The organism is Streptomyces sp. NPDC045899, assembly GCF_056431485.1.
The window spans coordinates 182,318-239,988 of record NZ_JBWKKP010000007.1 but is presented as its reverse complement, the minus strand read 5'-3'; the positions used below and the strand labels follow the sequence as shown (position 1 = coordinate 239,988).

42 protein-coding genes (1 of these 42 cut by a window edge) are annotated in these 57,671 nt (G+C 71.9%); 26 read left to right on the top strand and 16 right to left on the bottom strand.

Annotated features, from left to right (window positions below; translation table 11 throughout):
- The 4 genes in view from AC07FT_RS13530 to AC07FT_RS13515 are tightly spaced (each overlapping or abutting the next) and all read left to right on the top strand, a layout consistent with a single transcriptional unit that may run on beyond the window.
- Positions 1-1,044, top strand: partial view of an ABC transporter ATP-binding protein gene (locus AC07FT_RS13530; RefSeq protein ID WP_479176384.1) — the 3' portion only. The gene continues 795 nt to the left of window position 1, outside the view; only the last 1,044 of its 1,839 coding nucleotides appear in the window; the start codon falls outside the window, past its left edge; it ends in the stop codon at positions 1,042-1,044.
- Positions 1,041-2,918 (top strand): ABC transporter ATP-binding protein, encoded by a 1,878-nt coding sequence (locus AC07FT_RS13525; protein ID WP_479176383.1) that lies wholly within the window; start codon positions 1,041-1,043, stop codon positions 2,916-2,918. Before AC07FT_RS13530 ends, AC07FT_RS13525 begins: the two co-directional genes overlap by 4 nt.
- Entirely contained in the window at positions 2,915-4,660 is a 1,746-nt protein-coding gene (locus AC07FT_RS13520) for an ABC transporter ATP-binding protein (RefSeq protein ID WP_479176382.1), read from the top strand. Before AC07FT_RS13525 ends, AC07FT_RS13520 begins: the two co-directional genes overlap by 4 nt.
- Entirely contained in the window at positions 4,657-6,417 is a 1,761-nt protein-coding gene (locus AC07FT_RS13515; RefSeq protein WP_479176381.1) for an ABC transporter ATP-binding protein, read from the top strand. The genes AC07FT_RS13520 and AC07FT_RS13515 overlap by 4 nt, the downstream gene beginning before the upstream one ends.
- A 19-nt stretch (positions 6,418-6,436) precedes the next feature.
- Here AC07FT_RS13515 and AC07FT_RS13510 read toward each other — a convergent pair whose 3' ends face one another.
- On the bottom strand, positions 6,437-6,997 hold the full coding sequence (locus tag AC07FT_RS13510) for a DinB family protein (RefSeq protein WP_479176380.1): 561 nt from the start codon (positions 6,995-6,997) through the stop codon (positions 6,437-6,439).
- Between the two features lie 406 nt (positions 6,998-7,403).
- On the opposite strand from AC07FT_RS13510, the gene AC07FT_RS13505 reads away from it, so the two are divergent.
- The 3 genes from AC07FT_RS13505 to AC07FT_RS13495 all read left to right on the top strand — a co-directional run bounded on the left by AC07FT_RS13505 (position 7,404) and on the right by AC07FT_RS13495 (position 13,516).
- Positions 7,404-9,635, top strand: coding sequence for a M4 family metallopeptidase (locus tag AC07FT_RS13505; protein WP_479176434.1), 2,232 nt, complete (start codon positions 7,404-7,406; stop codon positions 9,633-9,635).
- A gap of 407 nt (positions 9,636-10,042) precedes the next feature.
- Positions 10,043-11,707, top strand: coding sequence for a M4 family metallopeptidase (locus AC07FT_RS13500; RefSeq protein WP_479176379.1), 1,665 nt, complete (start codon positions 10,043-10,045; stop codon positions 11,705-11,707).
- A 138-nt stretch (positions 11,708-11,845) separates the two neighbouring features.
- Positions 11,846-13,516 carry a M4 family metallopeptidase gene (locus AC07FT_RS13495; RefSeq protein WP_479176378.1) on the top strand — a complete coding sequence of 557 codons (1,671 nt, stop codon included), beginning with the start codon at positions 11,846-11,848 and terminating at the stop codon, positions 13,514-13,516.
- Positions 13,517-13,622: 106 nt separating this feature from the next.
- Here the strand turns inward: AC07FT_RS13495 and AC07FT_RS13490 are convergent, their stop codons facing one another.
- The gene (locus AC07FT_RS13490; protein WP_254738687.1) at positions 13,623-13,784 is read right to left on the bottom strand and encodes a hypothetical protein; all 162 of its coding nucleotides are present in this window, start codon (positions 13,782-13,784) and stop codon (positions 13,623-13,625) included.
- 303 nt (positions 13,785-14,087) lie between these two features.
- Positions 14,088-16,673 carry an alpha-glucan family phosphorylase gene (gene glgP / locus AC07FT_RS13485; RefSeq protein ID WP_479176377.1) on the bottom strand — a complete coding sequence of 862 codons (2,586 nt, stop codon included), beginning with the start codon at positions 16,671-16,673 and terminating at the stop codon, positions 14,088-14,090.
- A 166-nt stretch (positions 16,674-16,839) separates the two neighbouring features.
- Here glgP and AC07FT_RS13480 point away from each other — a divergent pair, with 166 nt between their 5' ends.
- The 6 genes from AC07FT_RS13480 to glgB all read left to right on the top strand — a co-directional run bounded on the left by AC07FT_RS13480 (position 16,840) and on the right by glgB (position 27,482).
- Entirely contained in the window at positions 16,840-17,769 is a 930-nt protein-coding gene (locus AC07FT_RS13480) for a helix-turn-helix domain-containing protein (RefSeq protein ID WP_479176376.1), read from the top strand.
- 149 nt (positions 17,770-17,918) lie between these two features.
- Positions 17,919-19,193 carry a S8 family peptidase gene (locus tag AC07FT_RS13475; RefSeq protein ID WP_479176375.1) on the top strand — a complete coding sequence of 425 codons (1,275 nt, stop codon included), beginning with the start codon at positions 17,919-17,921 and terminating at the stop codon, positions 19,191-19,193.
- A gap of 280 nt (positions 19,194-19,473) precedes the next feature.
- Complete coding sequence (locus AC07FT_RS13470) at positions 19,474-21,468, top strand: alpha-1,4-glucan--maltose-1-phosphate maltosyltransferase (RefSeq protein ID WP_479176374.1); 1,995 nt, start codon at positions 19,474-19,476, stop codon at positions 21,466-21,468.
- Positions 21,465-23,204, top strand: a complete 1,740-nt coding sequence (gene treS, locus AC07FT_RS13465) for a maltose alpha-D-glucosyltransferase (protein ID WP_471204660.1) — start codon at positions 21,465-21,467, stop codon at positions 23,202-23,204. Before AC07FT_RS13470 ends, treS begins: the two co-directional genes overlap by 4 nt.
- A gap of 268 nt (positions 23,205-23,472) precedes the next feature.
- A complete protein-coding gene (locus tag AC07FT_RS13460; RefSeq protein ID WP_479176373.1) occupies positions 23,473-25,023 on the top strand; it encodes a maltokinase N-terminal cap-like domain-containing protein in 1,551 nt (516 codons plus the stop codon).
- A gap of 266 nt (positions 25,024-25,289) precedes the next feature.
- Entirely contained in the window at positions 25,290-27,482 is a 2,193-nt protein-coding gene (gene glgB, locus AC07FT_RS13455; RefSeq protein ID WP_479176433.1) for a 1,4-alpha-glucan branching enzyme, read from the top strand.
- A 90-nt stretch (positions 27,483-27,572) separates the two neighbouring features.
- Here glgB and AC07FT_RS13450 read toward each other — a convergent pair whose 3' ends face one another.
- Positions 27,573-29,057, bottom strand: a complete 1,485-nt coding sequence (locus AC07FT_RS13450) for a cation:dicarboxylate symporter family transporter (RefSeq protein WP_479176432.1) — start codon at positions 29,055-29,057, stop codon at positions 27,573-27,575.
- A 116-nt stretch (positions 29,058-29,173) separates the two neighbouring features.
- Between AC07FT_RS13450 and AC07FT_RS13445 the strand changes: the two genes are divergently transcribed.
- The 7 genes from AC07FT_RS13445 to AC07FT_RS13415 all read left to right on the top strand — a co-directional run bounded on the left by AC07FT_RS13445 (position 29,174) and on the right by AC07FT_RS13415 (position 36,383).
- On the top strand, positions 29,174-30,793 hold the full coding sequence (locus tag AC07FT_RS13445; RefSeq protein ID WP_479176372.1) for a sensor histidine kinase: 1,620 nt from the start codon (positions 29,174-29,176) through the stop codon (positions 30,791-30,793).
- Positions 30,794-30,944: 151 nt separating this feature from the next.
- Positions 30,945-31,646: a response regulator gene (locus tag AC07FT_RS13440; RefSeq protein ID WP_471204666.1), complete on the top strand. Its 702-nt coding sequence runs from the start codon at positions 30,945-30,947 to the stop codon at positions 31,644-31,646.
- A gap of 136 nt (positions 31,647-31,782) precedes the next feature.
- Positions 31,783-33,141, top strand: a complete 1,359-nt coding sequence (locus AC07FT_RS13435; RefSeq protein WP_479176371.1) for an ABC transporter substrate-binding protein — start codon at positions 31,783-31,785, stop codon at positions 33,139-33,141.
- A 5-nt stretch (positions 33,142-33,146) separates the two neighbouring features.
- Positions 33,147-34,046, top strand: coding sequence for a carbohydrate ABC transporter permease (locus AC07FT_RS13430; RefSeq protein WP_479176370.1), 900 nt, complete (start codon positions 33,147-33,149; stop codon positions 34,044-34,046).
- A 263-nt stretch (positions 34,047-34,309) separates the two neighbouring features.
- Positions 34,310-34,957 carry an IPT/TIG domain-containing protein gene (locus tag AC07FT_RS13425; protein ID WP_479176369.1) on the top strand — a complete coding sequence of 216 codons (648 nt, stop codon included), beginning with the start codon at positions 34,310-34,312 and terminating at the stop codon, positions 34,955-34,957.
- Positions 34,894-35,283: an IPT/TIG domain-containing protein gene (locus AC07FT_RS13420; protein WP_479176368.1), complete on the top strand. Its 390-nt coding sequence runs from the start codon at positions 34,894-34,896 to the stop codon at positions 35,281-35,283. Before AC07FT_RS13425 ends, AC07FT_RS13420 begins: the two co-directional genes overlap by 64 nt.
- 107 nt (positions 35,284-35,390) lie before the next feature.
- Positions 35,391-36,383, top strand: a complete 993-nt coding sequence (locus AC07FT_RS13415) for an SDR family NAD(P)-dependent oxidoreductase (protein ID WP_479176367.1) — start codon at positions 35,391-35,393, stop codon at positions 36,381-36,383.
- 11 nt (positions 36,384-36,394) lie between these two features.
- Here AC07FT_RS13415 and AC07FT_RS13410 read toward each other — a convergent pair whose 3' ends face one another.
- The gene (locus tag AC07FT_RS13410; protein WP_479176366.1) at positions 36,395-37,369 is read right to left on the bottom strand and encodes a nucleoside phosphorylase-I family protein; all 975 of its coding nucleotides are present in this window, start codon (positions 37,367-37,369) and stop codon (positions 36,395-36,397) included.
- Between the two features lie 151 nt (positions 37,370-37,520).
- Here AC07FT_RS13410 and AC07FT_RS13405 point away from each other — a divergent pair, with 151 nt between their 5' ends.
- Both AC07FT_RS13405 and AC07FT_RS13400 read left to right on the top strand, forming a co-directional pair.
- Complete coding sequence (locus AC07FT_RS13405; protein ID WP_479176365.1) at positions 37,521-38,030, top strand: DinB family protein; 510 nt, start codon at positions 37,521-37,523, stop codon at positions 38,028-38,030.
- Positions 38,031-38,194: 164 nt separating this feature from the next.
- The gene (locus AC07FT_RS13400; protein ID WP_479176364.1) at positions 38,195-39,040 is read left to right on the top strand and encodes a carbohydrate ABC transporter permease; all 846 of its coding nucleotides are present in this window, start codon (positions 38,195-38,197) and stop codon (positions 39,038-39,040) included.
- Between the two features lie 21 nt (positions 39,041-39,061).
- On the opposite strand, the gene AC07FT_RS13395 is transcribed toward AC07FT_RS13400, so the two are convergent.
- The 4 genes from AC07FT_RS13395 to AC07FT_RS13380 form a co-directional block, all read right to left on the bottom strand.
- The gene (locus AC07FT_RS13395; protein WP_479176363.1) at positions 39,062-40,201 is read right to left on the bottom strand and encodes a hypothetical protein; all 1,140 of its coding nucleotides are present in this window, start codon (positions 40,199-40,201) and stop codon (positions 39,062-39,064) included.
- Complete coding sequence (locus AC07FT_RS13390; protein WP_479176362.1) at positions 40,192-41,520, bottom strand: hypothetical protein; 1,329 nt, start codon at positions 41,518-41,520, stop codon at positions 40,192-40,194. The genes AC07FT_RS13395 and AC07FT_RS13390 overlap by 10 nt, the downstream gene beginning before the upstream one ends.
- A 135-nt stretch (positions 41,521-41,655) precedes the next feature.
- On the bottom strand, positions 41,656-42,729 hold the full coding sequence (locus tag AC07FT_RS13385) for an RICIN domain-containing protein (RefSeq protein WP_479176361.1): 1,074 nt from the start codon (positions 42,727-42,729) through the stop codon (positions 41,656-41,658).
- 196 nt (positions 42,730-42,925) lie between these two features.
- Entirely contained in the window at positions 42,926-43,951 is a 1,026-nt protein-coding gene (locus tag AC07FT_RS13380; protein ID WP_479176360.1) for a 6-phosphofructokinase, read from the bottom strand.
- 210 nt (positions 43,952-44,161) lie between these two features.
- Here AC07FT_RS13380 and pta point away from each other — a divergent pair, with 210 nt between their 5' ends.
- From pta to pyk, 3 genes are all read left to right on the top strand, one after another.
- Positions 44,162-46,276 (top strand): phosphate acetyltransferase, encoded by a 2,115-nt coding sequence (gene pta, locus AC07FT_RS13375; protein ID WP_479176359.1) that lies wholly within the window; start codon positions 44,162-44,164, stop codon positions 46,274-46,276.
- The gene (locus AC07FT_RS13370; RefSeq protein WP_254738645.1) at positions 46,273-47,418 is read left to right on the top strand and encodes an acetate kinase; all 1,146 of its coding nucleotides are present in this window, start codon (positions 46,273-46,275) and stop codon (positions 47,416-47,418) included. The genes pta and AC07FT_RS13370 overlap by 4 nt, the downstream gene beginning before the upstream one ends.
- A gap of 72 nt (positions 47,419-47,490) precedes the next feature.
- On the top strand, positions 47,491-48,918 hold the full coding sequence (gene pyk, locus AC07FT_RS13365; protein ID WP_479176358.1) for a pyruvate kinase: 1,428 nt from the start codon (positions 47,491-47,493) through the stop codon (positions 48,916-48,918).
- 79 nt (positions 48,919-48,997) lie between these two features.
- On the opposite strand, the gene AC07FT_RS13360 is transcribed toward pyk, so the two are convergent.
- From AC07FT_RS13360 to AC07FT_RS13330, 7 genes are all read right to left on the bottom strand, one after another.
- A complete protein-coding gene (locus AC07FT_RS13360; protein ID WP_479176357.1) occupies positions 48,998-50,755 on the bottom strand; it encodes a Clp protease N-terminal domain-containing protein in 1,758 nt (585 codons plus the stop codon).
- Positions 50,755-52,068, bottom strand: coding sequence for a caspase family protein (locus tag AC07FT_RS13355; protein WP_479176356.1), 1,314 nt, complete (start codon positions 52,066-52,068; stop codon positions 50,755-50,757). The genes AC07FT_RS13360 and AC07FT_RS13355 overlap by 1 nt, the downstream gene beginning before the upstream one ends.
- 3 nt (positions 52,069-52,071) lie before the next feature.
- Entirely contained in the window at positions 52,072-52,491 is a 420-nt protein-coding gene (locus AC07FT_RS13350; RefSeq protein WP_254738639.1) for an effector-associated constant component EACC1, read from the bottom strand.
- Positions 52,492-52,626: 135 nt separating this feature from the next.
- On the bottom strand, positions 52,627-53,961 hold the full coding sequence (locus AC07FT_RS13345) for a hydrogenase expression protein HypF (RefSeq protein WP_479176355.1): 1,335 nt from the start codon (positions 53,959-53,961) through the stop codon (positions 52,627-52,629).
- A complete protein-coding gene (locus AC07FT_RS13340) occupies positions 53,939-54,469 on the bottom strand; it encodes a DUF6114 domain-containing protein (RefSeq protein ID WP_254738635.1) in 531 nt (176 codons plus the stop codon). The genes AC07FT_RS13345 and AC07FT_RS13340 overlap by 23 nt, the downstream gene beginning before the upstream one ends.
- 136 nt (positions 54,470-54,605) lie before the next feature.
- Positions 54,606-55,223, bottom strand: coding sequence for a DUF6230 family protein (locus AC07FT_RS13335; RefSeq protein WP_254738633.1), 618 nt, complete (start codon positions 55,221-55,223; stop codon positions 54,606-54,608).
- Positions 55,224-55,787: 564 nt separating this feature from the next.
- On the bottom strand, positions 55,788-56,759 hold the full coding sequence (locus AC07FT_RS13330; RefSeq protein ID WP_471204695.1) for a tetratricopeptide repeat protein: 972 nt from the start codon (positions 56,757-56,759) through the stop codon (positions 55,788-55,790).
- A 228-nt stretch (positions 56,760-56,987) separates the two neighbouring features.
- Between AC07FT_RS13330 and AC07FT_RS13325 the strand changes: the two genes are divergently transcribed.
- Positions 56,988-57,671 (top strand): TetR/AcrR family transcriptional regulator (locus tag AC07FT_RS13325; RefSeq protein WP_479176354.1); only part of this gene is annotated, 684 nt, incomplete at its 3' end.

Genomic DNA, 57,671 nt, shown 5'->3' with positions numbered 1-57,671 from the left:
GCGCTGATCATGACGCTGCCGGAGCTGGCGATCGGCGCGGCGCTGATGCTGGGCACGGTCCAGGTGGCCGACGGCGAGCTGTCGGCGGGCACCCTGGTCGCCTTCCTGTCCACGGCGCTCACCCTGCGCTGGCCGGTGGAGTCGCTCGGTTTCCTGCTCGCGATGAGCCAGGACGCGGCGACCGCGACCGACCGCTACTTCGAGGTGCTGGACGAGGTCCCGGCCGCGGCCGGTGACCGGCCCGCGGCCGCCACCGCGCCCGTGGTCCCCCGGCAGCGGGACGAGTCCCGCGGCGGACTGCGCTTCGAGGGCGTGGAGTTCCGGTTCGCCGACACGCCGGCGGACGCACCCCCGGTGCTGCGCGGTGTGGATCTGCACATCCGCCCCGGCGAGACCATGGCGCTGGTGGGCGCCACCGGCTCCGGCAAGACCACGCTGACCGCGCTGGTCCCCCGGCTCCAGGAGCCCACCCACGGCCGGATCACCCTCGACGGACGGGACATCACCGCACTCCCCCGCGAGGAGCTGCGGGCGCTGGTCGCGGTCGCCTTCGAGGAACCCACCCTGTTCTCCGCCACCGCCGGGGAGAACGTGCTGATGGGCGCGGACGGCGCGGACCGGGCCGATCTGCTGCGCGCCCTGGAGGTGGCGCAGGCCGACTTCGTGCACGCGCTGCCGGAGGGCGACCAGACCCAGGTCGGCGAGCAGGGGCTGAGCCTGTCCGGCGGTCAGCGGCAGCGGCTCGCGCTGGCCCGCGCGGTCGTCGGCCGCCCGCGCTTCCTGGTGCTCGACGATCCGCTGTCCGCGCTGGACGTCCACACCGAGGCGCTGGTGGAGGCCGCGCTGCGGCAGGTGCTCGCCACCACGACGGCGCTGGTCGTCGCGCACCGCCCGTCCACCGTGCTGCTCGCCGACCGGGTGGCGCTGCTCTCCGGGGGCCGGATCGCGGCCGTCGGCACCCATCAACAACTGCTGCGTGACAGCGCCGAATACCGGCGGCTGATGTCCGGGGACGAGAGTGAGGAGGGGGAGGAGCGCCGATGACCACGACCGCGACGGGCCCGCCGGCGGCCGAGGACGAGCAGGGCGGCGGACGCACCGCGGCCGGGGACGGGGCCGGGGGCGGGGGTGATCCGTTCGACCACGACGTACTGCCCGCCCCGAAGGGCGCCTCGTTCGCGCTGCTGCGCTCGCTGCTCTCCCCGCACCGGCCCCGCGTCTGGCTGACCACCCTTCTGCTGCTGCTCCAGCAGGCCGCCGTCCAGGCCGGTCCGCTGCTCGTGGCGTACGCCATCGACCGCGCGGTGCCCGCCTTCCGGGACGGCGACCGGGGGCCGCTGATCGCGGTCGGCGCGGGCTATCTGGGCTGCGCGCTGGCCTCCGGCGCCCTCCAGTACGCATTCATCCGCTCCTCGGCCCGGATCAGCCAGGACGTGCTGCTGGAGCTGCGCGGCCGGATCTTCCGCCACGCCCAGGCGCTCAGCGTGGACTTCCACGAGCGCTACACCTCCGGGCGGCTGATCTCGCGCGCCACCACCGATGTGGAGAGCCTGCGCGAACTGCTCAACGAGGGGCTGGAGGAGCTGCTCGGCGTCGCGCTGGCGGCCGTCTACATCTCGGCCACGCTGCTGTACCTGGACTGGGGTCTGGGCGGTGCGGCGGTGCTCTCGTTCTGGCCGCTGTACCTGCTGATCCGGTCCTTCCAGCGCCGTTCGATGCGGGTGTACCGCAAGCGGTCGACGGCCATCGCCGCGGTCATCGTGGCGTTCACCGAGACCATGAACGGCATCCGTCCGGTCCAGGCGTTCCGCCGTGAGCGGGCCAATGACGCCCGCTTCCGGGAGCTCAACGGCCGCCATGAGCGGTCCAACGGCGACGCGATCCTGGAGATGGCGCGCTATGTGGTCGGCTCCCGGCTGGTGGCCAACACGGCCGTCGCCACGATCGTGCTGTGGGGCGCCTACCGGGTCGCCTCCGGCGGGCTCGCGCTCGGTGTGCTGGCCGCGGCGGCGCTCTACCTGCGCAGGCTCTACGACCCGATCGACCGGCTCGGGATGTTCCTCAACTCCTACCAGTCGGCGGCCGCTTCGCTGGAGAAGATCGCGGGGCTGCTGGCCCAGCGCCCCTCCGTCCCCGAGCCCGCCGAGCCCCTCCCGCTGCCGCCGCGCCCGGCGGAGGCCCCCGGCCGGGAGGTCGTCTTCGAGGAGGTACGCTTCGCCTACCGCACCGGCGGTGAGGTGCTGCCCCGCTTCCGGCTGACCCTGCCCGCCGGACAGACGGTGGCGGTGGTGGGCGCCACCGGCGCGGGCAAGTCCACCCTGGCCAAACTGCTCGCCCGGTTCTACGACCCCACCGAGGGGCGGGTACTGCTGGACGGAGTGGATCTGCGCGCGCTGGCCACCCCCGATCTGCGGCGCGGGGTGGTGATGGTGACGCAGGAGGCGTTCCTGTTCTCCGGCACGGTCGCGGACAACATCGCCATCGGCCGCCCGGACGCCACCCGTGCGGAGGTCGAGCGGGCGGCCAGGGCGATCGGCGCCCATGACTTCATCGCCGCCCTGCCGGACGGCTATGACACCGATGTCCGCAAGCGCGGCGGCCGGATCTCGGCGGGCCAGCGCCAGCTGGTGGCCTTCGCCCGCGCGCTGCTCGCGGATCCGTCGGTACTCATCCTCGACGAGGCCACCTCCTCCCTCGACATCCCGGGCGAACGGGCGGTGCAGCGCGCCATGGACACGGTGCTGCGCGGCCGGACCGCCGTGGTGATCGCGCACCGGCTTTCCACCGTCGAGATCGCCGACCGGGTGCTGGTGATGGACGGCGGCCGGATCGTGGAGGACGGGACCCCGGACGAACTGGTCTCCGGCGAGGGCCGGTTCGCCGCGCTGCACCAGGCGTGGCGGGACAGTCTCGTATGACCCCGGTGGACGCGTACGGCGAGCCGGGCACCCCCGACCGCCGGAGCCCCGGACGGTATCTGTGGTGGCTGCTGGCCCGGCAGCCGGGCCGGGCCGCCGCGGGCGCGGCGCTGGGCACGGTGTGGATGGTGCTGCTGGCGCTCAGCCCGTATGTGCTCGCGCGCGCCATCGACGACGGGCTGGTGCCCGCGGACACGACGGCGCTGATCGGCTGGGTCGCGGTGCTGCTGGCGGTGGGGACGCTGAACGCGTGGGTGAGCACGATGCGGCACCGCACCATGACCCGGCTGCGGATGGACGCCAATCTGCGCACCGTCAAGGTGGTGGTGGACCAGACGACCCGGCTGGGTGCCGCGCTGTCCCGGCAGACCGCCGCCGGCGAGGTCGCCACCATCGGCATCAGCGACGTCCAGCAGATCAGCCAGTCGCTGACGGTGGTCGGCCCCGGAGTGGGCGCGGCGGTGGGGTTCGGGGTGGTGGCCGTCCTGCTGCTGGCGGTCTCCCCGCTGCTCTCGGTGGTGGTGCTGCTGGGGATGCCGCTGCTGGCGGTCGTGGTCGGCCCGCTCCTGGGGCGGCTCCAGGGCGCCGAGGGTGCCTACCGCGAGCAGCAGGGGGAGCTGACCGCCCGGATCGCCGACCTCGCGGGCGGTCTGCGGGTGCTGGGCGGTCTCGGCGGCAAGGAGCTGTTCGCCGACGCCTTCCGGCTCCGGTCACGGGAGTTACGGGACCGGGGATACCGGGTCGGCGCGGTCACCAGCTGGCTCCAGGCCCTCGGGGTGGGCGGCCCCTCGCTGTTCCTCGCGGTCGTCACCTGGCCGGCGGCGCGGATGGCCGCGCAGGGCGAACTCACGGTGGGCGAACTGGTCTCGGTCTACGGCTACGTGGCCATGCTCGTCCTGCCGGTGTCGTTCCTGCTGGAGTGCGGTTACCAGATCAGCCGTGGTCTGGTGGCCGCCCGGCGGGTGGTGGACTTCGTGTCCCTGGAGCCGGATGCGACCGGCGCGGGCGCGGTGGACGCCCCCGCGGAGCCGTCCGTCCTGCGCGATCCGGCGTCCGGGGTCGAGGTGCGGCCGGGGGCGCTGACGGCGCTGGTGTCCGCCCGGCCCGCGGAGTCGGCCGCGGTGCTGGACCGGCTGGGCGGGTTCACCGCGTCGGAGGCCACCTGGGGCGCGGTGCGGCTGGACGAGGTGGCGGTGGATCAAGCGCGGGCCCGGATCCTGCTCGCGGACCACGAGGCCGATCTCTTCGCGGGCCCCTTGCGCGAGGTGGTCGGCGGACGTATGGACCGCGACGAGGCGGAGATCCGGCGGGCGCTGCACACGGCCGTGGCGCAGGATGTCGCCGACGCGCTGCCGGACGGGCTGGACTCGCTCCTGGAAGCGCAGGGCCGCAATCTCTCCGGCGGTCAGCGTCAGCGCGTCCGGCTGGTGCGGGCGCTGCTGGCCGATCCCGAGGTGCTGTTGCTGTCCGAGCCCACCTCCGCGCTGGACGCGCACACCGAGGCGGCGGTCGCGGAACGGCTGCGCGCCGCGCGGTCCGGCCGGACGACGGTGGTCACCAGCACCTCGCCCCTGCTGCTGGCACGGGCGGACACGGTGTACTACCTGGTCGACGGGAAGGTGGCGGCCGTCGGCGCGGGCCACCAGGCGCTGTTGGCGGACGAGCCCGGCTACCGCCGTCTGGTGTCCCGGGGCGGCGAGGAGGACAGCGTGGACACTCCGGTCGAGGAGAACCTCCGATGACGGTGCCGAGGGCCCTGCCCATCGCCGGTCCGGCCCGGGTGCGCCGGGCCGCGGGCCGGCTGATCGCCGCGGACCGGGGCGCGTTCACCGTGGTCCTGGTGCTCAACGGGCTGGCGGCGGTGGCCGCCCTGGCCGGTCCCTGGCTGCTCGGGAAGATCATCGACCGGGTCCGGGAAGGTGCCGGGACGGCCGCGGTGGACCGGCTGGCCGCTGCCATCGTGGTGTGCGCGGTCGTCCAGCTCCTGCTGGCGCGCTGGGCCCGGTACACCGCGCACCGCTTCGGGGAGCGCACACTGGCCCGGGTGCGCGAGGGGTTCGTGGACCGGGCGCTGGCGCTGCCCGCCTCGGTGGTGGAGCGCGCGGGCACCGGCGATCTGACCGCCCGTGGCACCGCGGACGTGACCGCGGTCGGCACCACATTGCGGGACGTGGGGCCGGAGATGCTGATCGCCGCGGTACAGGTGCTGTTCGTCTTCGGGGCGGTGTTCGTCCTCGATCCGCTGCTCGGCGGCTGCGGGGCGGTGGGGCTGGCGGGCATCTGGTGCGCCGTGCGCTGGTACCTGCGGCGGGCCGGGACAGCGTATCTGGCGGAGGGCGCGGCCAATTCGACGCTCGCCGAGATCCTCACCGCCACCGCCGCCGGGGCCCGTACGGTGGACGCCTTCGGGCTGGAGCGGGCGCGGATCCGGGCGAGCCGGGAGGCGATCGCCGACTGCCGCCGCACCCGGCTGCGGACGCTGTCGCTGCGCAGCCGGTTCTTCCCGGCGGTGGAGATCTCATATCTGGTCCCGGTGGCGGGAGTGCTGCTGATCGGCAGTGTGCTGCACCGCCACGGCATGGTGAGCGTGGGCGCCGTGGTGGCCGCCGCGCTCTATCTGCGGCAGCTGACCGAACCGCTGGACATCGTGCTGATGGGGGTGGAGCAACTCCAGAGCAGCGGTGCCTCGTTCGCCCGGGTCGAGGGCGTGGGCCGGGCCCCGTCGGCGGTGCCGGAGACCGCGGTGGTCCCGGACGGCGACCGGATCGAGGTGTCCGGGGTGCGGTACGCCTATGACGGCGGGGCCGATGTGCTGCATGACGTCGGGCTGACCGTGCGGCCCGGTGAGCGGCTGGCCCTGGTCGGCCCGTCCGGCGCGGGCAAGACCACCCTGGGCCGGCTGCTGGCGGGGGTCGACGCGCCGCGCACCGGCACGGTGACGGTCGGCGGTGTCCCGGTCTCCCGGCTCGGCCCGGAGCAACTGCGACGGCAGATCGTGCTGGTCACCCAGGAGCACCATGTGTTCCTGGGGACGCTCCGGGACAATCTGCTGATCGCCGCGCCCTCGGCCGGTGACGCCGAGCTGTGCGCCGCGCTCGACGCCGTCGGCGCCGACTGGTACGACGAGCTGCCGGACGGCCTGGACACCGAACTGGGCCCCTCGGCTCATCCGGTCGACGGGGCCCAGGCCCAGCAACTCGCGCTGGCCCGGGTGATCCTGGCGGATCCGCACACCCTGGTCCTCGACGAGGCCACCGCCCTGCTGGACCCCGGCACCGCACGCCGTGCCGAACGGGCGCTGGCCGCGGTCCTGGAGGGCCGCACGGTGATCGCCATCGCCCACCGGCTGCACACCGCGTCCGACGCGGACCGGGTGGCGGTGATGGAGGACGGCCGGCTCGTCGAACTGGGCACCCATGACGCCCTGGTGGCCCGTGGCGGTGCCTACGCCGCGCTCTGGCACTCCTGGCACGGTGACGGCCCGGCGCGGCCGGACTGACCGGGGCGCGGGCCCGCCCTCACTCGCCGACCGTGCCGTCGGCCAGCTCCCGTGCGATGTCGAGCTGGCCCGCGTGCCGGGCGTACTCCTGGACCAGGTGGAAGAGGATCCAGCCCAGCGCCGGTGCGTCGGCCTCGGTGGCGAAACGGCCTCCGGTGCGGGCCCGCCGGTCCAGCGGTACGCCCTCGACGGCCGCCCGTGACCAGGCGCACTGTTCCTCGAACCGGGCCCGGACCGCGGCGGACGGCAGCTCCTCGGGGACGTGCCAGCGGCCGTCGGGACCCCGGTCGCCCCACGGCTCGTCCACCGGCTCCCCGTGGAACCCCCAGCGCAGCCAGCGCCGTTCCACATGGGTCAGATGGCACAGCAGCTCCAGCGGGGTCCAGCCGGAGGGCAGCCGGCTGGTGCGCAGTTCGCGTTCGGAGAGCCCGTCCAGCTTGCGCAGGACCACCTCCCGCAGCCAGTCGAGATAGGCGTGCGGCAACTGCCCGGGATCGGTGAGCGCGTGCGAGGGCTCGGCGATCGGATTCCGGGACGGACGCACGGGCGGATCGGCCGGCCGAGGGTCGGGAGACGTCATACCGGTGATGCTAGGTGTCACCCCTGTCATCCACCCGTCTCGCCAGACGTCCGGAATAACACCACGTCCTCCGAAATACGGACACAGCACATGTGTCAACGGACGGTTTCCGGTCAATCTTTGTCGCGACCCTGACAGGTTGAATCGATCGGTGGGACTCTTCCCTCGGCTGAGACAGCGGTCCCACCGCTGTCGTCGCACCTCGGACAGCCACCCCCCACCGCACCTTCGAAGATCTGCTTGTTCTGCCTCGCCCTGCCCGGACGGCGACCCAGCCGCCCGGTCGTCCCGGCCGCGCCATCGCGCGGCCAGCGCAGAAGGAGTCAGCGTGAGATCACTCCCCCAACGGCAGCACAGACCCGGACGGCGTGCGATCGCGACCGGCGCCCTCGTCGCCGCCACCGCGATGATCGCCGTCAGTGTGCAGGCCGGCACCGCGTCCGCCCGCCCGGACGGATCGGGCTCCGCGCCCGCCGCCGGGACGATGTCCGCCAAGGCGGACCCGGGCGCCATGCCGGTCAAGCTCTCCCCCGCCCAGCGCGCGGCGCTGCTGCGTGAGGCCCAGGCCGCCACCGGCACCACCAGCCGGACCCTGGGCCTCGGCGCCAAGGAGAAGCTGGTCGTCCGGGACGTCATCAAGGACGTCGACGGGACCACCCACACCCGCTACGAGCGCACGTACGCCGGACTTCCGGTGCTCGGCGGCGACCTGGTCATCGACCGGGCGAAGAGCGGCACGGTGCAGGCGGTGGCCAAGTCCACCAAGGCCCGGGTCAAGGTGGCCACCACGAGCGCCACCGTCAAGGCCGCCACCGCGGAGAAGGCCGCCGTCAAGGCGGCGAACGCGGAGGGTTCGCGGAAGACCGAGGCCGACCGCGCCCCGCGCAAGGTGATCTGGGCGGCGAACGGCACCCCGGTGCTGGCGTACGAGACCGTGGTCGGGGGCCTCCAGGAGGACGGCACCCCCAACGAGCTCCACGTCATCACCGACGCCACCACCGGCAAGAAGCTCTACCAGTACCAGGCCGTCATGAACGGCACCGGCAACAGCCAGTACAGCGGCCAGGTCACCATAGGGACCTCGGGCAGCTCCGGTTCGTACAACATGACCGACAGCGGCCGCGGCGGCCACAAGACGTACAACCTCAACCGGGGTACGTCGGGCACCGGCACGCTCTTCGCCGACACGGACGACGTCTGGGGCAACGGCACCACCTCGGACGCCGCGACCGCCGGTGTGGACGCCCACTACGGCGCCGCCGAGACCTGGGACTACTACAAGAACGTCCACGGGCGTTCGGGTATCCGGGGCGACGGCGTCGGCGCGTACTCCCGGGTCCACTACAGCACCGGGTACGTCAACGCCTTCTGGCAGGACTCCTGCTTCTGCATGACCTACGGCGACGGCCAGGGCAGCGCCAAGCCGCTCACCTCGATCGACGTGGCGGCCCACGAGATGACGCACGGCGTCACCGCGGCCACCGCCAAGCTGGTCTACAGCGGTGAGTCCGGCGGCCTCAACGAGGGCACGTCCGACATCTTCGCCGCAGCGGTCGAGTTCTACGCCAACAACACCAAGGACCCGGGCGACTACCTGGTCGGCGAGAAGATCGACATCAACGGCGACGGCACCCCGCTGCGCTACATGGACAAGCCGAGCAAGGACGGCGCCTCCAAGGACAGCTGGTACTCCGGGGTCGGCAACGTGGACGTGCACTACTCGTCCGGTATCGCCAACCACTTCTTCTACCTGCTCTCCGAGGGCAGCGGCGCCAAGGAGATCAACGGCGTCAAGTACGACAGCCCCACCTACGACAACGTCCCGGTGACCGGAATCGGCCGGGTCAACGCCGAGAAGGTGTGGTTCAAGGCGCTGAGCCAGCGCATGACCTCCAACACCAACTACGCGGGCGCGCGTGACGCCACCCTGTGGGCGGCGGGCGAGCTGTTCGGCCAGAGCAGCGCGCAGTACACCGCGGTGGCCAACGCCTGGGCCGGCGTCAATGTGGGCACCCGGATCGCCGACGGCGTCTCCGTCACCGGCCCCGGCGACCAGACCAGCATCGTGAACCAGCCGGTCAGCCTGCAGATCAAGGCCACCAGCTCCAACGCGGGCGCGCTGACCTACGCCGCCACCGGGCTGCCCGCCGGGCTGTCGATCAACTCCTCCTCCGGTCTGATCTCCGGTACCCCGACCGCCACCGGCTCCAGCGCGGTGAAGGTCACGGTGACCGACTCCCAGGGCAAGACCGGTACGGCGTCCTTCACCTGGACCGTCAACACCAGTGGTGGCGGCAGCGTCTTCGAGAACACCACGGACGTGGCCGTCCCCGACGCGGGCGCGGCCGTCACCTCGCCCATCACGGTCAGCCGGTCCGGGAACGCGTCCTCCGCCCTCAAGGTGGCCGTGGACATCGTCCACAGCTACCGCGGTGACCTGGTGATCGACCTGGTCGCCCCGGACGGCACCGCGTACCGGCTGAAGAACTCCAGCATCTTCGACTCGGCGGCCGACGTGAAGACCACCTACACGGTCGACGCCTCGTCCGAGGCCGCGTCCGGGACCTGGAAGCTCAAGGTGCAGGACGTGTACGCGCAGGACTCCGGCTACATCAACAGCTGGAAGCTCACCTTCTGACCGCGGTTCAGCTGAACCGCGCCCGATGAGGGTGTGACCCTTCCCACACAGCAGGCGCCGCCAGGGGTGACCCGACTCCCCCTGGCGGCGCCTCCATGCGTTTGCGCCCCCTCCGCACCACCGACTCCCGCCGGAGCAGGGCTACTTGGCCGTAACAAGCCCCCATGCGCCCTTTCGCGCCCCCGCCACACACCGTGGACGGGGGCCGCGGCCTGCCCCGTTGAATCCGGTATCCGGAGAATGATCAACATTCAACGAACATTTTCCGGCCGACCTGTCGCCAAACCCGTGACATGTCCTCGACTTATGTGACAGTCTGCCGAGGCATTACGCACCTCTTGTTCAGCACCGGGCCGCACTTCCCCGCTGCCCGGCGCTGACCCCCCCACAGCAATGAGGAGTTTCGCGTGAGCAAGACGTTCACCACGCCCATATCCCGCGGCGGAAAGCGCCGCTCGGTCATCGCCGCCGGCGCTGCGGTCGCCGCGGCGGCCCTGCTGGCCACCGGAATGACCACCGGCTCCGCCGGCGCCGCCCCCGCCGGGGACGACGTCCGCGCCGGTGCAACGCCCGCCAAGATGACCGCGTCGGTCCGCGCCGAGCTGATGCGCGACGCCAACGCCACCAAGGCGGACACCGCGAAGTCCCTTGGCCTGGGTGCCAAGGAGAAGCTGGTCGTCAAGGATGTCATCAAGGACAAGGACGGCACCGTCCACACCCGGTACGACCGCACCTACGCCGGTCTGCCCGTCCTCGGCGGCGACCTGATCGTCCACGAGGCCAAGGGCAAGAAGGGCGGCGACGCCAGAAGCGTCACCAAGGCGAGCAAGGCCACCATCAAGGTCGCCACCACCGCCACGGTCGCCCCGACCAGCGCCGCCAAGACCGCGGTCAAGCTGGCCAAGGCCGACGGCACCAAGAAGGCCGTCGCCGAGACCCCGCGCAAGGTGGTCTGGGCCGCCGACGGCAAGTCGGTGCTGGCCCACGAGACCGTGGTCGGCGGTGTGCAGAAGGACGGCACGCCCAACCAGCTGCACGTCATCACCGACGCCGCCACCGGCAAGAAGCTCTTCGAGTTCCAGGGCATCAAGACCGGCAGCGGTGAGAGCCAGTACTCCGGTGCGGTCGAGCTGGGCACCTCCAAGGAGGGCAGCGGCTTCACCCTGACCGACGCCGACCGCGGTGGCCACAAGACCACCAACCTCGAGAACAAGGAGGACGGCGAGGGCAAGGCGTTCACCGACGAGGACGACAAGTGGGGCAACGGCAAGGGTGACGACCCGCAGACCGCGGCCGTCGACGCCCAGTACGGTGCCGGTGTCACCTGGGACTACTACAAGAACGTGCACGGCCGGAACGGCATCGCCGATGACGGCAAGGGCGCGTACTCCCGGGTCCACTACGGCGAGAGCTACGTCAACGCCTTCTGGGACGACGAGTGCTTCTGCATGACGTACGGCGACGGTGAGGGCAACAAGGCCCCGCTGACCGCCCTCGACGTCGCGGCGCACGAGATGTCCCACGGTGTCACCTCCAAGACCGCCGGTCTGGAGTACACCGGTGAGTCCGGCGGCCTGAACGAGGCCACCTCCGACATCTTCGGCGCCTCGGTCGAGTTCTCCGCCAAGAACAAGGAGGACGTCGGCGACTACCTGATCGGCGAAGAGATCAACATCAATGGCGACGGCACCCCGCTGCGCTACATGGACAAGCCGAGCAAGGACGGTCAGTCGGCGGACAACTGGTCCGACGATGTCGGCGGTCAGGACGTGCACTACTCCTCGGGTGTCGCCAACCACTTCTTCTACCTGCTGTCCGAGGGCAGCGGCGCCAAGGAGATCAACGGCGTCAAGTACGACAGCCCGACCGCGGACGGCTCCAAGGTCGAGGGCATCGGCCGGGACAAGGCCGAGAAGATCTGGTACAAGGCGCTCACCACGTACATGACCTCCACCACGGACTACAAGGCCGCCCGTGAGGCGACCGTGAAGGCCGCCAACGACCTCTTCGGCGCCGACGGTGCCGAGGCCAAGGCCGTCGCCGCCGCCTGGGCCGGGGTCAACGTCAAGTAAAACAAGCGGAGTTCGCTCCCTCACATAGCCGGTGCCCGGGGCAATCGCCCCGGGCACCGGTATGTTTTTCTTCACCGCAAAGACACATCTTTGCCGTGTTGGACGGCTATGCCCTCCAACTTCCCATGACAACAGGAGATGCGCGTGGACTCACGCTCGACGTCTGTCATATCCGGCTTGTCACGCCACAGACGCCGCACCGCCCTCGCCGCGGGCGCGGCGACCGTGGCGGCCTCCCTCCTCGCCGCCGGGTTCACCACCGGCTCGGCGGATGCGGCCACCCCGAAGTCCGGCACCACCGGCGCCCAGACCCTGACGCTCTCCGCCTCGGCCCGCGCCGAGCTGCTGCGCGAGGCGGGCGCCACCACGGCGTCCACCGCCAGGTCGCTCGGTCTCGGCGGCAAGGAGAAGCTCGTCGTCCGTGACGTGGTCAAGGACGCCGACGGCACCATCCACACCCGCTATGAGCGCACCTACGCCGGACTGCCCGTCCTCGGCGGCGATCTGGTCGTCCACGAGTCCGCGAGCGGCGCCTCCGAGGGTGTCACCAAGGCCACCGACGCGAAGATCGCGGTGTCCGACACCCGTGCCGCCATCGCCTCTTCGAGTGCCCAGCGGTCGGCGCTGCGCGCCGCGAAGTCCTCGGCCGGGTCCGCGGCCACCACCGAGCGCGCGCCCCGCAAGGTGATCTGGGCCGCCACCGGCAAGCCGGTGCTCGCCTGGGAGACCGTGGTGAGCGGTGTGCAGAAGGACGGCACCCCGAGCCGGAAGCACATCATCACCGACGCCGGCTCCGGCAAGGAGCTCTACTCCTACGAGGCCATCGAGACCGGCAGCGGTACCGGCCAGCACAACGGCAAGGTCACCGTCGGCACCGTCAAGAGCGGCAGCCAGTGGCTGATGAAGGACACCGCCCGCGGTGGCCATATGACGTACAACCTCAAGCACAAGGAAGAGGGCAAGGGGTCGAAATTCCTGGACGCCAACAACGTCTGGGGCAACGGCAAGCCCACCATCGCGCAGACCGCCGCCGTGGATGTCCACTACGGCGCCGCCATGACGTGGGACTACTACAAGAAGGTTCTGCACCGCAACGGCATCCGGAACAACGGCAAGGCCGCCTACTCGCGCGTCCACTTCAGCACCGCGTATGTGAACGCGTTCTGGGACGACGAGTGCTTCTGCATGACCTACGGCGACGGCAAGGACGACAAGAACCCGCTCACCTCGCTCGATGTCGCGGGCCACGAGATGAGCCACGGTCTGACCTCCGCCACCGCCAACCTGGAGTACAGCGGTGAGTCCGGCGGGCTGAACGAGGCCACCTCCGACATCTTCGGCACGGCGGTCGAGTTCTACGCCAAGAACGCCAAGGACCCCGGTGACTACCTCATCGGCGAGAAGATCGACATCAACGGCGACGGCACCCCGCTGCGCTACATGGACAAGCCGAGCAAGGACGGCTACTCCTACGACTACTGGAAGCGCGGCGTCGGCGACGACGACCCGCACTTCACCTCCGGTATCGCCAACCACTTCTTCTACCTGCTGGCCGAGGGCAGCGGGCGGAAGGTCATCGGCGGGGTGACCTACGACAGTCCGACCAAGGACGGCCGCATCGTCAAGGGCATCGGGCGCACCAAGGCCGAGAAGATCTGGTACAAGGCGCTCAGCACGTACATGACGTCGACCACCAATTACGCCAAGGCCCGCACCGCCACCCTCAAGGCGGCCAAGGCCCTGTACGGCGCGAGCAGCACCGAGTACAAGACGGTCGACAAGGCCTGGGGCGGCGTGAACGTCACCTGAGCCACGGTGTGAACGTCATCCGGACCCCGGATGACTCCGGCCGGGCGGGCCGTTCTCGGTCCGCCCGGCTCCCGGGGCCATTACGTCTCGCGCTCGTGTCCGGGGGTCATCGGGAGCCGTCGTCTCCCCCGCGCCATGCGGTACGGGCCCGGCGCCATGCCTCGATGACCGCGGGCACCTTGGAGAGCGTCTCCGCGGCCAGCGTCAGCACGAGTCCGGCCAGCCCGAAGGCCGCGAGCACGAGCAGGGTGATGGTGTCCCACTCCACCAGCTCTCAACCCTTCTCTCGGGTGATCGAACTGGTGGCCCGGCAGGCTCAGCCCGACCACCGCACACAGTGGTCAGCTGAGGTCCTGCCGACGTCCAAGATCTCATACGTGCTACACGGGGCTTCCGCCCCGCGGGACCGAGCGTTCCGGCCTGACGGCCGGCTATTTTCGTGCACCACATGACGTCGGACATGGGGTGCAACTCCCCCGTTGCTCCGTGGTCCACCCCCCAGCGTAGCCCCAACCGGCCGACGCGCCCAGCACGTTGACGGGGTTGCCGGGAAGCGCCCCGGTGGCCGGTGTCAGCGCAGCAGGACACCCGCCTCCTCCGCGGTGGTCTCCGGCACCAGCGCGACCAGGCCCGGTTCGGTGGGGTCGGCGAGCAGCCGGTGGGCGGGCAGCACCCGGACGGTGTAGCCGAAGGGACCGGTGCGGTCCAGGGCGAGCGGGCCCTCGTAGAGACGGCGGCCCTCCGCGTCCGGGCCGGCGGTGGGCTTGAGCGGCACCCGGGTGCCGTCGGTGATCCGGTCGGTGTCATCGACCCGTCCGGCGACAGCCTGCACCTCGACGTCACCGGGTTCCAGACCGCCGAGCCGCACCCGGACCCGCAGGGAGAGCGCCGAGCCCAGTTCGGCGGCGCCGGCGGCGGCGGGCGGGGTGAGCCGGGCCTCCACATGGTCCACGGCGACTCCGGGCCAGGCGTCCCGTACCCGGGCCTTCCAGCGGGCCAGTTCACCGGCGGTGGCGGGGTCCAGGACCCGGTGGGCGCGGGCGGCCGGGGCGTAGAGCCGCTCGGTGTACTCACGCACCATCCGGCCCGCCAGCACCTTGGGGGCGAGGGTGGTCAGGGTGCGCCGGACCATGTCGATCCAGCGGGCGGGGAGGCCGTCCGGACCGCGGTCGTAGTAGCGCGGGGCGACCCGCTGCTCCAGCAGCTCGTAGAGGGCGGCGGCCTCCAGGTCGTCCCGGCGGGTCTCGTCGGTGGCGGTGCCGTCGGCGGTGGGGATGGCCCAGCCGAAGTCGGGGTCGTACCACTCGTCCCACCAGCCGTCCAGGACGGAGAGGTTGAGACAGCCGTTGAGCGCCGCCTTCATCCCGCTGGTGCCGCACGCCTCCAGCGGCCGCAGCGGGTTGTTGAGCCAGACGTCGCAGCCGGGGTAGAGCTTCTGGGCCATCGCCATGCCGTAGTCGGGCAGGAAGACCAGCCGGTGGCGGACCCGGGCGTCGTCGGCGAACCGCACCAGCTCCTGGATCAGCCGCTTGCCGCCGTCGTCGGCGGGGTGGGCCTTGCCCGCGACGACGATCTGGACCGGCCGCTCCGGGTGGAGCAGCAGCTCCATCAGCCGGTCGGGGTCGCGCAGCATCAGGGTGAGCCGTTTGTAGGAGGGGACCCGGCGGGCGAAGCCGATGGTGAGGACGTCCGGATCCAGGACACCGTCGATCCAGCCGAGTTCGGCGGTGCCCGCGCCGCGCTGCCGCCAGGCCGCGTACAGCCGCCGCCGGACCTCGTTCACCAGCTGTTCGCGCAGGGTGCGGCGGAGCCGCCACAGTTCACCGTCGGAGAGGTGGCCGAACTGCCGGGCGCCGAGCCGGGTGATCTCGGGGGCGGTCCAGGTGGGGGCGTGCACACCGTTGGTGACCGAGGTGATGGGCACCTCCTCGGGGTCGAAGCCCGGCCAGAGCCCGGCGAACATCTCCCGGCTGACCCGCCCGTGCAGTACGGACACCCCGTTGGCGCGCTGGGCCAGCCGCAGTCCCATCACCGCCATGTTGAAGAGGTTCGGCTCGCCGCCGGGGTAGGTCTCCATGCCGAGGGCGAGGATCCGCTCGACCGCGATCCCGGGGAGTTCGCCGTCGTCGCCGAAGTGGCGGGCGACCAGCTCCCGGTCGAAGCGGTCGATCCCGGCGGGCACGGGGGTGTGGGTGGTGAAGACGGTGCCCGCCCGCACCGCCTCGTGCGCGGCCTCGAAACCGGCGCCGTCGGCGATGAGTTCACGGATCCGCTCCAGGCCCTGGAACCCGGCGTGGCCCTCGTTGGTGTGGAACACCTCGGGCTCCGGGTGGCCGGTCAGCCCGCAGTACGCGCGCACCGCGCGGACCCCGCCGATGCCCAGCAGCATCTCCTGGCGCAGCCGGTGTTCGCTGCCGCCGCCGTAGAGCCGGTCGGTGACCTCGCGCTCGCCGTGGCCGTTCTCCGGTACGTCGGAGTCCAGGAGCAGCAGGGGCACCCGGCCGACCCGCGCCTGCCAGATCCGGGCGTGCAGCGGCCGGCCGCCGGGGAGGGCGAGCGGGACGCGCACCGCCCGGCCGTCCGGTTCGCACAGCGGGGTCAGCGGCAGCTCGTCGGGGTCGAGCACCGGGTAGCGCTCCTGCTGCCAGCCCTCGCGGGAGAGGGACTGGCGGAAGTAGCCGTGGCGGTAGAGCAGTCCGACGCCGATCAGGGGCACCCCGAGGTCGCTGGCGGCCTTGAGGTGGTCCCCGGCGAGGATGCCGAGGCCGCCGGAGTACTGCGGGAGGGCGGCGGTGATGCCGAACTCCGGGGAGAAGTAGGCGATGGCGGCGGGCGGGCGCGCCGCCGGGTCCTCGCCGGACCGGCCCTGGTACCAGCGGGGTGTGGTGAGGTAGTCGCGCAGATCGTCGTCGGCCGCCCGAAGACGGCGCAGGAAGCCGCGGTCCCCGGCCAGCTCGGCGAGGCGGGAGACGGGCACGGTGGACAGCAGCCGCACCGGGTCGCCGCCCGCGGCCCGCCATCTCCCGGGGTCCACCGCCTCGAAGAGATCACGGGTCTCGGGATGCCAGGACCAGCGCAGATTGCGCGCCAGGGTCTGCAGGGGTCGTAGGGGTTCCGGAAGGACGGGACGCACGCTGAATCGACGAATGGCCTTCACCCTTCGACGGTAGCGGCCGACGCGTCCTCGTTTCGGGGCTTTCGCCCGCCCCCGGGACGCGGTGGCGGACCGGAACGGCCTTTCCGGCCACGGTGTTCCGGGGCCTGCCCAGCCTGCCACTGACAGGGACAGGCACGGCGCGCCCCGACGGTGAACACTGGTCCCCATGGACACACCTGCCGAACTGGGCGACTTCCTCCGCACCCGCCGTGCCGCACTGCGTCCCGAGGACGTCGGACTGGTCGCGTACGGCACCCGGCGCCGGGTGCCCGGACTGCGCCGTGAGGAGCTGGCCCAGCTGGCGGGGGTGAGCGTGGCGTACTACACCCGGCTGGAACAGGGACAGTCCACCGGCGCCTCGGACGGGGTGCTGGACGCCATCGCGCGGGCGCTGCGGCTGACCCCCGACGAACACGCCCATCTGCGCAATCTGGCCCGTCCGGTGCGGGGCGGCCGCCCCCGCGCACCGCGCGCGGAATGCGCCCGCCCCGCCACCCGTCAGCTGCTCGCGGCGATGGACCGGGTGCCCGCGCTGGTCATGGACCGCCGGTTCGAGGTGCTGGCCTGGAACCCGCTGGGACACGCCCTGATCGCCGGACACCTGCCCGCGGACGCGCCGGACCGTCCCCGGGAGCGGCCCAACGCGCAGCGGATGCTCTTCCTCGATCCGCACACCCGCGAGCTGTATCCGGACTGGGAGACCGAGGCACGGCGGGCGGTCTCCTCGCTGCGGGTGGCGGCGGGCGAACACCCCGACGACCGGCGCCTGGCGGAGCTGATCGGTGAGCTGACCATGAAGAGCGAGGTGTTCGCGGCGCTGTGGGCCCGCCATGCGGTGCGCCGCTGTTCCTTCGGTACGAAGGCGTTCCACCATCCGCTGGTCGGCCCGCTGGAGCTGGGCTTCGAGATGACCCGGCTGCCGGACTCCGGGGGCCAGGCGCTGCTGATGTACGGCGCGGAGCCGGGTTCCCCGGCCGAGGCGGGACTGCGGCTGCTGGCGACGGGGCTGGTCGGCGGGGCCGGCGGGGCGGCGGGGCTCGACGGCGTGTCCGGCGCGCCGGAGCACGCGGCCCGCGACCCGCGCGGGGCCCGCTGACCACCGCGCGGAAAAGGCCGGTAACCACCGCAACCCTCCGCACTCCGCCCGCGGTCGATATGGCCGATTCCGCCCCCGGGTGCGCCCTTGTCCGGATCTTTGCCGTCACGAGACGCTGACGCCACGTGACTCGGGGAGGGGTTCGACCCATGGCACACACCCGTGGGCGCCACCGCCGGACGGCGGGGGCGCTGGCCGCCGCCGCGGCGGCGGTGCTGGCGCTGGCACCGCCCGCCCCGGCCGTCCCCGCCCTGGGCCGGCATCCGGACACGGCTGCGGACGGCGGTTACATCGTGGCGCTCAAACGGGGGCCGGGGACGCCGCCGGCCTCCTCCGGACAGGCCCGCAAGACCGTGGAGCGCTACGGGGTGAGCATCCGCCGCACCTACCGCACCGCGCTCGACGGCTTCGCGATACGCGCGGACGCGGGACAGGCGAGACGGCTCGCCGCCGATCCGGCGGTGGCCTCGGTGACCCCGGACGCGGCGGTGTCGCTGCGCACGGCCGCCACCGCGCACAGACCCTCGGACCCCGCCCCGCGCACCCACCCGTTTCCCCCGTCCTGGGGTCTGGACCGGATCGACCAGCCGGCCGCCGGAACACGTCTGCCGGACGGATCCCCGGAACGTGCCCTGGACGGGGCGTACACCGCGCCCGCGGACGGCGGGCGCGGTGTCACGGTCTACGTCGTCGACTCCGGGGTGCGCACCTCCCACCGGGACTTCGGCGGCCGGGCCCGCTCCGGCTGGGACTTCGTCGACGACGATCCGGTGGCCGAGGACGGCAACGGCCACGGCACCCATGTGGCCGCCACCGCGGCGGGCACCCGCTACGGTGTGGCCAAGCGCGCCGAGGTGGTGGCCGTCCGGGTGCTGGACGACCGCGGCCGGGGTACCAGCGCGCAGGTGCTCGCCGGGCTCGACTGGGTGCTGCGGCACGCGGTGCGGCCCGCGGTCGTCAATCTGAGCCTGGGGACGACGGATCCGGCACCGGTGCCCGCGTGGGACGCCGCGGTGCGGACCGGGGTCGCCTCCGGACTCACCTTCACGGTCGCGGCGGGCAACGAGGGCCTGGGCGCCGGGACCTCCTCGCCCGGCCGGGTGCGGGAAGCCCTCACGGTCGGGGCCACCGACCGCTTCGACCGGCGTCCGGCGTTCTCCAACCGGGGCCCCGCCGTTGACCTGTTCGCGCCCGGCGACCGGATCGTCTCGGCCTCGAACGAGAGCGACACGGCGGCGGCCACCCGGTCAGGCACCTCGATGGCCGCACCGCATGCGGCGGGTGCCGCGGCGCTGTACCTGGCAGCCCACCGGTCGGCTTCCCCGGCCCGGGTGAGCGCCGCCCTGACGGCCGCCGCGGCCAGGGGCAGCGTCCGGAACGCGGGACCGGGCTCCCCGAACCGTCTACTGAGGGTGGCCAACTGACGTACCCGCATACTCATCCGCCTGGACGGCCCCGCCACGCGCGGGGCCGGTCCGTGTACCCGGCGTTACGAACCGGTAGTTCACGGGAACCCGGAAGGTCGCCCGGTGCCGTCGTAGGGGAAGGCTGTCCCAGCGCGCCCCCATGGCCGACCCCATCCGCCCACCAGAGTGAACGCGGACAGGAGCTGTCATGCCCGCAACCCGTCGCCCGGCGACAGAACCGATACAAAGGACAAAAGCCGCCGAAGCACATACACCCGCAACGCCGTCAGGTGATCCTATGATCGGTCGCATTCCCGTCCTGGACATCCGCCCGCTGATCGACTGCGGCCGCCGCCCCGCCAAGGCGGTGGTGGACGAGACCTTCGAGGTCAGCGCCACCGTGTTCCGGGAGGGGCATGACGCGGTCAGCGCCAATGTCATCCTCCGCGATCCGGCCGGACGCATCGGCCCGTGGACACCGATGCGCGAACTCGCCCCCGGCAGCGACCGCTGGGGCGCCGAGATCACCCCCGGTGCGCCCGGCCGCTGGTCGTACACGGTCGAGGCGTGGAGCGACCCGATCGCCACCTGGCGCCATCACGCCGGGATCAAGATCCCGGCCGGGATGGACACCGATCTGGTCCTGGCGGAGGGCGCCGCGCTGCATGAGCGGGCCGCCGCCGGAGTGCCCAAGAACGACGGCCGGGAGGCGGTGCTCGGCGCGGTCGACGGACTGCGCGACGAGCGGCGCCCGGTGGCCGACCGGCTGGCCGCCGCCCTCGCCCCCGACGTCACCGACGCCCTGGACCGCCATCCGCTGCGCGAGCTGGTCACCTCCTCGCGTCCGATGCCGCTCCAGGTCGAGCGGGAGCGCGCGCTGTTCGGCTCCTGGTACGAGCTGTTCCCGCGCTCGGAGGGGGCCAAGGTGGCCGAGGGGCGCAGACCCGTCAGCGGCACCCTGCGCACCGCCGCCGAACGGCTGCCCGCCGTGGCCGCGGCCGGGTTCGACGTGGTCTATCTCCCGCCCGTCCACCCCATCGGCACCGCCTTCCGCAAGGGCCCCAACAACACGCTCTCCGCGGGCCCGTACGACGTGGGATCGCCCTGGGCGATCGGCTCGGCCGAGGGCGGACACGACGCGGTCCACCCCGACCTCGGCACCCTGGAGGACTTCGACCACTTCGTGGCGCGGGCGCAGGAACTGCGGATGGAGGTGGCGCTGGACTTCGCGCTCCAGTGCTCACCGGACCACCCCTGGGTGGAGAAGCACCCCGAGTGGTTCCACCGGCGCGCCGACGGCACCGTCGCACACGCCGAGAACCCGCCCAAGAAGTACCAGGACATCTATCCGATCGCCTTCGACCAGGACTTCGCCGGGATCGTCCGGGAGACCGAGCGGGTGCTGCGGTTCTGGATGTCCCACGGGGTGCGGATCTTCCGGGTGGACAATCCGCACACCAAGCCCGTGGTGTTCTGGGAGAAGGTGATCGGCGACATCAACCGCACCGACCCCGATGTGCTCTTCCTCGCGGAGGCGTTCACCCGTCCGGCGATGATGAACACCCTCGGCGCGATCGGCTTCCAGCAGTCGTACACCTACTTCACCTGGCGCAACACCAAGCAGGAGCTCACCGAGTACCTCACCGGGCTGTCCGGGGACGCCGCCGCCTGGATGCGGCCCAACCTCTTCGTGAACACCCCCGACATCCTGCACGCCTACCTCCAGGAAGGCGGCCGTCCGGCCTTCGCCGCACGCGCGGTGCTGGCCGCCACCCTCTCCCCCACCTGGGGCGTCTACGCGGGCTTCGAACTGTGCGAGAACACCGCGCTGCGCGCCGGGAGCGAGGAGTACCTGGACTCGGAGAAGTACGAACTGCGGCCGCGCGACTGGGCCGCCGCCGAGCGCGGGGGCCGCACCCTCACCCCGCTGATCACCCGGCTGAACCGGGTGCGCCGTCGCCATCCGGCCCTGCGCCGGCTGCGCAACCTCAGATTCCACCACGCCGACAACGACTCCGTCATCGTCTACTCCAAGCGCGCGGGCGACTCGTGCGTACTCACCGTCGTCAACCTGGACCCCCACCACACCCAGGAGGCGACGGTCTCGTTGAACATGCCGGAACTCGGCCTGGAATGGCACGAGTCCGTCCCGGTGCGCGACGAGCTCACCGGCGAGACCTATCACTGGGGCAGGGACAACTATGTGCGCCTGGAGCCGGGGCGTGAGCCGGCTCCCGCGCACATCTTCTCCCTGCGACCGTCCTCACCGATCGGAGGGTCACCCACACCATGATCGTCAACGAGCCCGTACCGGACACCTTCGAGGACACGCCCGCCAAGGACCGTGACCCCGACTGGTTCAAGCGCGCCGTCTTCTACGAGGTCCTGGTCCGCTCCTTCCAGGACAGCAACGGCGACGGCGTCGGGGACCTCAAGGGACTCACGGCCAAGCTGGACTACCTCCAGTGGCTGGGCGTGGACTGCCTCTGGCTCCCGCCGTTCTTCGCCTCGCCGCTGCGGGACGGCGGCTACGACGTGTCGGACTACACGGCCGTGCTGCCGGAGTTCGGGGACCTCGCCGACTTCGTCGAGTTCGTCGACGCCGCGCACCAGCGCGGGATGCGCGTGATCATCGACTTTGTCATGAACCACACCAGCGATCAGCATCCGTGGTTCCAGGAGTCCCGCAGCGACCCGGACGGACCCTACGGCGACTACTACGTCTGGGCCGATGACGACAAGCAGTACCAGGACGCCCGCATCATCTTCGTCGACACCGAGACCTCCAACTGGACCTTTGATCCGGTACGCAAGCAGTACTACTGGCACCGCTTCTTCTCGCATCAGCCGGACCTCAACTTCGAGAACCCGGCCGTCCAGGAAGAAGTACTGGCCGCCCTGCGCTTCTGGCTGGACCTCGGTATCGACGGATTCCGGCTCGACGCCGTCCCGTATCTGTATGCCGAAGAAGGCACCGACTGCGAGAACCTGCCCCGGACCCATGAGATGCTCCGGCGCGTCCGGGCGGAGATCGACGCCCACTACCCCGACACCGTGCTGCTGGCCGAGGCCAATCAGTGGCCGGAGGACGTCGTCGACTACTTCGGCGACTACGCGGTGGGCGGCGACGAGTGCCATATGGCCTTCCACTTCCCGGTGATGCCGCGCATCTTCATGGCGGTGCGCCGTGAGTCGCGCTACCCGGTCTCCGAGATCCTCGCCAAGACCCCGGCCATCCCGTCCGGCTGCCAGTGGGGCATCTTCCTGCGCAACCACGACGAGCTGACGCTCGAGATGGTCACCGACGAAGAGCGCGACTACATGTACGCGGAGTACGCCAAGGATCCGCGGATGCGCGCCAACATCGGCATCCGGCGGCGACTGGCCCCGCTCCTGGACAACGACCGCAACCAGATCGAGCTGTTCACCGCGCTGCTGCTGTCCCTGCCCGGTTCGCCGATCCTCTACTACGGCGACGAGATCGGCATGGGCGACAACATCTGGCTCGGCGACCGCGACGCCGTCCGCACCCCCATGCAGTGGACCCCCGACCGCAACGCGGGGTTCTCCTCCTGCGACCCGGGGCGGCTGTTCCTGCCGACCATCATGGACCCGGTCTACGGCTACCAGGTCACCAATGTGGAAGCGTCCATGAGCAGCCCCTCCTCACTGCTCCACTGGACCCGCCGGATGATCGAGATCCGCAAGCAGAACCCGGCCTTCGGCCTGGGCACCTACACCGAGCTGCCCTCCTCCAACCCGGCCGTGCTCGCCTTCCTGCGCGAGGCGCCCACCGCCCGGGACGGCGAGGACGACCTGGTGCTGTGCGTGAACAACTTCTCGCGCTTCGCCCAGCCCACCGAGCTGGACCTGCAGTCCTTCGCCGGACGCCATCCCGTTGAGCTGATCGGCGGGGTCCGCTTCCCGGCCATCGGTGAGCTGCCGTATCTGCTGACCCTGGCCGGACACGGCTTCTACTGGTTCCGGCTGCGGCGCAACGAGAGCTCCGCGGTGCACCGGGCCGACTGAGCCCACCCGCCGGACACCCATCGGGTTTCGGCCACCGAACGCGGCACCCACACCCGTACGCGTCCCCCCGGGGCGCGTACGGGCGTTTTCGACACCCCGTCATGGGCACTCTGTCCTAGGACCGCCACAGGCGGAGCCGATCGCGCACCCCGTACGTACCGTACGGACGATCCTCGCCCGACACGTCCCGCACCGTCGCACAGTCAATGCCGCAATCCGGGACACTTTGCCCTGATCTGTCGTGTGCCCGGGGAAAGGACGCGACGCCATGCCGGAAGCTCCGTTCTCCCGGGGGGCACACCACCCGCCGACCGCAGTACCGCGGGCCCACCCCCCGTCCGCCACCGCGGGCACCACCGCGGCGGCGGACGGGGGCGGGCTGCTCGCCTCACTCGCGCCGCTGCTCTCCGAGTGGCTCCCCCGGCAGCGCTGGTTCGCGGGCAAGGGGCGCCCGGTCACCGGTTTCGCGCTCGTGTCCGCCACCGAGCTGCTGCCCTGCGCGGCGGGCGGCGCCACCCCCGGACTGCTCCATCTGCTGATCCGCGCCCAGCAGCCGGAGCCACCCGGCCACCGGCACGGCTACGGCTGCGGCCACCGGCGCGGCACGACGGCCAGCGACTGCTACCAGATCCTGCTGGGGGTGCGTTCGGCGCTGCCGCCACCGCTGGCCCCGGCGCTGGTGGGACGCCCGGACGGCGGACCGCTGGACGGACGCACCCTGTACGAGGCGCTCTGCGACCCCCGGCTCGCCGCGCTGCTGCTGGAGCGGCTGCGGGTGCCCGGCCGGCTGGGCCCGCTGCGCTTCGTCCGGGAACCGGCCACCGCCATTCCCTCCGTCCTCGCCCCACGGCTGATGACCGCCGAGCAGTCCAATTCCTCGGTGGTCTATGGCGATACGTTCATTCTCAAGCTCTTCCGGCGGGTCAGCCCCGGCACCAACCCCGACCTGGAACTTCCGCTGGCCCTGGCCCGCACCGACTGCACCCGGGTCCCCGCGCCCGCCGCCTGGTTCGAGGCCGCCCCGCCCGCCGACGGCGCCGGGCCGCGGCCGGAGCCGTTCACCCTCGGGGTGCTCCAGCCGTATCTGACGGGCTCCGCCGACGGCTGGCGGCTGGCGCTGGACGCCCTGGCCGTACGGGCCGACTTCACCGAGGCCGCCCGCGCACTCGGCCACGCCACCGCCGAGGTGCACCTCGCGATGGCCCGCGCACTGCCCACCTCGGTACTGCGCCGCCGTCAGATCGAGCACCTGGCGGCCGCCATGAGCGAGCGGCTGGACTCGGCCGCGGCCGCCGTACCCGCGCTCCAGCCCTACCGCGCCGCACTGCACAACGCCTACGAGGACCTCGCCGCACTCGGCCGCGCGGGCCGCACCTGGCCGGCCCAGCGCATCCACGGCGATCTGCACCTCGGCCAGGCGCTGCTGACCGCGGCGGCCCCCGGCGGGGGCGACGGCCGCTGGTCGCTGATCGACTTCGAGGGCGAACCGTCCCGGCCGCTGGCCGAGCGCCGCCGTCCGCAGCCCCCGGTGCGCGATATCGCGGGCATGCTCCGCTCCTTCGACTACGCCGCCGCGGTCGGCCGCCACGAGGACCCCCAGAAGTGGGCCGGGCGCACCCGCGCCGCCTACTGCGCCGGCTACGCCGAGGCGTCCGGCAGCGATCCGCGCGACGAACCGGAGCTGCTGCGCGCCCATGAGACCGACAAAGCCGTCTACGAAGTCCTCTACGAGGCCCGGCACCGCCCCGACTGGCTGTCCGTCCCCATGACCGCGATCCGGCGCCTCGCCACCGACACCTCCGGGAGGACCACCCCGTGACCGCACGTCCGCCGTCCCGTCCGCACCAGCCCGGCGAGGGCCAGGACCCCGCCGCCCCAGGGGTCCCGCCGACCTTCCGGCCGCATCGCTCCGGGTCCCGTGTCTCCTACGGTTCCCCGCCCGTCCCCCGCGCCCAGCGCCGGGACGGCGCGGCGGCGGACGGTACGGGCGACGCGGCGGCCGGGGCACGGCCGGTCACCGGACGCCCGGTCAGCGGCCCCGCGCCCGGTCCCGATCCGGTACCGGGGGACGACGGCGACCACGGGGTGCGGCCCGCGCCCGCCCTCTCCGACGACGACCGTCGGCGGCTGCTCGGCGGCGCCCACCACGATCCGCACGGTCTGCTCGGCGCCCATCCGGTGCGCGGCGGGGTGCTGATCCGGGCGCTGCGCCCGTACGCCCGCTCGGTGACGGTGACCGCCACCGGGCTGCGGGCGCGGCTGCGCTCCGAGGGCGACGGGCTGTTCGCCGGTGTGCTGCCGCTGACGGAGATCCCCGACTACCGGCTGCTGGTGACGTACGAGGGCACCGAGCTGGAGCTGGAGGACCCCTACCGCTTCCTCCCCGCCCTCGGCGAACTCGATCTGCATCTGATCGGCGAGGGCCGCCACGAGGAGCTGTGGCGTGCGCTGGGCGCGTATCCGATGACCCACCAGGGGGTGGCCGGGACCCGGTTCACCGTCTGGGCGCCCAATGCGCTGGGGGTGCGGGTCACCGGGGACTTCACCTACTGGGACGGCACCGCCTTCCCGATGCGCTCCCTGGGCGGCAGCGGGGTGTGGGAGCTGTTCCTGCCCGGGGTCGGCGAGGGCGCGCTGTACAAGTTCCAGATCACCCGGCCCGACGGCAGCCACACCGTGCGCGCCGATCCGATGGCGCGGCGCACCGAGTGCCCGCCCGCCACCGCCTCGGTGGTGCACCTCTCGCGCCACCAGTGGAACGACCAGATCTGGATGGCCCGGCGCCAGGGCGGACGGGTGCACGAGTCCCCGTTCTCGGTGTACGAGGTGCACCTGCCCTCGTGGCGGCCGGGGCTGACCTACCGCCGGCTCGCCCAGCAGCTGCCCGCCTACGTCAAGGACCTGGGCTTCACCCATGTCGAGCTGATGCCGGTGGCCGAGCACCCCTTCGGCGGTTCCTGGGGCTACCAGGTCACCGGTTTCTACGCGCCCACCGCGCGGCTGGGCACCCCGGACGACTTCAAGCACCTGGTGGACGCCCTGCACCAGGCGGGCATCGGGGTGCTGGTCGACTGGGTGCCCGCCCATTTCCCGCGGGACGCCTGGGCACTGGCGGAGTTCGACGGCCGTCCGCTGTACGAGCCCGCCGATCCGCAGCGGGCCGCCCACCCGGACTGGGGCACGCTGGAGTTCGACTACGGCCGCACCGAGGTGCGCAACTTCCTGGTGGCCAACGCGGTCTACTGGTGCGAGGAGTTCCACATCGACGGGCTGCGGGTGGACGCCGTGGCCTCGATGCTCTACCTGGACTACTCCCGGGAGCCGGGCCAGTGGTCGCCCAACGCGCACGGTGGCCGGGAGAACCTGGACGCCGTGGCGTTCCTCCAGGAGATGAACGCCACCGTCTACCGGCGCTGTCCGGGGGTGGTCACCATCGCCGAGGAGTCCACCGCCTGGGACGGGGTCACCCGTGCCACCCACCACGTGGGCGCCAGCGGTTTCGGCGGTCTGGGGTTCGGGCTGAAGTGGAACATGGGCTGGATGCACGACTCGCTGGGCTACGTCGAACACGAGCCGGTGCACCGCAAGTACCACCACCACGAGATGACCTTCTCGATGGTGTACGCCTACAGCGAGAACTACGTGCTGCCCATCTCGCACGACGAGGTGGTGCACGGCAAGGGCGCGCTGGTGTCCAAGATGCCGGGCGACTGGTGGCAGCAGCGGGCCAACCACCGTGCGTATCTGGGCTTCATGTGGGCCCATCCGGGCAAGCAACTGCTCTTCATGGGGCAGGAGTTCGCCCAGGGGGCGGAGTGGTCGGAGGGGCACGGCCCGGACTGGTGGCTGCTGGACCCCTCGTACTCCGCCGAGGCCGACCACCGGGGCGTACGGGACCTGGTGCGCGAGCTGAACCGGGTCTACACGGCCACGCCAGCGCTGTGGCAGCGGGACACCGTTCCGGAGGGCTTCTCCTGGGTGGAGGGGGACGCGCGCGAGGACAACGTGTTCGCGTTCCTGCGGTTCGACGCCGACGGCGCCCCGCTGCTGGCCGTCAGCAACTTCTCCCCCGTCGTCCGCCACGAGTACCGCATCGGGGTGCCGGGCGGGACGGCGGAGTGGTACGAGGTGCTCAACACCGACCAGGAGCGGTTCGGCGGCAGCGGGGTGGCCAACCCGGAGCCGCTGAAGGCGGAGGCCACGCCCTGGCACGGACGTCCCGCCAGTGTGCTCACGGTACTGCCGCCGCTGGCCACGGTCTGGCTGCGGCCGGTCTAGCCGAGCCTCCCGCGCAGCGGCCCCGCCCCGATTCAGGAGGGCGGGGCCGCGGTCGCGCGGGGGCGTACGGAACGGGCGGGAGCGGGGCCGCTAGGCGGGCACCTGCTCCTTCGCCGTGTCACCGCCGCGCTGCTCGGGCACCCCGCCGCCGGAGCCGGTGTCCGCGGGGCCGTGGCCGCCGCCGCCCTGGGCGAAGGCCTCACTGTCGAACGGCAGCCGTCCGGAGAGGACTTCGTTCATCCGCTCCTTGTCGATCTCCTTGGTCCAGGTACCGACGAGGACGGTGGCGACCGCGTTGCCCGCGAAGTTGGTCAGCGCGCGGGCCTCGCTCATGAAGCGGTCGATACCGACGATCAGGCCGACGCCGTCGACCAGTTCCGGGCGGTGCGACTGGAGGCCGCCGGCCAGGGTGGCCATGCCCGCGCCGGTGACCCCGGCGGCGCCCTTCGACGCCACGATCATGAACACCAGCAGCGAGATCTGCTGTCCGATCGAGAGCGGGTCGCCCATCGCCTCGGCGATGAACAGCGACGCCATCGTCAGATAGATCGCGGTGCCGTCCAGGTTGAAGGAGTAGCCGGTGGGCACGGTGATGCCGACGACCGGGCGGGAGACGCCCGCGTGCTCCATCTTGGCGATCAGCAGCGGCAGCGCGGACTCCGACGACGAGGTCGACAGGATCAGCAGGAACTCCCGCGCCAGGTACTTCAGCAGCAGGAAGAGGTTGACCCCCGCGACCAGCCGCAGCAGCGTGCCGAGCACGACCACCACGAACAGGGCGCAGGTGACATAGAAGCCGATCATGATGACGGCGAGCGCCTTGAGCGCATCGAGACCGGTCTCGCCGACGACCGCCGCGATGGCGCCGAACGCGCCGACCGGCGCCGCCCACATCACCATCGACAGCAGCTTGAAGACCAGCTGCTGGATGTGGCCGATACCGCGCAGCACCGGCTCGCCCGTGCGGCCCAGGGCCTGGAGCGCGAAGCCGACCAGCAGCGCCACGAAGAGGGTCTGGAGCACCGTCTCGGAGGTGAAGGCGGAGACGAGGGTGGTGGGGATGATGCCGAGCAGGAAGTCCGCGGTGGACTCGCTGGCACCCTCGGCCTGGCTCTGCCCGGCCTGGGCCGCCTCATGACTCATATGCAGCCCGCTGCCGGGCTCGAGTATGTTCCCGACGACCAGACCGATCGCCAGGGCGACGGTCGACATCAGCAGGAAGTAGCCGAGGGCGAGCCCGCCGACCGCGCCGACCTTCGCGGCCTTCCGCACCGAGCCGATGCCCAGCACGATCGTGCAGAAGATGATCGGCGAGATCAGCATCTTGATCAGGTTCACGAAGCCGGTGCCGATGGGCTTCAGCTCCACCGCCACGTCGGGAGCCGCGAAGCCCACCGCGATGCCGAGCGCCACCGCGCCGATCACGGCGAGATAGAGGTAGTGAATCCTTTCCTTCTTCGCCCGCTGGGGATTCGCCCCCTTGGGCGTCGCCCGGCCCGGTCCGGTCGGCGAGGTCTGCGCAGCCACCGTGCTGCCTCCTTCGGTATGTGCCGTCCAACTGTCCCGGCGCTGCATCGTGTGCGGCTCGCACACCGCCTTGAACGGTCCCGGCGACTATGCCCCACCCTGTGACGGGGGTCACCCTTCCGTTCATTTCGTTCACGCAAAGATGCGTGTGCAGACTGATGGGCATGCGCGTGCCCCGTCCCCGGAGCCTGGCCGGCCAGCTCTTCGCGATGCAGGTCGTGCTGGTGGCCGCCCTGGTGGCCGGATGCGCCGTCTTCGCCTACGTGACCGACGGGCGGCAGGCGGAGGCCGCCGCCCGCCGTCAGGCCACCGCCGCCGCGGCCGCCGTCGCCGCCTCCCCTGCCGTGGCCGCGGCCGTGCGGTCCGACGACCCCAGCGCCCGGCTCCAGCCGTACGCCGAGAAGGTGCGCCGGGACACCGGGGTCACCTTTGTGACGATCATGGACACCCGCGGGATCCGCTGGACCCACCCCGACCCGGACCAGATCGGCGCCCGCTACCTCGGTCACATCGGGCCCGCGCTGCGCGGGCGGATCTTCCCCGAGACCTACACCGGCACCCTCGGTCCCTCGGTGCGGGTGGTCGCCCCCGTCCGCGACACCGACGCCGGGGGCCGGATCACCGCGCTGGTCAGCGCGGGGATCACGGTGGACACCATCAGCGCCGAGGTGCGCCGCCAGCTGCTGGCCCTGCTCGGTGTCGCACTCGCCGCCCTCGCGGCCGGAGGGCTGGCCGCGTACGTCATCAACGCCCGGCTGCGGCGCCATACGCACGGGATGAACGCCGCCGAGCTGAGCCGGATGCACGACTACCACGAGGCCGCGCTGCACGCCGTGCGCGAGGGGCTGCTGATGCTCGACGGCCGGCGGCGGATCGCGCTGATCAACGACGGCGGCCGGGAGCTGCTGGGACTGTCCGGCGACGCGGTCGGCGCCTATGTCTCCGAGCTGGGCCTGCCCCCGCCGCTGACCGGCGCCCTGCTGGCCACCGAGCCGCGGGTGGACGAGCTGCACCTGACCGCGGAGCGGCTGCTGGTCGTCAACACCTCCCCGGTGAGCAGCGGGGAACAGCGCGGCACCGTGGTCACCCTGCGCGACCACACCGAGCTCGAGGCGCTCTCCGGAGAGCTGGACTCCGTGCGTGGCTTCGCCGAGGCCCTGCGCTCCCAGGCCCATGAGGCCGCCAACCGGCTGCACGCCGTGGTCTCCCTGATCGAGCTGGGCCGGGCGGACGAGGCGGTGGAGTTCGCCACCGCCGAACTGGAGCTGGCCCAGGCGCTGACCGACCAGGTGGTCGCCGCCGTCGCGGAGCCGGTGCTCGCGGCCCTGCTGCTGGGCAAGGCGGCCCAGGCCAGTGAACGCGGGGTCGATCTCGTCCTCGCGCCGGACAGCCGGATCGACGACGGCGTCCTGCCGCCGGGGCTGCCCGCCCGTGACCTGGTCACGATCCTCGGCAACCTGCTGGACAACGCGACCGACGCGGCCACCGAGGGCGTCGGCAGCGGCGCCGCCCGCAGCGCCCGCGTCACGGTCACCGCGCGCGCGGCCGACGACGAGCTGGTCCTCCGCGTCGCCGACACCGGGGCCGGGCTGGGTCCGGAGGCGGCCGATGACATCTTCCGGCGCGGCTGGAGCACCAAGGCCCCGGGCCGGGGCCTCGGCCTCGCCCTCGTCCAGCAGGCGGTCCGCCGGAACGCGGGCACCGTCACGGTCTCGACGGGGAAGGACGGCGGCGCGGAGTTCACCGTCCGCCTCCCCCTGACGGCCACGTCCCGGGCCCGCTGACCCCCGCCCGGGGCGGCCGAGCCCGTGTCCGGGCCGTGGGCGGGGCGACAGGGCCCGGGCAGGGCCTAGCCGACGTCGATTACGCTCCGTAAATTGGAGCCCCGAGCTCGAGCCGTCCCTACCGCCCCGCGCCGCCGAGAGGAGTCCGTCCATGAGCCCGCCGCAGACGCACCCGGCGCCGATCCGGGTGTTCGTCGTCGAGGACGACCCCGTCGCGGCGGACGCGCACCGGATGTACGTCGGACGCGTCCCCGGCTTCACCGTCGTCGGGACGGCCCACAGTGGCGGGGACGCCCAGCGGCTGCTGGAGCGGACCCCCGCCGACCTGCTGCTGCTGGATCTGTATCTGCCCGACGGCCATGGCCTCCAGCTGGTGCGGGCGCTGCGCGCGGCCGGGCACGGCGCGGACGTCATCGCGGTGACCTCCGCCCGTGACCTCGCCGTCGTCCGCGACGGCGTCTCGCTCGGTGTCGTGCAGTACGTGCTGAAACCGTTCACCTTCTCCACGCTCCGGGACCGGCTGCTGCGCTACGCCCAGTTCCGGGCGACCGCGGGCGAGGCCAGCGGCCAGGAGGAGGTGGACCGCGCCCTCGCCGCGCTGCGCGCGCCACGGCCCGCCGCGATGCCCAAAGGGCTGACGCAGGCGACCCTCCAGGCGGTCACCGACGCCCTGCGCGGCGCCGAGGACGGCATCTCGGCGGCGGCCACCGCCGAGGAGGTGGGCATCTCCCGCATCACCGCGCGCCGTTACCTGGAACACCTGGTGGAGGCGGGCCGCGCGGCCCGCACCCCGCACTACGGCCAGATCGGCCGCCCCGAACTGCTCTACCGGTGGCTGAGCGACACGGGGTGAGGCACTGACGGACCACCGCGCGCCGCACCGGCGTTCGATCAAGTCCGTTCCTGGTCAAGGGGATTGACCCTGCGCCGAGGCCGACCGTACGGTCGGCGCGCCAGCCCATCGAGGCCAGCGCAAGGAGGTCGTGCTCGTGCGCCCCACCGCTCCACTGATCCTCTCCGCCGCCCTCGTCGCCACCGCGGGTCTCACCGCCTGCGGCGGTGGCTCGGGAAGCGACCCGGACACCGTCAAGGTCGTCTACAACCGTTCCACCGACAACAAGATCCGGTTCAAGGACCACCACCTCGCCGCGGTGAAGAAGCAGTTCGAGAAGGCGAACCCCGGCAAGAAGGTCAAGCTGATCCCGATCCAGGCGCAGGACAACGACTACGCCACCAAGGTCCAGCAGATGATGCGGTCGCCCCGGACCGCGCCGGACCTGGTCTACGAGGACACCTTCCGGATCAACTCCGACATCGAGGCGGGCTATCTGCGCCCCCTCGACGGCTATCTGGCGAAGTGGAAGACCTGGGACCGGTTCGTCGACACCGCGAAGAGCGCGGCCAGGGCCGAGGACGGCAGGACCTACGGCGTCCCGGACGGCACCGACACCCGCGGCCTGTGGTTCAACAAGGAGATCTTCGCCAAGGCCGGACTGCCCGAGGACTGGGCACCGAAGGACTGGAACGAGATCCTCCGGGCCGCCCGCACCATCAAGAAGAAGGTCCCCGGCGTCATCCCGCTCAATGTCTACACCGGTAAGGCCCCCGGTGAGACCTCGGTGATGCAGGGGTTCGAGATGCTGCTGTACGGCACCGGCGAGGACCCCCTCTACGATCCCGCGGCCAAGAAGTGGGTCACCGGCGGCAAGGGGTTCGAGCAGTCCCTGTCGTTCCTGCGCACCGTCTACTCCGAGAAGCTGGGCCCCGAAACCTCCGACGCCCTCGACCCCAATGTGGGCACCACCGTCTTCAGCGAATGGCTGCCCGAGGGCAAGCTGGCCATCGCCCTGGACGGCTCCTGGCTCGGCCAGAACTGGCTGAAGACCGGCGGCAAACCGTGGCCCGAGTGGTCCAGGACCCTCGGCCAGGCCCCGATGCCCACCCGGACCGGCCAGGCCCCCGGCAAGGTCAGCATGTCCGGCGGCTGGACCTGGTCGATCACCGCGAAGTCCAAGAACCCCGATCTGGCCTGGAAGTTCATCCAGCAGTTGCAGACCAGGGAGAACGCGGTGCGGTGGGACATCATCGGCGCGCAGATCGCGGTGCGCGAGGACGTGGCGAAGGACCCGGAGTATCTGAGGTCCATGCCCGGGATCACCTTCTTCACCGGTCTGGTGAAGTACACCCACTACCGCCCGGCGCTCCCCGTCTACCCCCAGGTGTCCTCCGCCATCGGCGAGGCGATGGAGGCGGTCACCACGGGCGACGCCTCCCCGCGCGGCGCCGCCGGGAGTTACGCGGACCAGTTGGAGTCCCTCACCGACGGCGCCACGGTCAGCAAGGGCTGAGCCCGGTGACCACCGCGACCAAGGTGGCGGCCACGGGGCGGGGGCGGCGCCTGCGCCGCCCCCTGCGCTGGCTTCCGCTCGCCCCGGCCACCGTCCTGCTGCTGCTCTTCCTCGGCGGGCCGATCGGCTACTGCGTCTACATCGCCTTCACCGATATGCAGCTCACCGGTGCGGCCACCACGGACTTCGTCGGCCTGGACAACTTCCGCCGCGCCTTCGGCGACGAGGACTTCCGCAACGCCGTGGTCCTCACCCTGGTCTTCACCTTCGTGTCCTCCCTCATCGGCCAGAACACCCTGGGCCTGGCCCTGGCGGGGCTGATGCGGCGCGCGTCCAGGCCGGTGCGCACCCTCACCGGCTCGATCGTCATCGCGGCCTGGGTGCTCCCGGAGATCGTGGCGGGCTTCCTGCTGTACGCCTTCTTCCGCCGCGAGGGCACGCTCAACGCGGTTCTCGACGGGCTGGGTCTGCCGTCGCAGAACTGGCTCTTCACACTGCCGATCCTGGCCGTGTCGTTCGCCAACGTCTGGCGCGGCACGGCCTTCTCGATGCTCGTCTACTCCGCCGCGCTCTCCGAGATCCCCAAGGAGATCACCGAGGCGGCCGAGGTCGACGGCGCGGGCGGCTTCAGCCGTCTGTGGCACATCACCCTGCCGATGATCCGCCGCTCCATCGGCACCAATCTGATGCTGAACACCTTGCAGACGCTGTCGGTGTTCGGCCTCATCTGGGCGATGACCCGCGGCGGTCCCGGCAACCGCAGCCAGACCCTCCCGGTGTTCATGTACGACCAGGCGTTCAACAAGGCCCTCATCGGCTACGGCACCGCGGTGGCCCTGTTGTTGCTGCTGGTGGGCGCGTTGTTCTCGCTGGTCTACCTCCGGCTGATGAGAGAGGAGGTCTGACCGGCGGATCCGGAGGGCGGGCGGCCCGCACACGACGCGTTCCGCCCGCGCACACCGCACACCACTCATGTGCCCCCGCGTTGCGGCCAACGCTCCCGTCCGGCGCACGAGCCGGGTTCTCCCCGCCACCGCGCCGGGAATCACCCGCTCGACCACGGTGCACGGCCCGCGCCGCAAGCCCCCGATCATCCGCTCCGCGGGAGATGGCCCGGCCCTGGCCCATGCGGACTCAGGTACGGACACATCACCCAAGGAGATCAGTCATGGCCGCTCCCGGCACCAATGTCGTCGTCCTCACGCCCACCACGCTGACCGTCACCACACCGGCGGGTGCGGCGGGTCCCGCCAACGTCACGGTCACCACCCCGGGCGGCAGCGGCACCCTGCCCAACGGGTACCTCTACCTCGCCGTGCCCACGATCACCGGGGTCAGCCCGTCCAGCGGTCCGCTCCTCGGTGGTCAGACCGTCACCATCACGGGCAGCGGCTTCGCGGCCGGGACCACGACCGTCCTGTTCGGCCTGGTGCCCGGGCTGAACGTCACCGTCGTCACACCCCCGGGGGTGGGCACCGTCGACGTCACCGTCACCACGCTGGGCGGCACCGCGACACTGCCCGGCGCGTACACCTACGCCGTCTCCCCGACCGTGCTCGCCGTGGTCCCGCCCGCGGGTCCGACCTCGGGCGGCCAGACGGTCACGGTGACCGGCACCGGCTTCGTGGCCGGGACACCCAGGTCACCTTCGGCTGACGCCGCCACACACCGGCAGCGGCACGGGTGCCGTACTACGCCTCGTGCCGCCGCCGTCCACGCCACCTGCCGTCAGCCCTCAGAGGGGACCCCGCCATGCCTGTGCCGACCGTCACCTCCGTCGTCCCGTCAGCGGGTCAGCCGCCGAGCCAGGTCCTGATCATCGGCACCCATCTGGCCGATGTGACCGCCGTCAACTTCGGCGGCCATCCGTCGACCATCCTCCAGACCGACCGTGTCCTGGGCACCTGGGTCTACGTCATCCCGCCCCGCTACTACGGCACCGTCGACGTCACCGCCGTCAACCCCTCGGGCACCAGCGCCGTCACACCGCGGACCCGCTACACCTATGTCGGGGGTCCCGTCCCGGGCCGTCCCACGGTCACCTCGGTCACCCCGAACAGCGGTCCGGCGAGCGGCGGTCAGACGGTCGTGATCACCGGCACCGGCTTCGTCCCCGGCGTCACCCAGGTCATCTTCGGCTGAGCCCCACACCGTCCGCGTGGCCCCGCGTGGCCCCGCCGGAGTGAACCCGGGGCGGCCCCGGGGCGCGCGTTGCCCTCGAGCGCACTCCAGGACGTAGTTTCCCCGGCATGACCACACCTCAGCAGCGGATCGGATCGGGTTTCGGGCCCCGGAGCACCACGGACGACGTTCTGCGCGGGATCGACCTCGATGGCCGCGACGCCCTCGTCACCGGCGGCTCCTCCGGTCTCGGGCTGGAGACGACACGGGCGCTGGCGGGCGCGGGCGCACGGGTCGTGGTGGGGGCGCGGCGGATGGCCGCGGCCCGGGAGGCGGTCGCGGGGATCCGCGGGGACGTCGAGGTCGGGGAGCTGGACCTCGCCGACCTGGACAGTGTCCGCGGCTTCGCCGAGCGGCTGCTCGGCTCCGGCCGCCCCCTGGACATGGTGATCGGCAACGCCGGGATCATGGCCTGTCCCGAGACCCGGGTCGGACCGGGGTGGGAGGCGCAGTTCGCCGTCGACCACCTCGGCCACTTCGCGCTCGTCAACCGCCTGTGGCCCGCCATCGCCGCCGGGGGCGCACGCCGTGCGGGGACCGTGGACGGCGGAGCGCGGGTGGTCATGGTGTCGTCCAACGGGCATCAGCTCTCCGACATCCGCTGGGACGATCCGCAGTTCGAGCGCGGCTACGACAAGTGGGCCGCGTACGGGCAGGCGAAGACGGCCAACGCGCTGTTCGCGGTCGGGCTCGACGTCCTCGGCCGGGACGCCGGGGTGCGGGCGTTCTCCGTCCACCCGGGCACCATCGCCACCGGGCTGGCCCGCCACATCCCCCGGGAGGAGATGATCGCGGCGGGCTGGATCGATGAACACGGCAATGTGGCGGGCGCGTTCAAGACACCGGAGCAGGGCGCGGCCACCCAGGTGTGGGCGGCCACCTCACCGGCGCTGGCGGAGCTGGGCGGTGCGTACTGCGAGGACTGCGACATCGCCGAGCCCGCCGGGGAGGGCGAACTGATCGAGGGCGTACGCGACTACGCCACCGACCGGGCGGCAGCGGCCCGGCTCTGGCGGCTGTCGGCCGGGCTCACCGGCGTGGACGCCTTCGCCACCCGCTGAGCGGGCCCCGCTCAGCGCCGGCTGAGGTGATGGGCCACCTTCGACGCCACGCGGTAGGCGTTCTCCACCGCGATCCCCAGGCCCGGGAACTCGGTCAGCACCTCCTTCGCGCTCTGTCCCGCGTACGGCCGGTCGAAGTCGCTCGCGGTGCGCAGCGCGAGATAGCGGTCGAGGTGGCCGTGGCGGGCGAGTACGGCGGCGATGGCGGTGTCCTCCATCTGTGTCATGCAGTAGTCGCCGTCGCCCTTCGTCCACAGCTCGGTGATGTACCGGGCGCGCGCGGACTGGTCCGCGCCGGTCCAGTAGTTGTCCCCGGTGACGCTGTCGCAGACGGCGACGTACGGGGTCCGGCCCGACTGCCCCGGATAGTGACCGCGGTTCCCGGCGGCGGCAAGGCTGTCGGCCAGGCCGGTGTCCTCGGTGAGCCGGTAGGCGGTTTCGACGAGCCGGTCGTCGAGGCGGAAGGCGTTGGTGCCGGTCGCGCCGCCCTTGAGGTAGCCGTGCGGCACGGTGGGGTCGGTGGCGGGCGAGACATGGTGGCCGAGGTCGTAGTCGACCAGCCAGCGGGCCCAGGACGCGAAACCCAGGGTGCCGTTGTCCGGCGGGGTGCCGCCGATGCCCGCGGTGAGGAAGTACGCCCGGTCCAGGTCGAGCCGGGGGGAGTTCAGCACCGCCGCCACGGCGGCGGCGGCGTTGGCCTTCCCCATCCCGGTGGTGGTGACGCACAGCCCGCGCCCGGAGCAGCGCAGCGGTGCGGTGGCGCCGGGGACGTCGACGGTGCGGGGCAGCGACTCCCGCTCCAGCCAGGGCCGGGTCTCCGCGGGGAACATGGTGAGGACCAGGACGCGGACCCGGAACCCGCCGCCGTCCGTCCGGCCGGACGCGTACGGGAGCGGGCCGGGGCCCACGAGGGCGGCGACGGCGCCGAGGACCGCCGCGAGGACGGCGAGGGTCCGGGGCCGTGGGGAGCGCGGGAGCATGACCATGGGCGGTCAGGCTAGGAGCTCCCTCTCGTGCCCCGGTCGACCCACCGCACCGCGGACCGGCGGAAGCCGGACGACAACGGCGGCCGGCCGTGATCGGATGCGGTGCGGGAGGCCGCGCGCGGCGGCCGGACGACGAGCGAGGAGCCATCCGATGACCACCGACCCCCGCACCGGACCGCCCCCCTTCGGCGATGAGCGCGAGACGCTGCGCGCCTGTCTCGAGTACCACCGCACCACGCTCGCCATGAAGTGCGAAGGGCTCACCGACGAGGAGCTGCGGCAGCGGTCGATGCCGCCCTCGTCGCTGTCGCTGCTCGCGCTGGTGCGCCATCTGGCCGAGGTGGAACGCGCCTGGTTCCGGCGGACGTTCGAGGACGACCAGGCGCCGATGGTGTGGTCGGACACCGTCGACTTCCAGGCCGCCTACGACGACAGCGGGTCGGACCGGGCCGAGGCGTTCGGCGCGTGGGAGGCGGAGGTCGGGAACTCCCGCCGGATCGAACGCGAGGCGGCCTCCCTGGACGTGGCCGGGTATCAGCCCCGCTGGGACAAGGAGGTGTCGCTGCGGATGGTGCTGCTGCACGTCCTGCTGGAGTACGCCCGCCACAACGGCCACGCGGATCTGCTGCGGGAGGCGGTGGACGGGGCCACCGGGGCCTGAAGGTAGTGGGCCCGGTGGCGTGCGGGTGCACCGGTCTTCCGCCGCGCCGGGGGCAACCGGTTTCATGGACGGGACGCTGATCGACTGCGCTCACCGCGCGAGGAGGTCCGAGGTTGTCCGTGCTCTCCCGTCCTCATACGTCGCCCCGCCCCGTCCGGCCCGCCGTGCCCCTCCGTCTCCCCCGCTGGTCCGCCCGTAGCCGCCGCCGGCTGGCCGCCGACAGCGCGCTGCTGGCCGTGGCCGCGGCCTTCCTCCTCCCGTTGGCGTGGCTGGTGCTCGCCTCGGTCGACGAGGAGGCCACCCTGCGGGTCTCGGCGCCCGGATCGCCCACCCTGGCGAACTTCTCGGCCGTCTGGACGGACGAGATCACCTTCACCCCGATGCTCAACAGTCTGCTGCTGTGCGGCGGCGGCACCGTGCTGACGGTGGTGTGCGCCGCGCTGGCCGCGTACCCGCTGTCCCGTTTCCGCTCCCGGATGGTGCGCCCGTACCTGCTGACGGTGCTGTTCACCACGTGTCTGCCGATCACCGCGATCATGGTTCCGGTCTACGGGCTGTTCGTGCAGGTGAATCTGATCGACACCATGGGGGGTACCGCACTCTTCCTCGCCGCCTCCCAACTCCCCTTCGCCATCTGGCTGATGAAGAACTTCATGGACGGTGTTCCGGTGATCCTGGAGGAGGCGGCCTGGACGGACGGGGCGTCCTGGTTCCAGGGTCTGACGCGGGTGATCCTGCCGCTGATGGGACCGGGCATCACGGTGGTGACGATCTACAGCTTCATCATGATGTGGGGCAACTTCTTCGTCCCCTTCATGCTGCTCCTGGACCCCGGGCAGCTGCCTGCCTCGGTGTCCATCTTCACCTTCTTCGGCAACTACGGTCAGGTGGTCTACGGCCAGCTCGCCGCGTTCTCGATCCTCTACTCCACCCCGGTGGTGCTGCTGTACGTGCTGATCGCCCGCCGGATGGGCGGGGGTTTCGCGCTGGGCGGCGCCGTCAAGGGGTGAGCCGCTGACGGCGCCACCGGCTCATCCGCCCGGCAGCGACGGCGCCTCGCAGCCGTGATGGGCGGCGGAGCGGGTGGCGAACGCCTTGAGGGCGGCGCGTTCGTACGACAGGTCCGGGCTGCGGCGGGCGTCGCCGTCGGCGTCGTCGGCGCGGATCAGGTACAGCGCGGACTCCGCGCCCCGGGGGCAGGTGGCCCCGGCCCAGTAGGCGCTGCGGCCCAGGCGGCCCGCGGGCTTCTCGGCGGGGGTGACGTTCTCGTAGTCGTAGTCACGGGTGAACTGGGAGCGGGCGTCCTCCGCGTACGGGCCGTAGTACGCCTCCAGCCGGTAGCGCGGGGAGCCGTCCCGGGCACCGAGCGCGCAGGTCTCGCGGGGCGCGCCCTCGCGGGCGGTCTCCCGGGCGGTGGAGACGGCGGAGCGGGCGGCCGTCGGGACCCCGGCGCAGGTGCCCTCGGCCCCGATGAGCGGTTCGTACTCGTCCTCGTTGACCGGGAGGTCGACCCCGCGCACCGGCTTCCCCAGCCGCGCCCCGCAGTCCCAGTGGTCGTCGGCGGCCTCGGCGGTGGCGGTGGCGGTGCGGACGAAGTCGGGGCGTGCGGCGGGGTCGTCGAGGGTGATGTCGCGGCCGAGCACCGTGTCGACGGTGATCAGCAGGGAGTCGCCGCCCTTGGCGCACGGGAGCAGTACGGCGGTGGTGGCCTCGCCGTCCTCACCGTCGCCGAGCCGGGCGCTGTCGGTGGCGAAGAGTCCGGACCAGCCGTGACCGAGCGGGACGGGCAGGGTGTCGCGGGCCGGTACGGCGGCGTAGAGCTCACCCGTGCCGTACTCGTCCTCCGGCCGGGGCGACCCCGCGATGCTCACCGTCAGGCTGCCGGTCCCCTCGGCCTTCACCTCGCAGCGCACGGACAGGGAGTTGCCGCGCCCGCTCCGGCCCGTGCCGCCGAAGGACCCCTCGGTGCGATTGGTGACCTCCACATCGCCGTCGCCGAGTACGGCGCGGACGTCGTCGACCGGGAGCACCCCGTCACACGCCTCGTCCAGCGCCCGGTCCCCGCTGCCCGCGAACCAGACGATCACTCCCGCGAGGGCGGCCAGCGCCACCGCGACGGCCACCAGGGCGCGCGACCGCCGCCGGGGGAGCCACCGTGGGATCAGTGCCACTGCTCCACCTCTCCGAGCACCTTGGTGTCACGGCACCCGGCCGTCCTCGGCCAGGCGTCGTCGCTCCGCAGATAGCGGTCCAGTACCGCGCGGACGGCCCGGGACATGCGGGCGCGGTCCTTCGCGCCGAGGACGGCGGTCTCCCCGTCGTCGAAGCGGACCTCGGGGAGGACGGACACCCGGTGATAGGTGGCCCGGCCGCCGCACACCGACCGCGCCCACAGGGCGATTTGGGGGCGCGAGGCGTAGGAGGAGATGCGGTCCTCGCCCCGGTCGCCGCGGGCGGAGCCGTCCTGCGGCACGGTGCCCCGCTCCTCGTCCACGCCCCAGCCCGGCACATGGCCCTCGCGCTCGTACGCGTCGTACGCGGACCGGCCGAGGATCCCCGACCAGCTGGCCGCCTCCACACCGGTGATCTCCCACTCCTCCGGGGAGGCGCCGTCGTTCTCCTCGGCCTCCTCGTCCCAGTCGCCGACGCAGGCGCTCAGCGCGCCGGACTCCTGGAGGTCGCCGAGGGTGGTCCAGCGGCCGGACTTCACCCCGAGCGGCGCGGGGTCGCCGATCCAGCGGCACTTGCGCAGATCGCGGCCGGGTTCATCGATCCGCTCCGGCCGCCACCGGCCCTTCCTGGTGTGGGCCTCGTAGGTGTCCAGCACCTCGGCCGGCATCGGCAGCGGGGCGCCACCGCAGTGCTGGGAGGCGGTGATGGCGTTGGCGACGTGGACGGCGGTGCGGAATCCGGCGAGGGCGGCGGCGCGCTCGCGGCCGCTCCGGTCCGGCCCGCCCCCGTCACCCGCGTCGTCCCCGTCGGTGACCCGGGCCCGGACGTAGAGATCGGTGGTGGGACGGGTGCGTCCGGCCAGTCCGTTCCGGCAGTCGGCCACCAGCCAGGCGCCGTGGCGCCCGTACTGGCCGGTGGTGCCGGGTGCCACGAAGGTGCCCTCGCCACCGTTGGGTTCGAGCAGTTCCCGGGTCTTCGTCTCCTCGGGCACACCGGAGACCAGCGCTTCGGCGTGGACCGTGACCCCGTGGCCGTCACCCCAGGACAGCGTGCAGTCCAGCAGGGAGCGGCTGTCCTGGCCCGGCGCCAGCATCGTGCCGTACTGCCGCAGTTCGCCCTGGTGGCCGTCGGGCGCCCGGGGCGCCAGGTCGCGGTAGGGCAGGGTGCCGTCGCACGCCTTCTTCAACTGGGCCCGGTTGGCGGCACGATGACCGCCCTCGCCGCCCCGGGTGGCCAGTACGACCCCCACGACCAGTGCCGTGATGACCACGATGAGGACCGTGTGGCGCAGCCACCCGCGATCCGGTAAACCCCGCATCCCGCCCGTACTCCTTCGTCCCCCCTGATCAAGCGTTCCCCACGATCAGGTGTCCCCCGTGGTCAGGTCTGCCCCGGCGTTCACGGACCCGGCGGCTTCCCTGATCGCGGGGACAGTACCAGAGGGGACGGGGGGTCAGCGGCGCGCCCCGGAGACCACCGGGTCGAAACGGAAGACCTGCCCCGATTCGCCCTCCCGGCAGGGGAGTTGGACCACATGGGCCCAGGGTTCCGCGGTGCCGCCCGGCACCGTCAGACAGTAGCCGGTGTGGACCGGCCGCAGCCGGTATCCGGTGGCCGGGCGGGCGACGGCCTCCAGCCGGAACTTCTCACCCGCGCCCCGGGAGCCGCATACGGCGTCGACGAGGAAGGCCCCCTCGACCGTCCGCCCGCCGGCGATCCCGGTACAGCCGGAGCCGTCCTCCTGGTGCCGGGCGGCGATCCGCCAGTAGCCGCCGTCCAGCCGCTCGAGGGAGAAGGCGGGGCGGTCGTCCCCGCAGGGCGCCTGGTAGACCCAGTCGGTGGGCTCGTCCGCGCGCTCGGACAGGCACTGCCCGGAGTGGGCGGCCCGGATGCGGTACGCCCCGGGGACGGGGGCGGGCAACGCGGCGCCGGAGGTCGAAGCCATGGAGTCCGACCGCTGCCCCGCGCCCTCCTGCCGCTTGCCCGCCGACGTCCCGCCGTGGTGGCTGCCGCGGGTGGTGACCGCGATGGCCACGACGGTGGCGGTCAGCGCCAGCACGGAGAGCAGGGTCACCGCGCGGGAGCGGCGTAAGGAGGACAGGCCGAGCAGGCCGTCCGGGGGCTCCGGCGGGCCGCCGCCATCGTCGTCGTCCCGGTCCGCGCGGACCCGGTACGGAACGATCACGGTGGCGGGGACGACGGTGCGGGCACGGGCGGGGACCGGTCCGCCGCCCGGCGCGGTGCGGGCCGCCAGGTCCGCCCGGACCGACAGCCAGACGGTGAGCTCGGCGGGGCCGACCCCGCAGGCCCGGACGAACGCGGCCACCAGATCCTCGCCCGGCAGCGCGGCACACCCCAGCACTCCGGCGAGGGTGGTGCGCGGCAGCGGCTCCCCGGCCGCCTCGGCGCGCGCCGCCAACTCCCGGTCGGTCAGGCGCGACCAGTCCTTGAGCGCCCGCATCCGGGCGGTGAACTCCTCGGGGCTCCGGGCGTGTTGTGGATCCGGAGCGCTGACGACCTGGGCCATCTGTGGTTCTCCCCCGCCGCTGTGTCCCGGCGCTGCCCGGGACGGGTCCGGGGTGTGTCCCGGACACGGGAACAGCCTTGTTCACCCACGCCGATTGTTCAAGGGTGAACTTCGTCGACGGATGAAAAAGGAGCGGCGGCCGTAACCGATCCGCGCGGAAACGGTTACGGCCGCCGTCGTGGGCGTCCGAACGGGCTCAGAAGACCGACTCGGCCTCGTCCATGCGGTCCACCGGAACGGTCTTCAGCTCGGTGACCGCGTCCGCGATCGGCACCATGGCGATGTCCGTGCCGCGCAGTGCGGTCATCATGCCGAAGTCACCTCGGTGCGCGGCCTCGACGGCGTGCCAGCCGAAGCGGGTGGCGAGCACCCGGTCGTACGCGGTGGGGGTACCGCCGCGCTGCACATGGCCGAGGATCACCGGGCGGGCCTCCTTGCCCAGGCGCCGCTCCAGCTCGGCCGCCAGGCGGTTGCCGATCCCGGCGAAGCGCTCGTGGCCGTACTGGTCGATCTCGCCCTTCTGGTAGTCCATCGCGCCCTCGGCGGGGTGCGCGCCCTCGGCCACACAGATGACCGCGAACTTCTTACCGCGGGAGAAGCGCTCCTCGACCATCTTGACCAGGGCGTCGACCTCGAAGGGCCGCTCCGGCAGACAGATGCCGTGGGCACCGCCCGCCATACCGGACTCCAGGGCGATCCAGCCCGCGTGCCGCCCCATGACCTCGACGACCATCACCCGCTGATGCGATTCGGCGGTGGTCTTCAGCCGGTCCATGGCCTCGGTGGCGACACCGACGGCGGTGTCGAAGCCGAAGGTGCGGTCGGTGGAGGAGATGTCGTTGTCGATGGTCTTGGGAACGCCGACGATGGGCAGCCCCGCGTCCGAGAGCATCCGGGCGGCGGTGAGGGTGCCCTCGCCGCCGATCGGGATCAGCACATCGATGCCGTAGTCACGGGCGTGGTCCCTGGAGGTCTCGCACGCCTCGCGCAGCCGGGCCCGCTCCAGCCGGGAGGAGCCGAGGATGGTGCCCCCGCGGGAGAGGATGCCGCCGACGTCGTCGAGGTCCAGCTTGCGGTGGCGGCCGTCGAGGAGGCCCTTGAACCCGTCCTCGAACCCGATCACCTCGTCACCGTGACCGGCCACCGCGCGATGGACGACCGAACGGATCACAGCGTTGAGGCCGGGGCAGTCGCCGCCTGCGGTGAGAACTCCGATGCGCATCGTGCTGTGTCTCCTGCTCCCTACGGGTAGATCTGAGCCAGTCCGATTGTTTCATGGGCTGGGTAGTGCTGTATCCCTCGTACTGGCGAGCGCCTTAACGACGGCCGCAGGTATTGTCAAGAGGACTGGGCCATACAATGTGGTCAATTTGCGTCCGAAGGACGTACGCCAGGACAACACCGAAGAACGCCGAGGAAACGGAGATCACGCGTGACGCGCAGCGTGTACGTGACCGGGATCGAACGTGGCGACGGGCGCCAGGTCGTCGAACTGGGGGTCATGGAGCTCCTGACCCGCCACGTCGACCGGGTCGGGGTGTTCCGGCCCCTGGTGCACGACGACCCCGACCGGCTCTTCGACCTGCTGCGGGCCCGCTACCGGCTGAGCCAGTCCCCCGGGTCGGCCCTCGGTATGACGTACGAGGAGGCGGCCCGCCTCCAGGCCGAGCGGGGCTCCGACGAGCTGGTGTCACGGCTGGTCGGCCGGTTCCACGAGGTGGCCCGGGAGTACGAGTACGTCCTGGTGCTGGGCAGTGACTACGCTGCCACCAGCCTCCCCGACGAGCTGGGGCTCAACGCCCGGCTGGCCAATGAGTTCGGCGCCTCGGTGATCACCGTGGTGGGCGGCCAGAACCAGACGGCGGAGTCGGTCGGCGCCGAGGCGCACAACGCCTACCGCGCCTACGAGGCCCAGGGCTGTGACGTGGTCGCCGTGGTGGTCAACCGGGTCGCCCCCGAGGACCGCGAGGCGATCGCCGGCCGGCTGGACTCCCGGCTGCCGGTCCCCTGCTACGCACTGCCCGAGGACGGTTCGCTGTCGGCGCCCACCGTCTCGCAGATCGTCCGCACCCTGGGCGCCGAGGTACTGCTCGGCGATCACGGCGGACTGTCGAGGGACGTCCGCGACTTCGTCTTCGGCGGCGCCATGCTGCCCAGCTTCCTGCCCGCGCTCACCGAGGGCTGTCTGGTGGTGACGCCCGGGGACCGCGCCGATCTGATCGTGGGCGCGCTGGCCGCGCACAGCGCGGGCGCCCCGGCCATCGCCGGAGTGCTGCTCACCCTGGACGAGCGGCCGGGCCCGGACATCCTGGCGCTCGCCTCCCGGCTGGCCCCGGGCACCCCGGTGGTGTCGGTGGCGGGCGGGTCCTTCCCGACCGCGGCCGAGCTGTTCGCGATCGAGGGCAAGCTCAACGCGGGCGCGCCGCGCAAGGCGGAGACCGCGCTCGGCCTCTTCGAGCGGCACGTGGACACCGCGGCGCTCACCGAGCGGATCGCGGTGGCCCGCTCCGGCCGGGTCACCCCGATGATGTTCGAGCACGAGCTGATCGAGCGCTCCCGTTCGCAGCGGCGCCGGGTGGTCCTCCCCGAGGGCACCGAGGAGCGGGTGCTGCGGGCGGCCGATGTGCTGCTGCGCCGGGACGTCTGCGACCTCACCCTGCTCGGCGAGGAGGACGCGGTCCGCAAGCGCGCCGCCGAGCTGGGCATCCAGCTCGCGGACGCCGATGTGGTCGATCCGCAGACCTCACCGCTGCGGGAGCGCTTCGCCGAGAACTACGCGGAGCTGCGCGCCCACAAGGGCGTCTCCTACGAGCTGGCCTACGACGTGGTGGCCGACGTCTCCTACTTCGGCACCCTGATGGTGCAGGAGGGGCTGGCCGACGGCATGGTCTCCGGCGCGGTGCACTCCACCGCCGCCACCATCCGGCCCGCCTTCGAGATCATCAAGACCGCGCGGGGCGCCCACATCGTCTCGTCGGTGTTCTTCATGTGCCTGGCCGACCGGGTGCTGGTCTACGGCGACTGCGCGGTCAACCCCGACCCCGACGCCGAGCAGCTCGCGGACATCGCCATCCAGTCGGCGACCACCGCCGCCCAGTTCGGGGTCGAGCCGAGGATCGCGATGCTCTCGTACTCCACCGGCACCTCCGGCTCCGGCGCCGATGTGGACAAGGTCCGCAAGGCCACCGAGCTGGTGCGGGAGCGCCGCCCCGATCTGCTGGTCGAGGGCCCCATCCAGTACGACGCCGCGGTGGACGCGGCGGTGGCGGCGACCAAGCTGCCCGACTCCGAGGTGGCGGGCAAGGCCACCGTGCTGATCTTCCCGGACCTGAACACCGGCAACAACACCTACAAGGCCGTCCAGCGCTCGGCGGGCGCCGTCGCGGTCGGCCCGGTGCTCCAGGGTCTGCGCAAGCCGGTGAACGACCTGTCCCGCGGGGCACTCGTCCAGGACATCGTCAACACCGTCTCCATCACCGCCATCCAGGCGCAGTCCCCGGCGTCCCCGACCTCCACGTCCCCGACACAGAAGGTGCAGTCCGCGTGAACGGCTCCCGCGTCCTCGTCCTCAACTCCGGCTCCTCTTCGGTGAAGTACCAGCTGCTGGACATGGCTGACGGCACCCGGCTCGCCTCCGGCCTCGTCGAGCGCATCGGGGAGGGCCCGGTCGCCGACCACGCGGCCGCCCTCAAGCAGGTCGCCGAGGAGCTGGCCCGGCAGGACCTGGGGCTGGACTCACCGGAGCTGGCGGCGGTCGGCCACCGGGTGGTGCACGGCGGCACCCGGTTCACCGAGCCCGCACTGATCACCGATGAGGTGGTCGAGGAGATCGAGAAGCTGATCCCGCTGGCCCCGCTGCACAACCCGGCCAATGTCACCGGGATCAAGGTGGCCCGTGAGCTGCGCCCGGACCTGCCGCAGGTCGCGGTGTTCGACACGGCGTTCCACTCGACGATGCCGGAGTCCGCCGCGCGCTACGCCGTCGACGTGGACACCGCCGACCGGTTCGGGGTGCGCCGCTACGGCTTCCACGGCACCTCGCACGCCTATGTCTCCCGCGCCACCGCCGCCCTGCTGGACCGGGACGTGTCCGAGGTCAACACCATCGTGCTGCACCTGGGCAACGGGGCCAGCGCCTCGGCCGTGCGCGGCGGGGTGTGCGTGGACACCTCGATGGGGCTCACCCCGCTGGAGGGCCTGGTCATGGGCACCCGCTCGGGCGATCTGGACGCGGCGGCGATCTTCCACCTGTCCCGGGTGGGCGGGATGTCCATCGACGAGATCGACACCCTGCTGAACAAGCGCAGCGGACTGCTGGGGCTGTGCGGGGACAACGACATGCGGGAGATCGGCCGCCGGATGGGCGAGGGCGACGCCGAAGCACAGCTCGCCTTCGACATCTACATCCACCGGCTGCGGAAGTATGTGGGCGCGTACACCGCGGTACTCGGCCGGGTGGACGCCATCGCCTTCACCGCCGGCGTGGGGGAGAACTCCGCGGCGGTCCGGGAGGCGGCGATGCGCGGGCTCACCGCGTTCGGTGTCGAGGTGGACGCGGTGCGCAACGCGCTGCGCGGCTCCGGGGCGCGGCTGATCTCCACCGAGAACAGCCGGGTCGCGGTGGCCGTGGTGCCCACCGATGAAGAGCTGGAGATCGCCAGCCAGACGTTCGACCTGGTCAGCGACTAGCCGTCGTTTTGTTGTCGGTCCTTCTCCGGCCTGAAATATTCCGCTCCGAAACAAACCGATAGGATCAGCCTCATGCGCCGTTCCAAAATCGTCTGCACCCTGGGCCCCGCCGTCGACTCCTACGACCAGCTGAAGTCGCTGATCGAGGCCGGGATGAACGTGGCCCGATTCAATATGAGCCACGGGAGTCACGCGGAGCACGAGGAGCGGTACCACCGCGTCCGCAAGGCGTCCGAGGAGACCGGCCGCGCCGTGGGCGTGCTGGCCGACCTCCAGGGCCCCAAGATCCGCCTGGAGACCTTCGCCGACGGTCCGGTGGAGCTGGTCCGCGGTGACGAGTTCATCATCACCACCGAGGACGTCCCCGGTGACCGGACCATCTGCGGCACCACCTACAAGGGGCTGCCGGGCGATGTGTCCAAGGGCGACCAGGTCCTGATCAACGACGGCAACGTGGAGCTGCGGGTCACCGCGGTCGAGGGTCCGCGGGTGCGGACCATCGTGATCGAGGGCGGGGTGATCTCCGATCACAAGGGGATCAACCTGCCGGGCGCGGCGGTCAACGTCCCGGCGCTGTCCGAGAAGGACGTCGAGGACCTGAAGTTCGCCCTGGGCCTGGGCTGCGACATGGTCGCGCTGTCCTTCGTCCGGGACGCGGCCGACGTCCGCGACGTCCACCGGGTGATGGACGAGGTGGGCCGCCGGGTGCCGGTGATCGCCAAGGTCGAGAAGCCGCAGGCGGTCGCCAATATGACCGAGGTCGTCGATGCCTTCGACGCCGTGATGGTGGCCCGCGGCGACCTGGCGGTGGAGTACCCGCTGGAGAAGGTCCCGATGGTGCAGAAGCGGCTGATCGAGCTGTGCCGCCGGAACGCCAAGCCGGTGATCGTGGCGACCCAGATGATGGAGTCGATGATCACCAACTCCCGCCCCACCCGCGCCGAGGCGTCCGATGTCGCCAACGCGATCCTGGACGGCGCGGACGCGGTCATGCTCTCCGCCGAGTCCTCGGTCGGCTCGTACCCGATCGAGACCGTGAAGACGATGTCCCGGATCGTCCAGGCCGCCGAGGAGGAGCTGCTCTCCCGCGGTCTCCAGCCGCTGGTGCCGGGCAAGAAGCCGCGTACACAGGGCGGCTCGGTCGCCCGCGCGGCCTGCGAGATCGCCGACTTCCTGGGCGCCAAGTCGCTGGTGGCCTTCACCAAGTCCGGTGACACCGCCCGGCGGCTCTCCCGCTACCGCGCCCAGCAGCCGATCCTGGCCTTCACCACCGACGCCGCGACCCGTAACCGGCTGACCCTCAGCTGGGGCGTGGAGTCCTTCGTGGTGCCCTACGTCGAGAACACCGACGCCATGGTGGACCTGGTCGATGCCGAACTGCTGAAGCTGGGCCGCTACTCCGCGGGCGACACCATGATCATCACTGCTGGTTCACCCCCCGGCGTCCCCGGCACCACCAACATGGTGCGGGTGCACCACCTGGGCGGCGAGGGACAGTAACCCCCTCCCCCACCGCGCGCGGACGGCGAACGGCCGGACTCCCCCGGGAGCCCGGCCGTCGGCGTCTGACCGGCGGGCCTCAGCTCATGGCCCAGACATAGCGGTCGTCGTCGAAGCGCCGCGGCGGGCCCTGGCCTTCCGCGAACAGCTCGGCGACCACCGCCGCGTCCACCGTCTGCGCACCGTCGGTCAGCCGGACCCGGGCCCCGGCCTCGTCCAGCACCTCGATGGCCTTGCCCGGCAGCACCCGGCCGGGGAGGTGGCGGACGGTGAGGGTGACGGCGGCCTCCAGGGCGTCATCGGTGATGGAGACGGCGTGGTGACGCTCGTACTCGGGGCGCAGCAGCCGCAGGATGGCCACCGTGTCGTCGAGGGACGGCTCACCCACCGGGACCGGCTGGAAGAACGTCTCCAGCGCGGGCCGGTGCGCGGCCGGTTCGACCACCGCGATCACCCGGACCCCGGACTCCCGCAGCGCGGACAGGGTGTCGGACCCCTCGGCCAGATCGGCGTCGTCGAGGAAGAGCACGGTGGTGGCGGGATCGCGCAGCTCCGCCAGCGCCGTACGCAGCTGACCCGGGTGGACGGCGCGCAGCCGCACTCCGGAGAGCCCCGCCGGCGCCTCATCACCGGCCAGCCTCTGGGCCAGCCCCATGACGATCGACGTCCGGCCGACGCCCGGCTTCCCCACCAGCAGCGCACAGTTGCGGGACTTGCGCATCAGCACCTGCATCAGACGCTGGATCTCCCGCTCCCGCCCGGCCACCGGATCGAGCCGCGACCGCCGCGCGGCCTCGGTGAGATCGCGCGAGGCGGTCACCGGCGGCTCCGCGGGCACGGGTGGTTCCGGTACGGACGGCTCCTGCTCCTGCGCCGTCGGCGGAGCGGTGATGAGCCGCACGACCCGCTCACGCACCCGCCGGGGGCCGTCCTCGCCGAGGAGGCCGATGAGGAGCTGCACGGCCACCCCCTCGCCCTCGCGCATCAGCCCCAGCAGCAGATGCTCCACACCGATGTAGCGGTGGTCGAGGGTGGCGGCCTCCCGCAGGGCGAGCTCCAGCACCTTCTTGATGCGTGGAGTGAAGGGGAGATGGCCGGTGGGGGTCTCGGTGCCAGGCCCGATGATCTCCACGATCCGGCCGTGCGCCCACGCGTGCGACGCTCCCAGGCTCTCCAGGGCCGAACCGGCCACGCCCCCCGCCGTGAGCAGGCCCAGCAACAGGTGCTCGCCGCCGATGTAGTTGTGCTTCAGGCCCCGCGCCTCTTCCTGCGCGGACACCACGGCCCGGCGGGCGCGGTCGGTGTAGAGCTCGAACTGGAAACCGCTGGACCGGGTCTGTACGACGGGGGCCGGGGCGACCGGCTCCTGCTCCTGCGTCGCAGGACCCTGCGCCTCCGGGGCGGAGAGCGGTTCGAGCGCGCGCACGGAGTTGCGAAGGCCCTCCAGAGTGGTGCCGAAGGACCGCAGCACCTGGGCCGCGGCCCCTTCGCCCTCCCGCATCAGCCCGAGCAGCAGATGCTCGGTACCGATGTGGCCGACCCCCAGCTGGAGGGCTTCGCGCAGCGAGAGCTCCAGCACCTTCTTGGCACCTGAGGTGAAGGGGATATAGCCCGTGGGAGCCACCGCGCCGCGCTCCATGATCTGTTCCGTACGGGCCCGCACCGCGTCCGGGGCGACCCCGGCCGCCTCCAGGGCCTGGAGACCCGGGGTACCGGCGACGGCGAACACACCGAGCAGGAGGTGCTCGGTGCCGATGTAGTCGTGGTGGAAGCGCCGGGCCTCCTCCTGGGCGACCACGACGGCGCGCCGCGCGGTGTCGGTGAACCGCTCGAACATCAACTCACCTCGCGGAGCAGGGCGGACAGATCGCTCAGCGCCCGCCGGGTGTGCGGATGGTCCGCGCCGAGGATCCGCTCACGGTCGGCGGCCAGTTCGCGCAGCAGGGCCTCCGCCTCGTCCGGCTCCCCGGAGCGCGCCAGGTTGTGGGCCAGGACGTGCCGGGTGCGCAGGGTGTGGACGTCGTCCGGGCCGAGCACCCGCCGCCGGTCGATCAGCAGCAGCCGCAGCATCTTGACCGCCTCCGGACGCCGACCGGACTCGCCCAGGTTGACGGCGAGGAACTGGCGGCTGCGCAGGGTGTCCGGATGGTCGGCGCCGAGCAGAGTCCGCTGCCGGGCGTGGATCTCACCCAGCGTCCGGGCTGCCCCCGCCGGGTCCCCGGCCCCGCCGAGGCTGTGCGCGAGCCATTGGCGGCCGCGCAGCGTCTCCTCGTGGTCCGCGCCCAACAGCGTCCGCTGCTCCTCCAGGAGGACGTTCAGCGCGTCGGCCGCCTCCTGGTACCGCCCGGCCTCGCACAGCGCCACGGCCGCCTCGTGGCGGGCCCACCGGGCGCGGTCGGCACTCAGCCCGTGGGCGCGGTTGCGGCCGAGGGCGAGCAGGGCCGCGGTACGGCTGCCGCGCTGGAGCGGTTCGGGCAGCCCTTCGACGTCCATGGTGTGCTGGAGCCGCCGGTAGAGCTCGTCGATGCTGAGCAGTTCGGGCCCGTCCGCCACTCCCTCGCGCAGCAGCCGGACCAGCCGTCCGGTGAACGCCGTGTTCTCCTCGCCGTCCAGCACCAGGGAGACCGCGTCGTCCGGGGAGGAGGCCATCACATAGGTGCCCGCGACCTCGACCTGTCCCGCCACGGTGGTCCGCGGTGCGGCCATGGTGCCGCTGAGCGCCCGGCCGGAGAAGCAGCTGTCGAGGATGATGACCTTGGAGGCGGCGGGGCTGTCCAGCACCACATCACGCAGTTTGCGGTACTCCAGCGAGCCGAACTCCGGCCGGGCCCAACGGCTCTTGGCCAGGGACAGGTACAGGTCGTGGCGCTTGGGTCCGATCAGACCGTGTCCGACGTAATGGACCAGCAGCAGGTCCTCCGCCCGGTGCGCGGCCTCCCACAGCGCGTCCCCGACCTCGTCGAGGTCCCCGCTGTCCAGCAGTACCGTGCAGTGCTCGGGGCGGACGGCCCCGTAGGCGGCGTCGGTCAGGGTGGCCTCCAGGTCCCGCACCGTCCGCCGCACGGCCGGGAGATCCGGCAGCTCGGGGTCGGCGTAGGTGCTGGTGCCGATCAGGACCACCCGGGAGCGCTCGGGGTCGGGCAGCCGCACCGTCTACTCCCGCTCTTCGCGCAGCGCCTCGCGGAGGATCTCCTCCACCGCGGCCTTGCTCACCTGTTTCGCCTCGATGTCGATATGTCGGCCGTCAGGGGCGTGCACCTTGATCCGGAGGTCGGACCTCCGGGGCTGCGACAGCCAGGCGCCCACCGCCCCGGCCAGTACGGGAAGCAGGCCGCCCGCGCCGACCGAGACCACCAGCAACTCGGCGACCGCGCCCATCTGTCCCCGCCGCGGGGGCGCCGCCCTGGGCCGCACCCGGCCCGCCAGCCGGGGTTCGCCCCGCAGCCAGTCGGCGAGCGATTCCAGCCCCGCGCCCGCGTCCGCGCCCTCGACCGAGATCCAGTTCTCCACCCGCTGCCCCCGCTTCCCCCGCAGCGCACTCCCGAGCGACATGGAGCGCGTTCGTTCGGACACTCAAGGTAATCATAGGCCGCGTCGGACACGAATGCGCCCGTGGGCACCAACTGCGCAACGGAGTTGGTGCCCACGGGCGCTCCCTCCCGGAAGAGGGTTTTCGCGGCTCCCGAACGGGTCTGTGTGGTCGCGGGGTCATTCCCCGGTCTTGTAGACGCGCATCCCCGGAATGGTCAGATCGCCGCCGAACTGACCGGCCTGCTTGACGGTGACCTTGGTGAAGAAGATCTCCGGGAGGTTGAGCGGCGGGGGGCTCTTCGGGCTGAAGGTGATCGGGATGATGCCCAGCAGGTTGCCCGACAGCTCCTCGGTGTACATCGTCACCGTGCCGTTCTCGATGTCCGAGGTGGAACCCTCACGCGCCTGCACATGCGTGGTGGTGCCGCCCGGCCCGATGACCGTCTGGTGCAGGTCCTTGATGCCGATGCCCTTGGCGGTGAACTTGAGGACCTTCTTGACCTTGCCGCTGTAGGTCTTGACCTCCACGATGCCCTTGTAGTCCAGGCCGTGCAGGCTCAGCATGCTGCTCTTGAGCGTCCAGGGCTCGTCGGGCAGCAGGCTGGGGGTCGGGTCGGTCTCGGCGTTCTTGTAGGCGTCGGCGTCGAACTCCGGACACGGGAAGGCGTCCTTGCCGTCCTTGTCGCCGGACTCCGAGGCGGACGGGGAGGCCGAGGGCGTGGCCTTCTCGGCCTCGTCCTTGGTGTCCTCGACCGTCTTCTTCGCCTTGTCGACGGCGTCCTTCGCACTGTCGCCGGCCTCGTCCACCGTGTCCTTGACCGCGTCGGCGGGCTTCTCGGACGACGGATCGGCGGACGGGGTGGGCGTGCTGGACTCCGACGGACTCGGCGAGGTGCTCGGCTCCGCCGGCTCCTCGTCCTCCTCGTCGTCGGGGGTGAAGATGTCGCGCAGCTTGTCCCCGAGACCCAGCGGGTCGAGCGGGTTGTCGGACTCCGACGGGCTCGGTGTGGAACTCGGCTCCCCGGACTCGTCATCGTCCTCGGAGGCGGAACCGGACGGGTCCGGCTCGGGCGTGGACGTCTCCTCCGTCGGGGTCGGCGCGGGGTCCGGCTTCTGTGCCGGAGTGTCGCCGTTCCCCGTGGAGCCGGAGCTGTCCCCGGACCCCTCGGTGCCCTCGGACCCCGCCGGATCCTTGGTGCCCGCCTCGTCCTTCTCGTCCTCGGCGCCCTTCTCGTCCTTGGCGTCCTTGTCCGCCTCATCGGGCTGGGACACACACGGCCCGGCCTTGTAGCGGTCCTCGGGCCGGGGACTCGCCGAGGCGAGCTGAGGCGTCAGCCCCATGCCCATGAGCACGGCGGTGGGCATCGCGGCCAACGCTATGGCCTTGCCCGCGGGTACCTGAAGGCGAGTGAGCATCGACTTCTTGGGCGCCGCGTGGCGTGGTCCCGTTCTCGCCCGGCGCGCGCCCGCGCCCTCCGCCTGCTCCTCGTCACCCCGCACGGTGCCTCCCATTGGTGGATTCCTGGTCCGGTGCGGCCCCGGCCCCAGCCGGTTCCGGCACGCTGTCACCGTCCTCGTCGCCCGTCGGCGCGGCACCCGATCCCTTGGCCGGCTGGGCCGAGGGAGTCTCGCCCGGCGCCCAGGCGACGCTCATCCCGCCGCCGAACAGGGCGAGCAGGAATCCCATCAGGAAGCCGCCGATGTTGGACACGGGCAGCGACACCAGGCCGAGCAGGATCGAGGCGACTCCGGCGAACACCCGTACGACGGGCTGGAACCACATGGTGAGGCCCAGGATCACCAACAGCACACCGATGATCAGCGACGCGGATCCGGCGGTGGTGGACAGGTTGATGGTGAACCCGCCCGCGCTGAGGCTGTTGTACGGGAAGTACATGATCGGCAGTCCGGCCAGCAGGGTCAGCAGCCCCGCCCAGAACGGGCGCTGCCAGCGCCATTCCCGGAAGGACCTCCGCAGGCGGCCGATACGGTCACGCGCCCCCGGCGACTCGGCACTCATTGAAAACAGCTCCCTGGGGCTGGCGATCTGCGATCGCGGTTCTACAGCGGTACTCGTTGCGCGGTGCCTCCGCGCGCGACTGGGCGATGCCGGGTGAGGGGCAGCGCCGCGGCCCCCCACCCTCCAGCTCAGCGCGTCAGAAGCACTCGTTCTTGCCCTTGCTGACCTTCATCGAAAGGCCGGAGAGCTTGAACGTGCCCGCGCTGGTCGCCCAGGCGGTCTGCTTCACATCGGTCAGCGTGGCCGAGTCGGCCTCCTGGGCGAAGGAACCAGGAAGGGCCTTGTCGCCCTTCTTGATGCCCGGGCCCTTGGTCGAATCGCCCGCCGCGACACCGATGTTGATCCCGCGGAACGTGGCATCCGCGTCCAGCTGGTCCAGGTCGATGAAGAGGTTCTTCGCCTCGACCTGCTTGCTGCCGTTACCGGCCGACAGCTTCAGCGACACATCGCCGAAGACCGGGACCGGGATGACGACCGACTGGCACAGACCCTTGATCTTGGCGTTCTTGAACGCCGAGACCGCGACGGGGATGGTCTTCCCGCCGTGCTGTGTGTCAAGGGCGCCGTACTGAACGAAGCCCTTACCGTCGAGCCGGTCGGCCGTGACCTTGAACTGCTGGCCGGACACGTTGAACGAAGCCGCGAGCGCACCCTGGGACAGGGCGACGCCGATCGCGGCCGTGGCAGCAACGCTCGGCACCATGACTACGGCGAACCGCTTCCATCTGGTCCCGCCACGAGCCAGAGACTCCATGACTTTCCTCCTTCTCGGACGTACATCTCCGGCCGGGGTCGTGACCCCGGACCTGGGATGGGAGAAGTGCTACGTCCTCGGGAAGGAGAGCGCCCACGTCTCACAGGCGCTTACCGCACCCGTGTACACCGGCGATCACCCCCGAGCGACAACCACTGGCCACGCTTCTCGCGCAACCTCCTGGACAGGCCCTGCCTGTTGGGGCAGGGACCCCCCTGTCCAAGGCCGGCGCCACTGCCGCCGACCTACTCGGTGGGGACCCAACCACGCCGTGGCGCCGACCGGATGCCGGGCTACGGGGGGATGGACCGAGCTTGGCCGATCGTGGTCCATTCGGGGCCGGGGCACAAGGGGTTCGTTACTAGCGAGTAACGGACGGATAACCGTCATGCGGCCAGACGGTCGCGGCCGGGTACGCAGGGTCGCGGTCAAGTGACCGGAAAGGGCGGGAGATTTACTCCAAGACCGGACAAACCACAGGGGTGCATTTACTGGCAGTAACAGCGACCGCGTTTACCAAGTTTTGGTAAAGAGCGGTCGCTGTCTCGTTTGAGGAGGCCGAGGTCAGAACAGCACGCGCGCCAACGCACTACGCGCAGTGACCACTCGGGGATCCTCACCGCCGATCACATCGAAGAGACCGAGGAGATGGAGCCGTGCCTTCTCCCGGTCCTCACCCACCGTCTTCCGAACCGCCTCCACCAAGCGCCCGAAGGCGTCCTCCACATGACCGCCCACCAGGTCCAGGTCGGCCGCGGCGATCTGGGTGGATACGTCCCCCGGGTGGTCCGCGGCGGCCTTGCGCACCGTCTGCGCGTCCACGCCCTGGACCCGCTCCAGCAACTCCGCCTGCGCCAGACCCAGCTTGGCCTCGCTGTTGGCGGGGTCGTCCGAGAGCACATTGCGGTACGCCTGGACGGCACCGCCCAGATCGCCCGCGTCCAGCGCCTCGTGGGCCGCGGCGAGCGCGGCGTCATGCGGCGAGACGGGCTGCGGCGGGGCGGACTGCTCCGCCTCCGCGTCCCCGGCGCCGCCTTCGACCGGTGTACCCACGATGCCGAACTGCTGCTCCGCGGCCTGGATCAGCTGGTCCAGCACCTGGCGGATCTGGGCCTCCGGCGCGGCCCCCTGGAAGAGGGGCACCGGCTGGCCCGCGATCACCGCGAAGACCGCGGGGATCCCCTGGACGCCGAACTGCTGGAACAGCATCTGGTTGGCGTCGACGTCGATCTTCGCGAGCACGAACCGTCCCGCGTACTCACCGGCCAGCTTCTCCAGGATCGGACCGAGCTGCTTGCACGGCTCGCACCACTCGGCCCAGAAGTCGATGACGACCGGTACCTCGGTGGAGCGCTGGAGGACGTCCTGCTGAAAACCGGCCTCGTCGACATCGAAGACCAGACGCGTGGGCGCGGGCGCGCCGCCGGAGCGGGCCGCGTCGGCCCGCGCCTTCTCCGCCTTCTGCTTCGCTTCCCCGGCCGCCTTCACCGCGGCGAGGTCGACCACTCCACTCATGGACATGTTCCGTGGCTGCATGGTCCTATCCTCCCCTCTTCGCGCGGTGAATGGAAAAGCGCGTCGACCGGCCCCCGACCGGCCCGCCGGCTCCCCAACCGGCGCTCATGGTCATCGCTCTTACGCTACGAGTCGTAGCGTAATCGGCGTGAGCCGCCGCGTCACCCCCGCCCCCGTCATCCGGCCACAGATCCCTGGTGATCTCTCTCACCAGGTCTTCCTTCGTCACCAGTGGGTAAGGTCGCGGACATGAGCACGCCCGCACGCCGTACCGGGCGCCCCCGCAGCGCCGAGGCCGATCGCGCGATCCTCGGGGCCACCCGGGCCGCGCTGGTCGAGCTCGGCTGGGGCAAGCTGACGATGGGCGATGTGGCGGCGCGCGCGGGGGTGGCCAAGACCACGCTCTACCGCCGCTGGGCGGGGAAGAACGAACTGGTCGTGGACGCGGTGGCGGCGGTCTTCGACGAACAGCTGGAAGTGGCCGACCACGGCAGTCTGCGGGCCGACATCGAGGACGTGGTGGTGCGGTTCGCCACCCTGCTGGAGCGCCCCGAGACCAAGACCGCGCTGATGGCCGTGGTCTCCGAGGCCACCCATGACGAGGCGCTGGGCGCACGGGTGCGGTCGGCCATCGTGGACCGGCAGAAGCGGCTGGTGCTGATCGGGCGGCAGCGGGCCCAGCTGCGCGGGGAACTGCCGGGCGAGGAGGACCCCGCCGCGGCCGCCCGCAACGCGGACCTGATCTTCGATGTGATCGCGGGCTCGGTGGTGCACCGGCTGCTGGTCAGCGCCGAACCGGTGGACCGGGAGTGGGCCTGTTCCTTCGCCACCCTGCTCCTGCACGGACTGGCGGCGGGGGGGGGGGGGGGGGGGGGGGGGGGGGGGGGAGGGGAGGGAGGGGGGGGGGGGGGGGGGGTGGGGAGTAAAAGAGGG

Bases quoted from the DNA above. Each gene is read 5' to 3' on its own strand.
- AC07FT_RS13525 (WP_479176383.1), top strand. From the start codon at position 1,041: ATGACCACGACCGCGACGGGCCCGCCGGCGGCCGAGGACGAGCAGGGC.
- AC07FT_RS13520 (WP_479176382.1), top strand. From the start codon at position 2,915: ATGACCCCGGTGGACGCGTACGGCGAGCCGGGCACCCCCGACCGCCGG.
- AC07FT_RS13515 (WP_479176381.1), top strand. From the start codon at position 4,657: ATGACGGTGCCGAGGGCCCTGCCCATCGCCGGTCCGGCCCGGGTGCGC.
- AC07FT_RS13510 (WP_479176380.1), bottom strand. From the start codon at position 6,997: ATGACGTCTCCCGACCCTCGGCCGGCCGATCCGCCCGTGCGTCCGTCC.
- AC07FT_RS13505 (WP_479176434.1), top strand. From the start codon at position 7,404: ATGATCGCCGTCAGTGTGCAGGCCGGCACCGCGTCCGCCCGCCCGGAC.
- AC07FT_RS13495 (WP_479176378.1), top strand. From the start codon at position 11,846: ATGCGCGTGGACTCACGCTCGACGTCTGTCATATCCGGCTTGTCACGC.
- AC07FT_RS13480 (WP_479176376.1), top strand. From the start codon at position 16,840: ATGGACACACCTGCCGAACTGGGCGACTTCCTCCGCACCCGCCGTGCC.
- AC07FT_RS13475 (WP_479176375.1), top strand. From the start codon at position 17,919: ATGGCACACACCCGTGGGCGCCACCGCCGGACGGCGGGGGCGCTGGCC.
- AC07FT_RS13470 (WP_479176374.1), top strand. From the start codon at position 19,474: ATGATCGGTCGCATTCCCGTCCTGGACATCCGCCCGCTGATCGACTGC.
- treS (WP_471204660.1), top strand. From the start codon at position 21,465: ATGATCGTCAACGAGCCCGTACCGGACACCTTCGAGGACACGCCCGCC.
- AC07FT_RS13460 (WP_479176373.1), top strand. From the start codon at position 23,473: ATGCCGGAAGCTCCGTTCTCCCGGGGGGCACACCACCCGCCGACCGCA.
- AC07FT_RS13450 (WP_479176432.1), bottom strand. From the start codon at position 29,057: ATGCAGCGCCGGGACAGTTGGACGGCACATACCGAAGGAGGCAGCACG.
- AC07FT_RS13445 (WP_479176372.1), top strand. From the start codon at position 29,174: ATGCGCGTGCCCCGTCCCCGGAGCCTGGCCGGCCAGCTCTTCGCGATG.
- AC07FT_RS13440 (WP_471204666.1), top strand. From the start codon at position 30,945: ATGAGCCCGCCGCAGACGCACCCGGCGCCGATCCGGGTGTTCGTCGTC.
- AC07FT_RS13425 (WP_479176369.1), top strand. From the start codon at position 34,310: ATGGCCGCTCCCGGCACCAATGTCGTCGTCCTCACGCCCACCACGCTG.
- AC07FT_RS13420 (WP_479176368.1), top strand. From the start codon at position 34,894: ATGCCTGTGCCGACCGTCACCTCCGTCGTCCCGTCAGCGGGTCAGCCG.
- AC07FT_RS13415 (WP_479176367.1), top strand. From the start codon at position 35,391: ATGACCACACCTCAGCAGCGGATCGGATCGGGTTTCGGGCCCCGGAGC.
- AC07FT_RS13410 (WP_479176366.1), bottom strand. From the start codon at position 37,369: ATGGTCATGCTCCCGCGCTCCCCACGGCCCCGGACCCTCGCCGTCCTC.
- AC07FT_RS13405 (WP_479176365.1), top strand. From the start codon at position 37,521: ATGACCACCGACCCCCGCACCGGACCGCCCCCCTTCGGCGATGAGCGC.
- AC07FT_RS13390 (WP_479176362.1), bottom strand. From the start codon at position 41,520: ATGCGGGGTTTACCGGATCGCGGGTGGCTGCGCCACACGGTCCTCATC.
- AC07FT_RS13385 (WP_479176361.1), bottom strand. From the start codon at position 42,729: ATGGCCCAGGTCGTCAGCGCTCCGGATCCACAACACGCCCGGAGCCCC.
- AC07FT_RS13380 (WP_479176360.1), bottom strand. From the start codon at position 43,951: ATGCGCATCGGAGTTCTCACCGCAGGCGGCGACTGCCCCGGCCTCAAC.
- pyk (WP_479176358.1), top strand. From the start codon at position 47,491: ATGCGCCGTTCCAAAATCGTCTGCACCCTGGGCCCCGCCGTCGACTCC.
- AC07FT_RS13360 (WP_479176357.1), bottom strand. From the start codon at position 50,755: ATGTTCGAGCGGTTCACCGACACCGCGCGGCGCGCCGTCGTGGTCGCC.
- AC07FT_RS13345 (WP_479176355.1), bottom strand. From the start codon at position 53,961: ATGGGAGGCACCGTGCGGGGTGACGAGGAGCAGGCGGAGGGCGCGGGC.
- AC07FT_RS13340 (WP_254738635.1), bottom strand. From the start codon at position 54,469: ATGAGTGCCGAGTCGCCGGGGGCGCGTGACCGTATCGGCCGCCTGCGG.
- AC07FT_RS13335 (WP_254738633.1), bottom strand. From the start codon at position 55,223: ATGGAGTCTCTGGCTCGTGGCGGGACCAGATGGAAGCGGTTCGCCGTA.
- AC07FT_RS13330 (WP_471204695.1), bottom strand. From the start codon at position 56,759: ATGCAGCCACGGAACATGTCCATGAGTGGAGTGGTCGACCTCGCCGCG.